Raw genomic sequence first — 57,671 nt, 5'->3', positions numbered from 1 at the left:
CCCTGTACGCAGAATAGCTCCAGCGCCGCGTCGAGAATCTTCGCGACAGTCTCCTCGGGATATTTATTACGACCCATAATCCGTCCATCCACAACGCAAGTCTTGTGCCTCATTGCAGCATTTTAACGTTGCGGATGGTAGACGGTCGATTCTACACCGCGGCGGGACCGTGTTCGCCAGTACGTATGCGAATAACTTCCTCGACCGGCTCGACCCAGATCTTGCCGTCGCCGACGGCACCGGTGCGAGCGGCGCTGCAGATAATGTCGACAATGCCGTCGACATGCTCATCGGCGCAAATGAGCGTGAACTGCACCTTAGGAATCGTGTTGACAAGCAACTCGTTGCCGCGCACGTATTCCTTCCAGCCATGCTGTGCGCCGCAGCCCTGCACCTGGTTGATAGTCATGCCACGAACATCGGCAGCAAACAGAGCGTCTTTAAGAACCTCAAGCTTCTCGGCACGAACGATCGCCGTAATCTTCTTCATAGTGAATTCCTCTCTTCAAAAAAAGAAATGAATTGTCCCTCACATGGCACGAGGTTTCCAGGTGCCACAGACCAACCTTGTAGATCAGATAAGTGCAACTAACAGGTCTTAGCAGGTTTCCCAAGTGCCGCAGATCGGCCTGAAAGAGGAGTGCCGCGTACTTAAGGTACGCAAACGACGATTGAAGGCCGAGGTGCGGTGCTTGGGGAAGCTGCTAATCGAGTCCGGAGAACGAAGGGTAGGCGCTCTCGCCGTGCTGACTCGCATCCAGGCCCAGCGCCTCATCGGCCTCGTCCACACGCAGACTGCCGTGGAACAGTGCCTTGACCACCGCGGCGATTACCAAATCGAGCACCAGCACAATAGCGACCGTCACCACAATGCCCAGAATCTGCGAAACGAGCAGCGACACGTCGCCCGTGTAGAACAGGCCGCCCTTACCGGTCCACGAGAGCTCCGGCACGCAGAACAGGCCCGTGAGCACGCCGCCCAGGATGCCGCCGATACCATGGCAACCGAACGCGTCGAGTGCGTCGTCGTAGCCAAACTTGGTCTTAAGATGGCTGATGGCCAGGTAGCAGACGGGCGATACGATCAGGCCCATAACCAGCGCTGCCCACGGCTCGACAAAGCCCGCGCCGGGCGTGACCACCACAAGTCCCGCAACCAGACCGGTGTTGGCGCCCACCAGCGTGGGGCGACCAGTGTGCACGCGCTCGACGGCAAGCCACGAGACCATGCCCGCCGCGCTGGCCGTCACGGTGTTGAGGATGGCGAGTGCCGCCACGGCGTCGGCCTTAAACTCGCTGCCGCCGTTAAAGCCAAACCAGCCAAACCAAAGCAGGCCGGCGCCCAGCGCTACAAACGGCACGTTATGCGGACGATAGCTCACCATGCCAAAACCACGACGACGGCCGAGCATTAAGCAGAGAATCAGGCCCGTAAGACCGGACGAAATGTGCACCACGTCGCCGCCGGCAAAGTCGAGTGCGCCGATAATGTCACCGATAAAGGAGCCCTCGCCGCCCCAAACCATGTGGGCAAGCGGCGCATAGACCACAAGCAGCCAAATGCCCAGGAAGGCCGTCATGGCACCAAACTTAACGCGGCCGGCCAGGCTGCCCGTGACGATAGCAGCAGTGATCATGGCAAATGCCATCTGAAAGGCGATGTTGATGATCTGAGGGTAGACGGCGCCGTCAGTGGCATTGCCCTCGGCCGCCTGCAGCACCTGGTTGAGCACCGGAAGGCACAGTAGCTGGTCAAGGCCTCCAATAAACGGGCTGGAACCGTCGCCGCCGTAGGCCAGCGACCAGCCGGCAACAATCCACAGCACGCCAACCAGGCCAATGGCGCCAAAGCACATGAGCATGGTGTTGATGACATTTTTGCGCCTAGACAGGCCGCCATAGAAAAACGCCAGACCCGGTGTCATTAAAAACACGAGCATGGTGCAGATGAGCATAAACGTTGTCGATCCCGTATCGTACATTCGCTCCCCCTTGATCGCATGAACGTTGTCGGCGCCCATAATGCGGCCGAGGGGCAACTGGTGTAGACCAGATACGGCGTTGTTAAACGCTGCGTTGTCGAATGGAAACGGTGCCGCAATCTTGGAAACGGCACGGCAACGGACGCGAAACGGACGGGAAATACGCGAGCAAGGGAGCCGTGAGCACGCCCATCCCGGCTAGCGCCGAAACAGCTCGCGGGCGCGGTCGCGGAGATTAGTTGCTCGAATGACACCTTCGTAGCGATTGATGCGCAGACGCGGGAAGGCATTGAAAAAGCGCAGGTCGCGGCGGCTGAGCGACACGCTCGGCACCGGACGGCTCATGCGCTTGCCGGCAAGGCGACGACTGAACGACGGACGCGGCATGCTCGGCGCGGCATCGGCCACGCGGCGGGCAGCGAGCGCCAGGCCGCGAGCACCATCCGCGATAAACGTCGGCATCGAAGCCTTCTCGCGCAGGGCATCGAGCGTCGCATCGCCCAGCTCCGCCAGCCACGCGTTAACGGCACGGCTGCGGATGTGCGTCTGTGCCACCGAGTCAATCGTCGAATCGGGAATGCGCTCAAGCATTGAGTCCGAGGCATCGGCAAGCGACTCATTAATGCGGTCGGCAAGGTCGGCCCGGACGCGCTCCAGCTGATCAGACAGACGCCGCCAGCTCGCCAACGAGCACACCGCGTCGACCATCATCGCGACCGCGACGATAAACGCGGACAGCCGCACAATCAGCACCGGCAGATGGGCAAGCAGGCCCAACACCGCCGGCTCCACCACGCGGCAAATACACAACGCACCCAGGCCAAACGCGCATGCCCAGTACAGGCAGATGCGTCCGTGCAGGTTAAACGGCAGGTGCGAATAGTCCCAAAAGCGAGCGCCCGTTGTTTTTTCCAATAGAAGGCCCACACTGTACTCAATCACGCTGCATACGAGCGCTGCAGCGACAAACTGGCTCGAGGCATCCGGAATCCCACGCAACAGCAGCCAGCAGGCAATGCCGCCCGCGCCATAGATGGGGCAGCACGGCCCAAGCAAAAAGCCACTGTTGGCAAATCGTCCGTGATTGAGCATGGCGCATACTGTCGACTCCCATGCCCAACCGCAAAACCCGTAAAAGGCAAACGAGAGCACCAGTGCCGAGAGTGGGCAGGTGGCAAGCGTCGCGCCGTCAAATGCCATGTCGATCGCGGTCCCCACCGTCTACCCTCTCCTCTTTTCGCTCGATTCGCCACTCACGTCATCGTCCGCCTCGTCCTTGCGCCGCAGACGACCGGCGACCGTCTCGCGCAGAGCGCACCATTTATCTGCCAGGCATACAATCCAAGCCTCACGACACGTCGGCGGCACTGGCACCAGCGGAAACATATGCCGCACGATAATATTCCGTTCGCGCGGCGTCAGCTCAAAATCTTCCTCCGCACGTGCCAGGGCAAAAAACGGGTGACGAAAGCCATGCAGCCGATGGCTTGGGTCGGGATCGTGCCAGTCATAGAGAAAGTAATCGTGCAGCAGGGCCCCGCGCAGCAATGAAGCACGGTCGACCGAAATGCCAGCACGGCCCAAGCGCTCGGCAAAGGACAGGCTCGCCCGCGCTACTGAAGTCACATGTGCATAGACCGTCACGTCGCCATGCTGGATAAACTCGTGTGTCAGGTCCAAGCGGCCCGCCTGGGCCAGCTGGCGGGCGGCATAGTCGACCTCGTGCGCGATTTCTTCGGCACGAACGGCATCGGACATGCTGCCTCCTTCCAGCGACTCACGGCGACAAGCCACGGCCTGTGCACAATCGATAAAACATCATGGAACATATCAGTATGGCATCGGACAAAACGTTTTGCCCCACCAGTTGGCGAATTACCGCGCCGCCGTCACATATCAAACGCCAAAATGTGCGAGACTGTTTTGTGCAATTGTGCCGGCCGAGGGAGTGCCGGCGCACGATTCGCATGGAGTAACCCACAACGATGCTGCTTACGCAAACGACAACGCCCGAGGACGTCAAGGCTCTTAATCGCGCCGAGCTCCCGCAGCTCTGCGGCGAGATCCGCCAGGCAATCCTCGAAAGCTCCGCCGCCGTCGGCGGGCACGTTGCCCCCAACTTGGGCGTCGTTGAGCTTACGGTTGCGCTTCATCGCGTATTTGACTCCCCCATCGACAAGATTGTCTTTGACGTTTCGCACCAGACCTACGCCCACAAGGCGCTGACCGGGCGCGCGTACACTTATATCGATCCGGAGCGTTATGGTGAGGCTTCTGGCTTTGCCAATCCCGACGAGTCCGAGCACGACCTGTTCGCCATGGGTCACACCTCGACCTCGGTGAGCTTGGGCTGCGGCCTGGCGCACGCTCGTGACCTGGCGGGCGATGCATACAACGTCATTACCGTTATTGGCGACGGCTCGCTTTCGGGCGGCCTGGCGTTTGAGGGCTTTAACAATGCCGCCGAACTCGATAGCAACCTAATCATCATCGTCAATGACAACGACCAGTCCATCGCCGAGAACCACGGTGGCCTCTATCGCAATCTGGCCGAGCTGCGCGCCAGCAACGGCACCTGTGAGCGCAACGTTTTCCGCGCGATGGGGCTCGACTACCGCTACCTGGACGCCGGTAACGACGTGTTGGCCCTCGTCGACGCGTTGCAGGAACTGCGCAATATCAATCATCCCATCGTGCTGCACGTTTCCACCGCCAAGGGCAAGGGCTTTGAGCCAGCCCAGAGCGATCCCGAGCGCTGGCATCATGTGGGGCCCTTCGATATGGCAACCGGCCGCAAACTTTGCCCGGGCCATCCGAGCGAGCCTGCGCCGCGCACCTATGCCGACATTACGGGCGAGGCGCTCAGCGCCGCCATCGAGCGCGATCCGCAGGTCGTTGGCATCACGGCCGCCACGCCCTACATCATGGGCTTTACACCCGAGCTTCGCGCTGCCGCTGGCAAACAGTTCGTCGATGTGGGCATTGCCGAAGAGCATGCCGTAACCTTTGCCACCGCGCTTGCGCGCTCGGGCGCTAAGCCGGTCTTTGGCGTGTACGGTACGTTCCTGCAGCGCGCCTACGACGAACTGTGGCACGACCTGTGCCTCAACGACGCCCCCGCAACCATCCTAGTGTTTGGCGCGTCGATCTTTGGCACCACGTCCGAGACGCACCTTTCGTTCTTTGATATTTCCATGCTGGGCGGTCTTCCCAACATGCACTACTTGGCGCCGGCCTGCATGGAGGAATATCTGTCCATGCTGAACTGGTCGCTCGATCACCGCGAGCATCCCGTGGCGATCCGCGTACCGGGCATCGGCCTGGTAAGCCGTCCCGACCTTGCGCCCGCCGAAGACACCGACTACAGCGCCGTTCGCTACAACGTGGTGCGCCGGGGTCGCGACGTTGCCGTGCTCGCACTTGGCGATTTCTTTGAGCTGGGCGAGCGCGTGACAAACCGCTTGGCTGCCGAGTACGGTATCGAGGCCACGCTCGTCAACCCGCGCTATGCAACCGAGCTTGACCGCGAGTTCCTCGACAGTCTCGCCGCCGAGCATCGCGTTGTCGTCACCCTCGAGGACGGCATCTTGGACGGCGGCTGGGGCGAGCGCGTCGCGTGCTATCTGGCCTGCACGCCTGTGCGCACGCGCACCTTCGGCATCGCCAAAGGCTTCCCCGACCGCTACGACCCCAACGAGCTGCTCGCTCAGAACGGCATGACGGTCGAGAACATGGCCGCCGAAGCCGTAAGGCTACTCAACGAGTAAAAAACCTCCGCAAGGGAAGCACCCCTGCGGAGGTTTTTGTTTTCACAGCTCAATTATCTCAATCTGTAACATCTAGGGCCCGAATTCCCGTCTAACTGTTACAGATCTAGATAAGACGTCTTAGTCCCAGACCTTTGTCTCAATCTGTAACAGATAGAGACCTTTTGGCCCTCCAGATGTTACAGATTGAGACAAAACAGCGAGGCGGGCCGCCACATCTGCAAGAACCACCACAAAGGTGCCTGTCCCCTTTGTAGTGGTTTTAAGTCATGGTCGGTGCGAAAAACGAATAACCGTTCATACGCGATCTCCTTACTTATATATGCGTCGCGTTGCCGCCATTATAGCGACCGCTGTGATCGATCATGCCGTCTGCAAAACGCTATTTCAGCTGCAATATTCGACGTTTGCCCAGATAAAACCTGCCAAAATAAACCTGTCCCTTTTTAGTAGGTACAATAACCCATAAGGTAAGTATGTTTCTGAGTTATTTCGTGTTGACCCATTTGAGCGCGATAGGGTATAACTCTACTCAACCGCTAGGGATTTTATTGAGAAAGGTGTTCTACCATGAGCAAGAACCTCTCCCAGCAGGTCGTTCTCGACCGCCGCGGCTTCGTTGCCGCCACCTTCGCAACCGTCGCCGGCCTTGGTCTTGCCGGCTGCTCCGACACCAGCGCCGAGGCCGACAAGGGTTCCGCCGCCGGTTCCTCCAAGAGCTCCGAGGATACCGAGGCTTCCACCACGCTCGACGCCAAGGCATTCGACAAGCTCGTCGGCAACGGCCCCAAGGCCGATGACGATGCCGTCGCCGCCAGCACCTGGGCCACGGCCGTCAAGGACGCCGGCGTCTTTAAGATCGGTGGCGTTCAGACTTCCACGCTCTTCTCCCTCCTCAACGAGAAAGACGGTCAGACCCGTGGCTTCGATGCCGGTATCGCGCAGCTCCTGTCCAACTACATCCTGGGCGAGAACAAGGTCGAGATCACCCAGGTGACCTCGGACACGCGCGAGTCCGTCCTGCAGAACGGCCAGGTCGACGCTGTCTTCGCCACCTACACCATCACTGACGAGCGCAAGAAGCTCGTCTCCTTTGCCGGTCCCTACTACTACACCCAGCAGGCTATCCTAGTGCTCGCCGACAACGACGACATCAAGAGCGTCGACGACCTGGCCGATAAGAACGTCGCCGTCCAGTCCGGCTCCAACGGCCCCGCCATTCTGGAGGAGTTCGCCCCCAAGGCCAGCCAGCAGGAGTTCAAGACCGACGAGGAGGCCCGTCAGGCACTCCAGCAGGGTCGCGTTGACGCCTACGTCATCGATAACAACATGCAGCAAAGCGCCCTGGTCCGCGAGCCCGGTAAGTACAAGATCGCCGGCAAGCCCTTCGGCAGCAAGGAGCCCTATGGTATCGGCCTGCCGCTCGATTCCGACGGCGTCGCCTTTGTCAACGACTTCCTTAAGAGGATTGAGGACGATGGCACTTGGACCGAGCTGTGGCAGATCTGCATCGGCGACCGTACGGGCGACACCAATGTTCCCGAGCTGCCCGAGATCGGCGCCTAGGCAGCGAGCCTGGTAACGGCCGCAACGAAACCATATGGAAACGCATGATGCGCTTTATTGCGGTAAACTGTTTCCTCACTGAGTTGTCGGGGCTTCCGTACACACGGGAGCCCCTTTCCTTATCGGCAGGAGGTCCGCATGAGTCTCTCCGAGCTCTGGTCGCTCTATGGCCAGAACTATATCGACGCGCTGCTAGCAACCTGGGGCATGACGCTTGAGTCGTTTGCCATCGCCATGGTGCTGGCCGTCGCCGTCACCGTGATGCGTGTGTCGCCGCTCAAGCCGCTGCGCGTCTTTGGCGACCTGTATGTCCAGGTCTTCCGCAACATCCCCGGCATCGCGCTGCTCATCATCATCGTCTACGCGCTGCCGCCGCTCAAGGTCGTCCTGCCCTACCGCACCTGCGTTATCGTCGCCACGGTCCTTTTGGGCTCGGCCTTTGGTTCCGAAAACTTTATGAGCGGCATCAACACCGTCGGCGTCGGCCAGGTGGAAGCCGCCCGCTCGCTCGGCATGAGCTTCAGCCGTATCCTCGCTAAGATCGTGATTCCGCAGGCGCTGCGTTCGAGCGTGCTGCCCATGACCAACCTCTTTATCGCCGTCATGCTCACCACCGCGCTCGGCAGCCAGGTGCCGCTTAAGCCGCAGGAACTCACCGGCGTGGTGAGCTACATCAATACCCGCTCGCTCGGCGGCGTCGCCGCGTTCTTTATCTCGGCGCTCGGCTACCTGGGCACGGCCTTTGTGGTGAGCCACATTGGCAACTACATCGATAAGAAGGTGAGGATCCTCCGATGAGCAAGCATTCCACCTCCGCGCTCACCATGCGCGATGCGCTCTACGAGGCTCCCGGCCCCAAGATGCGCGCCAAGATTCGCATCGGCACCGCCATCTCGCTTGTTGCTGTCGCCGCGCTCGCCATCCTGGTACTGCAGCGCTTTTATGTGACCGGTCAGCTTTCGGTCCACTATTGGTATTTCTTTACGCACCTCACTACCTGGAAGTTCTTGCTTGCCGGCTTTGAGGGCACCGTTAAAGTCGCACTCACCGCTGGCGCCATCGCGCTGGTGCTGGGCTTAGCCCTTATGCTCGGCCGCACCAGCGGCATCAAGCCGCTACAGCTGGTCTGCCGCGTGCTCACCGATTTCTTCCGCGGTGTGCCGAGTCTGCTGTTCATCTACTTCTTCTTTTTGGTGCTGCCCCAGTACAAGATCGCGCTACCGTCGTTTTGGATGCTCACGCTTCCCGTCGCGCTCGCCGCAGCTGGCGTACTTGCCGAGATCTTCCGCGCCGGCGTCAATGCCGTGCCGCGCGGTCAGGTCGAGGCAGCCCAGGCGCTCGGTCTCTCCAAGGCCAAAATCACCTTTAAAATCGTGTTGCCGCAGGCTATTCGGTTTATCATTCCGTCCTTGATTTCACAGCTCGTGGTCGTAGTCAAAGACACCACCGTCGCCTATGTGGTGAGCTACCCCGACCTCATGCAAAATGCCCGCGTGCTCATTACCAACTACGATGCCCTCGTGTCGGTCTACCTGGTGATCGCAGTCATCTACATCCTCATCAACGTCGCGATCAACAAGGCCGCTGTCTATGTTTCGCACAAGACCGGCGCGACCATCATCCGCTAACGCTTTACCATTTCTAGTCATAAGGAGCCGAGCACCATGGCACAGAGCACCTCTTCCACCGGCAATCAGCCGCTGATCGAGCTCAGGCACGTCGATAAGCACTATGGCGATCTACACGTCCTCAACGACATCAATCTCTCGGTTGACCGCGGCGAGGTCGTCGTTGTGATCGGACCCTCGGGCTCAGGCAAATCGACCATGTGCCGCACCATCAACCGCTTGGAGACCATCGACTCGGGCGAGATCCTCATCGAGGGCGAGCCCCTGCCGCAGGAGGGCAAGGATCTTGCCCGCATGCGTGCCGAGCTGGGCATGGTGTTTCAGCAGTTCAACCTGTTTGCGCATATGACCGTACTGCAGAACGTCATGCTGGGGCCGGTCGATGTACTGGGCGTGTCCAAGGAGGAGGCTCGTGGGCGCGCCATGGACCTGCTGAGCCGCGTGGGCGTTGCCGAGCAGGCCGATAAGGTGCCCGCACAGCTCTCGGGCGGCCAGCAGCAGCGCGTGGCCATCGCCCGTTCACTCGCCATGCAGCCCAAGGCCATGCTCTTTGACGAGCCCACAAGCGCCCTTGATCCCGAGATGATCAACGAGGTACTCGAGGTCATGGTCCGTCTGGCCCAGCAGGGCATGACGATGATCGTCATCACGCACGAGATGAACTTTGCCCGCCGCGTGGCCGACCGCGTCGTGTTTATGGCCGACGGCCAGATTGTGGAAACCGGCACGCCCGACGAGTTCTTCGACCACCCCCAGACCAAGCGCGCCCAGGACTTCCTCAACTCCATCAAGGGTCACTAACCCAATTGCCACGCGGGCAAATTCATCAGTAACGTTTGCTCCGCGCCACCCCTGTGCCATGTCCACCCGGATTCGAAAGCTACGCCCATGATCGGAACCCGCACCTCATCGTCCTACACTCCGCACGTCGACGTCGATCCCGCCGACCGTCCGCTCATCCTGGTCGCACCACGCTGGGAAGAAGCGAAACCCTATTTGAGCGAGACGCTCTCCCCCAACGAGGAGATTGCGAGCGTCTTTGTCGATGCCATCCTTGCCGCCGGCGGCCTGCCGCTGCAGATGTCCATCACCGAGGACATTGAGGTCATCCGTCATTACGTCGATATCGCCGACGGCATCGCCATTCCCGGCGGCCCCGATGTCAATCCCAAACGTTGGGGCGATGATCGACCCTACGACCCCACCCTCTGCTGCGAGATCCGCGATAGCTTTGAGTTTAAGCTGGTCGGCGAGGTGCTCCGCGCCAAAAAGCCGCTCTTTACCACCTGCCGCGGCACGCAGTTGCTCAATGTCGCCACCGGCGGCACCCTGTGCATGGACGTGCCAAGCCTGGGCGCGCGCGAGGGCCGCACGCAGTGGCGCCATACCCACGTGCTCAACGACCCCGTGCATCCCGTCGAGGTCGTGCCGGGCTCGTTGCTGGAGCGCGCGCTTGGCGGGCACAGGCTTATCCAGACCAACTCCGCACACCACTGCTGCATCGATCGTCTGGGTAAAAGCACGCGCTTGGTCGCCAAGGCAACCGATGGCGTGCCCGAGTGCATCGAAGTCGAAGGCCAACCCTTCTGCCTGGGCGTGCAATGGCATCCCGAGTACACCTGGCAGACGCTCGAAACCGACTTTAACCTCTGGAAGTCGTTTGTCGAGGCGGCAGCCAAGGTCAAGCAGGCCCGCTAGCACGCGAACCACAAAACAGATAAGAGCGCCCCGCCGGCCACATGGTCCGGCGGGGCGCCCTTTCACCTATATGTGGCCGGCAAGCAGCCCAAGGCTCGCAAGCTCTTATTCAGCCGCCTCGCGCAGAGCCGACATCGTTGCCGCATATTGCTGCTGCAACGCATGCATTCCCTCGCGAGCGCCGTCAACGGCATCGGCGCCGCGCAGTGCTTCGGTCACCACGACCGCCGGCTCGTACAGATTATCGAATCCCAGGTTCTGGCTCACGCCCTTGAGTGTGTGCGCTGCCATAAACGCACCTTCGGCGTCTCCTGCCGCCATGGCGGCCTCCAGCTTGTCCATGCTCTCGTCATCCAAAAACTTGAGGGCAAAGCGGCTAAGCATCTCCTCGCCCATCAGCCGAGCGCACGCGTCATCATAATTAGCGCCGATCTTCTCATACGCCTCACGCATGGAAATCATGGATTAAAACTCCTTAGGTCAAACTAAATCGTGGGAAACGCGACAACGTCGGCGGGGCGTGCCAACGTCTCGGCAATACGGTCTTGCACCTCGAGCAGACAGTCGAGCAACAGCGGGTTAAAGGTGCCGCACTTACCGTCCAGGATCATCTGGATCGCCTCCTTGTGCGGAATAGCGTCCTTGTACACACGCACGCTCGTCAGAGCATCATACACGTCGGCCACCGAGACCACCTGCGCGGCAATGGGAATCTCGTCGCCCTTAAGGCCATCGGGATAGCCCTTGCCGTCCCAGCGCTCGTGATGCCAACGCGCAATCTGGTACGCATATTCCATAAGCGCATTGCCGACGTGATGGCGGCCCAGCTCAAGCAACATGTCGGCGCCCATCGTGGTATGCGTCTTCATAATCTCGAACTCCTCGGGCGTAAGGCGCCCGGGTTTGTTGAGAATTGCATCGTCAATCGACATCTTGCCGATATCGTGCAGCGCCGAAGCCAGGGCAATCGTAGAGCGTTCCTCATTGTCGAGGGAGATCGTGCCGCTACGCTGGACCAGACAGCCAAGCAGCAGCTCGGTCAGCTTCTCGATGTTCGTAACGTGCCTGCCGCTCTCGCCATTGCGAAGCTCCATAACGCCGGCCATGATGTCGATGAGCATGCGACTGTTCTTGACGCGCTCGTTGTACTGCTGGGACAGCAAACTCGTCAGGCGGCGCTGTTTGGCGTATAGGCGGATGGTGTTGCTTACACGCCGGCGCACGACACGGGAGTCAAACGGGCGGTTGATATAGTCCGAGGCGCCCAGCTCGTACGCGCGCAGAACCATATCATCGGAATCTTCGCTCGAAATCATGATGAAAGGCAGATTGTCGATACCCGATCGGCGCGACAGATCGGCCAGCACCTCAAAGCCGCTTATGCCCGGCATGACAATATCCAGCAGCACGAGCGACAACTCATCGCCATAGCGGTCGACCATGTCGAGCGCCGTACGACCGTTGTCGGCCTCGAGGATGCAATACTCGTCCTTGAGCATCTCGTTGAGAATGGCTCGGTTCATCTCGGAGTCATCGACAATAAGCACCAAAGGCTTTTCGCTTTGGAAGGCTTCGATGGAATCGGCATCGGTCACGACCGTACCGGCTTTTGCCTTAGCGCGGCTCAATAACTGGACAGCGCGGCCAACTCCTTCATCGACCGTCTCGCCATGAATGCGAACACCGCCAACACATGCCGTCAAGCTCACGTACTCATGGCCCGGAACAATCGTGGCATGAACGGCATCGGACACCTGATGCAGGCGACGGGTGAAGTCATCGGAGGGAATATTGGGCATGACGACCACAAACTTGTCGCAGCCATAGCGTACAAGCTCGTCAGTCGAACGAATTCCGCTGCGTATGGCTGTCGCCACAGCACCGAGCGCAAGGTCGCCGGCATGACGGCCACACGTATCGTTGAAGACCCTAAAATCATCAAGGTCGATCACCGCAACGCCGGCATTCATGCGGGCGCTACGGAGCTTTTCCTCGTAATATCGGCGATTGCGCACACTCGTCAGCACGTCGGTGTAGACGAGGTCCTCTTCTGCAGCCTCTTGCTCATCGATCGGACGCACCATCAGCAGGACGTGAGGCTCGCCCTCGACCTTTAGAGGGCGCAGGCGAGCGCGGTACTCGGTACCATCATTGAGCAGCTGCTCCGATACATCATCGGAACCTGCCAAGGCCTCAAGACTCGACTGACGCAGACAAGGGCAGCGATCGCCGGCGAGCAAGCAGTTAGGCTCGCTCTTAATCTGATCGGCCGACAACAAACGCACCACGGGGTAGGTCTTCGCGACGCGGGCGACCTCGGCGGCAGCCTCCTCGTCGGTTAGATTGACCTCGTGATTATTGAGCATATGGGGCCCTTCCTATCGTTACGCACGGCAACGGTGCATATCAATTGGTACAAGGGTAGCATCTAACAGCTGAAGGCAAACGCGCGATTATCGTTACATTTTTATGACCTGGCAAACGGCGGTAATGGAGCCGCGGGCGCGCGGTTATGGGCGCATTCGTTAACAATGACGAAACGCTAACAGCCCCTCTCCCCGCAGGTCATCGAGCGTGCTAACGCTCCAAGACATCGCGAACGGCGTTTGCCGCCGTAACGGGGCGATCGCGCAGACCGTTATGCGCGCCCGGGATCGTCACAAGGGGGCAATCGAGATATTCGGCAGCCGCTCGCGTGCCAGCCTCGCGGGGTGTATCGACCGAAAGCTCGCCCAAAAACACGGCCGACACCGCCTTTGACGCGCGGACGCGCTCCCAGTCGGGAGCATATGTCATATTTGTTCCGTATTCATTAGCCATAAAGCAACGACCATTGCGCAGGGCATGTTTGGCTTCCGCTTCGGTCGTCCCGGGAGCTTCGGGGTCCAAGTCGCCGAGGGCTCCCAAGAAAAGCCGGAGCGCCCTTGAAACCTTTCCAGCCGCAATCATATCGAGCAAAACCGGAGCTGCGCCCATGCCGACGCCTTCGGCCGACACAGCCGGCTCATGCAGAATCGCACGGGCGACGAGATGGGGTTCGGCGCGAAGAAGCTCCAGCGCCACCAACGTACCGGCGCTATGCGCAAGCACATTTGTCGGAGCGCCAACGTGTTCGATCACGGCTTGCAGGTCGGCGGCCTGAGCGGCAAGATCATAGCTGCCGTCTGCCGCATCGCTGCTGCCACCGCAGCCGCGGCGGTCGTAGGCAATTACGCGGTAGTTGCGGCTGAGCTCACAAGCGATACCGTCGAAAAATGTGCCGTCGACACAAGCGCCGTGCACGCACACCAAGGCAGGAGCATCAGGCGACACATCTGGGCCGGCATATTCGCGACAGGCAATCGTGGTGCCCGCATTCTCGACCGTAAAATTCATGTTGTGCCCCCATCATCAATGCTCATCCAGTTGCACGTCAGCGCGGTTGGATGGACCCACATTGCCTTACACCTTGTTAACAGATTAACTTTACCCGACCCGAGGCTTTTCATGGCGCGGCATAATGGGCGACGTGAAAAAACGAAACTTGTAAAGCAAGAGCCCGCACCTTGCTTTGGAGCCGATGCTATGCTTAGGCACAATTGTCTTGAGGAGCATATGCCTATGTCTACGTTTTTGAATGCCAGCCCCATCTTTGGGCCCGTTCGCAGCCGTCGCCTTGGTCTCTCGCTCGGCGTCAACATGATGCCGGCCAGCGGCAAAATCTGCACGTTCGACTGCATTTACTGCGAAAACGGCCTCAACGCCGAGCGCCCCTGCCATGAGCCGTACAACACAGCTGCCGTGGTACTCGACGCGCTCGAGGCAAAGCTGCGCGAGATGGCAGCCGAGGGCGAGCTCCCCGATGTGATCACCTTCGCAGGCAACGGCGAGCCCACCGCCGCACCGGAGTTTCCGCAGGCCATCGCCGGCGCCGTCGCGCTGCGCGACGAGCTTGCCCCAAACTCCAAGATCGCCGTGCTCTCCAACGGCACGCGCGCCGACCGCCCCGAGGTGCACGACGCGCTCATGATGGTCGATGACAACATTCTTAAGCTCGATACCGTCGACCCGGCATTTATCCAGCTGCTCGACCAGCCCGTTGGCCCCTACGACGTCGAGCACCAGATCGAGACGTTCGCAAGCTTTGACGGTCACGTTATTATCCAGACGATCTTTTTGACCGGTGAGTATCAGGGCAAGCCCATCGACAACACCGGCGAGGAGTACGTCGCCCCCTGGCTCGCGGTGCTCGAGCGCATTCGTCCGCAGGAGGCGACCATCTACACGGTGGCGCGCGAGACACCGGTCGCAGGCCTTGCCAAAGCAGCACCCGAGGCCCTCGACGCCATTGCCGCGCGCGTGCGCGCCCTCGGCATTCCCTGCCAGGTGAGCTACTAGCAAAACCACGCAGCAGCTAGTGCCTGCCATCCCGCTCCATCAGTTGCGGTGATATAGTTCCTATTTATGCTGTTAAACCGCTTAAATCGGAACTATATCACCGCAACTTTTATGGACGCGTGGGTGGGCTATACTAGCTGCGAATGAAAGGAAGTTAGCCATGTTTGACAATGGACCCGTGCCCGGCCGCAACGACGCCTGCTGGTGCGGCAGCGGCAAAAAATATAAGAAATGCCATAGCGCCTTTGATGAGCGCCTCGAGCGCTTGTGGGAAGAGGGCTGGGAGGTTCTGCCCCGCACGCTCTACAAGACGCCCGCCGATATCGAGGGCATCAAGCGCTCGGCCGCCATCAACGTGGGCGTGCTCGATTACGTAGGCGAACACATCGCCGCGGGCATGACCACCAACCAGATCGACCAGATGATCTACGACTACACCGTCGAGCACGGTGGCACGCCGGCCGACCTCAACTATGAGGGCTACCCCAAGAGCGTTTGCACCTCGATCAACGACGTGGTCTGTCACGGTATCCCCTGCGATACGGACGTGCTGCATGAGGGCGATATTATCAACGTGGACTGCTCCACGATCCTAGACGGCTACTTTAGTGATTCGAGCCGCATGTTCTGCATCGGCGAGGTCTCTGCCGAGCGCCAGCGCCTGGTCGACGTCACCCGCGTCAGCGTGGAGGCGGGTCTGGCTGCCGTCAAGCCGTGGCTGCCGCTCTCCGTGATGGCTGAGGCCGTGCAAAAGACGGTCGAGGACGCCGGTTTTAGCGTAGTGCGCGAGTACGGCGGACACGGCATTGGCAAAGAGTTCCACGAGGACCCGTTTGTGGGCTTTACCACCGAGGCGCCCGATGTGGACACCATCATGGCCCCGGGCATGGTCTTTACCATTGAGCCCATGGTCAACGCCGGAGCGCCCGACATCAAGATCAGCAAGGGCGACGGTTGGTGCGTGCGCACCAAGGACGGCAGCGATTCGGCCCAGTGCGAGGTACAGCTCGTGGTGACCGAGGACGGCTACGAGCTGCTGAGCTGGTAGCCGTGGATGCGCCGGGCTTCGCGATGGATATGTTAACCATCGCGAAGCCCGGCGTTTTTATAGCGTTTTGCCTGATAAAACCTGCCAAAATAAACCTGTCCCCTTTTGGCAGGTTGGGCGGAGAGGACCGTTTGTGAACATCCTGGTTTTGTTGCCCGTCAACGACCGTCATCGCGCAATTCTTGAGTCGAGCGCTCCGGGCGAGGACTTTATCTACACGAGTGCCGACGCCATCACGCGCGAGCAGGTCGCCGATGCCGACGTGATCTTGGGCAACATCGACCCTTCCCTGCTGACCGCATGCGAGCACCTCCAGCTGCTGCAACTGCAGACCGCCGGCTATGACGACTATCTCGCCGCCGGCACCGTGCCGGCTGAAGCCAAGCTGTCTTGCTCAATCGGCGCCTACGGCCAGGCCGTGAGCGAGCACATGTTTGCCATGGTCCTTTCCATGATGAAGCACCTGCCCGGCTATCACGACTTGCAGCGCGAGCATCGCTGGGAGGACTTAGGCCCGGTCACCTCGCTCAAAAATGCCAATGTGCTGGTGTTGGGCGCGGGCGACATTGGCGGCCACTTTGCCACGCTCTGCCGCAGCATGGGCGCGCACGTCCGCGGCATCAAGCGCCATCCGCTCGTCTACCCCATTGTGTTTGAGGACATGGACGGCATGGATGCCCTGTCTGAGCGCCTGGCGGAGGCCGACATCGTCGCATCCTTTATGCCCAGCACACCCGAGACCCGCGGTCTGGCGAACGCCGAGTTCTTCGCCGCGATGAAACCGGGCGCCTTCTTTGCCAACGGCGGCCGCGGCGATCTTGTGGTTGCCGACGATCTGGTTGCCGCTCTTGAGTCCGGACACCTTGCCGGTGCCGCGGTCGATGTCACCGACCCTGAGCCACTGCCCGCAACAAGCCCGCTGTGGGATGCGCCCAACATGCTCATCACGCCGCACGTCTCCGGCTGGTTCCACCTGGCAGCCACGCTCAACAATGTGGTCGACATTGCCGCAGAGAATCTGCGTCACCTGCAAGCCGGCGAGACCCTGCGCTGTTGGATCGAACATTAGGGTTCCGCCGTTCTAACGAACGGCGGACCGGTCGACGCTACGCGCCGCCCAGAGCGACAATTTGTCATTCAAAAGGCAAGGCATGACCAGAAGGTCTATGCCTTGCCTTTTTCATGCCAACTTGTTCGCTCTGGACATCGCTCGCTGACGCTTGCTCAACCTGCGGTGTCATAACAATTCTGTCCAGCTGTTGGCTTTGCGGCATTTGCCCAGATAAAACCTGCCAAAATGAACCTGTCCCTTTTTGGTAGGTTTGGCGCAATGGAGTCAGGTTGGCTTGCGCCATACCGATAGTTCTGTCTGCGACACTCTCGCCAAAGTGATATCAAACATACATCTAGCGTTTTCGACACTTCGCTTATTAGAGCCAGTCCGTCTCCTCGTCATAGCGGTCCGAATAGGCGTTACGCTTGAGTTCTTCAGCACTCGTTGGTCGCGCCTTGGAAACGTCGACCCCTGACTCATGGCAAGCGGCGACGAACAGCTGTAAACCCCGATCAATAAGCTGAGCCCCACGCTCGGCCTTCATTTCTTCGGCTCGCATTTAGAGCTCAACGTTTTCGGCTCCGTTGATGGTTAGGTTTCGCTCGTAGAAGGCGGTGAGGGCGCGGATGGCGTACATCACGTCGCGCACACCGCCGGTCTCGTAGCTCGAGTGCATGGCAAGCTGCGGCAGGCCCACGTCCACAGCATGCATGCTCGCCTGCATATTGGACAGATTGCCGAGCGTGGAGCCGCCGGCCATATCGCTCTTGTTGGCGAAGGCCTGCGTGGGCACGTCGGCGTCATCGCAGATGGCCTGGAACACCGCGCGGCTAAAGGCATCGGTGCAATAGTGCTGGTTGGCTGCCTCCTTGATGACGATACCGCCGTTGAGCACCACCTGGTTGCGGGCGTCGCACTTCTCGGCGTGGTTGGGGTGCACGGCATGTGCATTGTCGCAACTTACAAGCATCGAGGCAGCAAGTGCACGATGGTACGACTCGTCGTCAAAGCCCAGCGAGCCGTTAATGCGGCGCAGTGCGTCGGCCAAGAACGTCGACATGGCGCCCTGCTTGGTCTCGGAACCAACCTCCTCGTTATCAAAGCAGCAGAAGACCGAGACGTCGCGCGCGTTCTCGGCACCCAAAAATGCCTGCAGTGAGGTGTAGGCGCAGGCCAGGTCGTCGAGCTTGGGCGTCGAGATGAACTCGTCAGCCCAGCCCCAAATGCGCGCATCCTGGCGGTTGACCAGGAACAGATCGCGGCTCAGGATCTGCTCGGGCTCAACGTCCAGTTCGTCGGCAACCAGGGCATCAAAATCGCCCTGCTTAAGCTCACCGGCGCTGATGAGCGGGCACAGGTCGACGGCGCGGTTGGGCGCAAAGCCCTCGTTAACGCCGCGGTTCATATGGATGGCAAGGCTCGGGATAATCGCGACTTCGCGCTCGGTGGCAAGCAGGCGGCTCTCAATACGGTCGCCTTCGCGTACCAACACGCGGCCCGCGAGCGCCAGCGGGCGGTCGAACCAGGTGTAGTCGATCATGCCGCCGTAGGCCTCGGTGTTCAGGCGCAGCGTCTCGCCTGCGCCGTCGAGCTCGGGCACGGCCTTGACCTTAAACGTCGGCGAATCGCTGTGCGACGCCGTGAGCTGAAAATGATAGTCACCGGCAACGCCGTCCTCGCCCCACGTCGCGGTCAGGTCCTCGCCCACCTTAAAGGCAATAACGCTCGAGGTATTGCGCTGCGTGTAATAACGCCCGCCCGGCTCGATGTCCCACGCCGCGTTCTCGGGCAGGTAGGTAAAGCCCGCCTCGTCGAGCTCGGCCATAATGGTCGCCGCCGTATGGAACATGCTGGGACATGCCTCGATAAAGTCGATGAGGTCGTTGGCGGCCTCGATATCGTCGGCCGTCACATGCGCGCGCTCGGGCGTTTCCTGATCCGTCATGCTCTCCCCTTTCGCTGGGTTGATGGTCCCCTCCAGCATACCCCGCCACGCCAGCGCCGCACTCTTCATTCCATGTTTAATCCCGCGCCGCTCACCAAGTTGAGCCATCATGCCCGCGCTCCTTTTGCGACAATTACGCTAACAGGACGAGAGGAGCCGTCATGAAGCCACGTAACATTGCCATCGCCTGCGGTGTCGCGGGAGTCGCCGTCGGCCTTGCCGCTGCCACCGGTATCGTTTACCGCAAGCAAATCAAGTCCGCCGCGTCGCTCAAACGCTTGACCGGCTACGCGGATAGCTATGACCTGTACGCAATCGACATCGCCTACGACTACGATCTTGATCGCATCATCGCCGCTGGCGTGCGCGACGACCAGGGCTACATCGATGCCGTGGTGGCGCAGGTGCTGCCCGGTGTGCCGGTACATGTCCAGGCGCCCCAGTTTGCCTGCAGCGCTTTTGTCGCCGTAGATGCCGAAGGCCGCGTGCGCACCGGTCGCAATTACGACTTTAAGGACGACACCTCGGCACTGCTGGTGCGCAATCACCCACGCGACGGCTATGCCTCCATCGGGTTTGCCGCCCTTAACAACCTGGGCGATAACACTCCGCTTGACTCCGTCGGCGGACGCGCCGCCGCACTCATGGGCCCGTTTGCCCAGCTCGACGGTGTTAACGAATGCGGCGTGTCCATTGCCGTACTCACTCTGGACTCCAAGCCCTGTGACCAGGACACGCAGCGCCCCGTCATCAATACCTCGCTCGTCATCCGCCTGGTGCTCGACCGTGCCGCCACCACGCAAGAAGCTGTCGACCTGCTTTCCGCCTACGACATGCACGCCATGGCAGGACGCGATTACCACTTCTTTATCAACGACGCCGCCGGTGACGCGCGCGTAGTAGAGTGGGATCCGCGCGATCCAGACCGCGCTTTCAAAGCGACTCCTGTACGCCAGGTTACGAACTTCTACGCCTGCTATGGCGACGAAGTGCTGCCCAACCAAAAGAATGGCGAGCTGGGCCATGGTAAAGAGCGCGCCATCGCAATCGCCGATGTCCTTGACGCCCATGTCGGTGCCCAGGACGAGGCAGTCGCTTGGAAGGCCCTACGCGCTGCAGCGCAAGAACCCAATCCGAAAGACATCACCAGCAATACGCAATGGTCGGTCGTCTTTGACAATACCGAACCCGCCGCCGCCATTACGCTGCGCCGCCACTGGGGCGACGTCGACGCCTTCGCACTGTAAGGACCCAGGCTCGTCGACCTTACGCTCGCCTGACGTTGTTTACATTTCTATACGCTTGAGCTAACACGTTTTACCCCCGTATCAACAGTGTGCGGGGGTAAACTTATGCGCATGTTATAACTTGCCCGGAAGGATTCATCATGCTTAGGATCGGTCTTCTTACCAGTGGCGGCGACTGCCAGGCGCTCAACGCCACCATGCGCGGCATTGTCAAAACGCTTATGACCAATAGCGAAGAGCCTATTGAGATCTATGGTTTTGAGGACGGCTACCAGGGCCTTATCTACAGCCGGTTCCGCGTCATGACGCCCGCCGATTTTAGCGGCATCCTTACCCGTGGCGGCACCATCCTGGGCACGAGCCGTACGCCGTTCAAGCGCCTGGATATTCCCGAGGCCGACGGCGTCGAGAAGGTGCCGGCAATGGTCCACACCTATCATAAGCTGCAGCTCGACTGCCTGTTTATGCTAGGCGGTAACGGCTCCACCAAGACCGCCAACCGCCTGCGCGAAGAGGGCCTCAACGTTATCGCCCTGCCCAAGACCATCGATAACGACACCTGGGGCACCGAGTTGACGTTTGGCTTTACGAGCGCCATCGACGTCGCCACCAAGTGCATCGACGACATCCACACCACTGCCTCGAGTCACGGCCGCGTGTTCGTTATCGAGATCATGGGCCACAAGGTCGGCTGGATTCCGCTGTACGCCGGCGTCGCGGGCGGCGCGGACGTCATCCTGATTCCCGAGATCCCCTACGACATGGACAACGTCATCAAGACCATCGAACATCGCATGGAGACCGGCAGCCGTTTTACCATCGTGGCCGTCGCCGAGGGTGCCATCTCTAAGGAGGACGCGGCGCTGTCCAAGAAGGAGTACAAGAAAAAGCTTGCCGAGCGCACGAGTCCGTCGATTGTCTACGACATCGCCAAGGAGATTGAGACCAAGACCGGTCGCGAGACCCGCGTCGCCATCCCCGGCCACACGCAGCGCGGCGGTCAGCCCGATGCCCAGGACCGCATCTTTGCGACCCAGTGCGGCGTCGAGGCGGCGCTCGGCTGCCTGCGCGGCGAGTTTGGCTACATGATTGCCCTGCGCGATGGCAAGATGTGCCACATGCCGCTCGAGGATGTCGCCGGCAAGCTCAAGTATGTCGATCCCCAGAGCGACCTGGTACGCGAGGCCAAGGCGTTGGGCATCAGCTTCGGCGACGAATAGCCTCGGCCGAAATCCATCCCATCGGGCCCTCCGACCCCGCCCGACGTATTTCGATTTGGCTCCTCCCTTGACTCCGTCAAAGGTCGCCAATCGAAATCGTCGGGCGGGGTCGGAGGGCCCTTCGTTTACACACTCGCCGAGGCTATTCGTCTTCTTGCTGCGGGTGCCTGGCCTGAAATTCAGTTGCGGTGAAATAGTTCCTGCTTAGCCCGCAAATGGCTGAATCTAGGAACTATTCCACCGCAACTTACGTATGATCGGAGCGGCTACAGCACAAGCATCGGCGTTCGTTTGATGGTCCGCCACGAAATGGGGCCATCTACTACGTTTAACTCGATGGGGCCAACCATGACCGCCTTTTCGAAAATCGACAGGCCTTCTACCTGCGGTTTTGTTTTTTGTTTTCCCGGCATGGTTGAGGGTATCCAATTAAACATAGTAGATAGGACCATTTTGTGGCATACGACCCATTCAAGCCCTATCTCGAAGGCTAAAGAGAGCCTCTCATCCACGCCTGAGAGCGAAAAGCAAATAGAATAAAAGGCAAATGAAAAGCCCGTTTGACGAGCGGAGGACATATGCGCGACGTAGCCGAAAGCGACTGGAAGCTGTTTAAGAAAACGCTTCCTCAATGGCAAGAACGTTATATGGAAAAGCTCATCGGCCAGTACGTTGAGATACTGAATGGCGACAGCGAAGCGTCCAGTAGATTTTGGGCACTAGAAGAGAGCCTCAATAGAGACAAGCTGTCCTCAGGCGTAATTGCAAACGACATTCGCCGCAGCACAATGCACCGCGAGATAGCCAATTTGCTTATCGACAGCGTGATCACCCTTGACGACCTTGACGGTTTTACCGAGGACATTAAGAGCTATGCGCAACACTGGATTGGCCAGTAAGAGCACCGAACGACAAACATCCCCAGCAAAACGGGGCAAACGCCGGGCCACCTATAGGCTGCCCGGCGTTTGCCCAGATAAAACCTGCCAAAATAAACCTGTCCCTTTTTGGCAGGCTACTCGGCGCTCTTGAGGGCGCCGACCATGTCGATCTTGTTGAGCGTTCGGTTGGTGGCGAGGTTGACGATAAACGTAAAGCCAAAGGCCAGCAGCACGGCGAGCACGTAGCTCAGTGGCTCGACCTCGACGTCAAAGTACAGCGACGGCATCTGCAAAATGTAGGTAAAGCTCTCGGCCAGCAAGCCGCCCAGCGGCACGCCCAGCGCAGCGCCGATCGCCGTGAGGATCAACGTCTCCTTGTTGACGTAGTGGTGCACCTCGCCACGGCGGAAGCCCAGCACCTTGATGGTCGCCAGCTCGCGCTCGCGCTCGGAGATATTCGTGTTGGACAGCGTAAACACCACCACAAACGATAGGCACGCCGCCATAAAGGTCACGAGCACCACGACGGAATTGATGATAGTGAAGTTCGCCTCGAAGTTCTGCCAATGTTCAGCCGTGCTCGAGATGGTGAGCCAACCGTCGCTCTTAAGCTTCTTGCTAAACGCAATCTGATCGGCCGACGAGCCCTTAAGCAGCACAAAGACGCCGTTAAGGCGCGCGCTTCGACCGAACGCGCGCTCATAGGTGCCCTGCGTCATGTAAAGCGTGTTGCCCAGATAGTTGAGCGAAATGTCACTGACTTTGACCTTGGCAACATTGAGCGACGAATCCTGGACGTGCGCCGTATCGCCCGGCTGAATCCCCAGTACCAGCTGTGAACTTTTGCTCAGATACACGTCTCCGTCACGCAAAGACAGCGGTTCTTTGGACTCATCCTCCAGGCGCACGTAATCGCCCAAGTCACCCGTGCGGTCGTCGGGAATCACGATGAGCTGCACAGTCTCGCTCTTGCCACCAAACGTAAAGGTGACGTTGTCGGTCATAATCGGCAGGGTTGAGGTCACGGTCACGTTGGAATCATTGGCCGCGCTGCGCTCATCCAATGCCGCGCACGTCTGCGAAAAATCGTCGGGATTGGCGACCGCCAGCAGGTCGTAGCGCGTGATATGCCCGTACTGTTTGGGCGAAAGCGCCACCGACGTGTCACGGATGCCCATACCGCAGATCACGAGCGCTGTGCAGCCGGCGATACCGAAGATGGTCATAAAGGCGCGCTTTTTGTAGCGGAACAGGTTACGCGCCGCCACCTTGTTTAAGAAGCCCATGCGGCGCCAGATAAATCCGATACGCTCGAGCAGAATGCGTGAGCCGGCACGCGGCGCCTTGGGACGCATGAGCGAAGCCGGCGTCTCGGCCATCTCGTGGCGGCAGGCGATAATCGTGGCGCCCACCACGCCCACGGCAAACAGCGCTACCGACACGAGCGACGACACGATATCGTACGAAAGCAGCATCTGGGGCAGCGAGTACATGTCGTCGAACACCGTAAACAGGAACAGCGGCAGGCCCACAAATCCGATGATGTTGCCAAGCACGCCGCCGATCAGACACGCCCACAGCGAGTAGTCCACGTATTTGGACAGGATACGCCCACGTGAATAGCCGAGCGCCTTGTACAGGCCAATAAGTGTACGCTCCTCCTCAACCATGCGCGTGGCGGTGGTGAGGCTGATGAGCACAGCGACGACAAAGAAGATAAATGGGAACACCGTGGCGATGGCCTCGATCGAAGAACTGTCGCTCTCGACGCTCGAGTAGCTTGCGATGTTACCGCGGTCCTGGATGTACCAGGAGCATTCGCCCAGATCGGAAAGCTCGGCGCGGGCATCGGCAAAATGCTGGTCAGCGGCGGCGCGGCGCTGGTCCAACTCGGCCTGAGCCTGGACGCGCTCCTCGCTGCCCTCGGCCATGCGATTGATGTTGCCCTGTTCAATCCCAAAGAGCATATTCGCCTCGCGCTCGGCCGTATCCAAGCTTGCCGGCGTGTCGACCATCAGCTCCTGAGCACGCGCCTTCTCACGCTCCTCACGGATTTTCTCGATATTGCCCTTGACCTCATTGATCTTTGCCGCGTAGGCATCCGAATAGGAGTTGAGACTCTTGGCTCCCTCGACGATCACGTGGACCGCGGAGTAGGAAGAAGATGTCGCGGCGTCCTCGCTCACATAGAACTTATAGTCCGCCGCCGAAGCAGCGCGAAAGGCGTTGACTGTCGAGTCGGAGCTCACATCAGTGGGATCGAGGACCTCGGCCGTAATGGTGTAATCGCCCGCGGCAAACTGATCCTTGGCGCTTTGGTTCGATGAACTTGCGTCATTGGCGGCAAAACTCACCGTATCGCCGAGCTTTTTGCCCGAAGCCTTCAGGAACTTCGAAGTCACCGCAACCTCATCGGCGCTCTCGGGCAAATCGCCGCTCACCAGCACCGGCTGATCGATGTTCTCCTTGGAGAGACTCTGCACGACCACGCGCTCGCGCGTTGTGCCCACGGCGGTGTAGGCGGTCTCGGTGTAGATACCCTCGGCCGTCTCGACGCCGTCGACCTCTTGGATGGCCGCGAGATCGTCGCGCGTAAGGCCATAGGTCGACTGCACGTTAATGTCATAGACATTCTGCTGGTCAAAATAGGCGTCGACCGAATCGCGCAGGTCCTCGCAGCCCGCCTTAAGGCCGCACATCACGCTCACGCCGAGCGCGGTGATGACCACGATGGACAAAAAGCGCTTAAGACTGCCTCGGATTGTGCGGTAGATGCCGCGGCGAAAAACCGTCGGCACCATATCGTTTGAGCTTTGAGCGGTACGGTAGGTCGTAAAATCCTGCTCGCGCTCCGTATTCTGCGCGTCGTGGCGTAGGCTGTTTTGGCGATCTTGGTCCATGGGCGCTACCACTCGATCGTCTCGATAGGCACGGGATTTTGCTGGACCGTCTCGCTCTCCACGCGGCCGCTCCTAAAGCGGATCAGACGATCGGCCATGGGCGCCAGCGCGGAGTTGTGGGTGATGATGATGACCGTAATGCCCTGCTTGCGGCAAGTGTCCTGCAGCAGCTGCAAGATCTGCTTGCCGGTTTTATAGTCAAGTGCGCCCGTGGGCTCGTCGCACAAAAGCAGCTTGGGGTTCTTTGCCAGCGCGCGGGCAATGGACACGCGCTGCTGCTCGCCGCCCGAAAGCTGCGCGGGGAAGTTGGCGAGGCGCTCACCCAAGCCAACCTGGCAAAGCGTTTGCTCGGCATCGAGCGAATCGGGGCAGATTTGCGCCGCAAGCTCAACATTTTCGAGCGCCGTCAGGTTGGGGACCAGATTGTAGAACTGGAAGACAAAGCCGACATCGGCGCGGCGGTATTCCACGAGCTGAGCCTCGTTGGCGGAGCTCACGTCGCGCCCGTCCACCGTCACGGTGCCGGAGGTCGCCGTATCCATGCCGCCCAGAATGTTGAGCGCCGTGGTCTTGCCGGCACCCGAAGCACCCAGAATGATGGCGAGCTCGCCGCGCTCGACCGTAAAGCTCGCGCCGTCGAGTGCGTGAATGCGGGCGTCGCCCTCGCCGTATGCCTTGATGACGTCTTTGAATTCGATATAAGCCATCGATCGGTTCCCATCTGGTCGGATAACTCTTTAGTATTACCCATTTCGCACCGACTAAAAAGGGACGGGTTTATTTTGGCAGGTTCTATATGGGGAAACGGCAGCTATAGATGAGGCGCCGGGGAGGCAGAGAAATCATCGATGGGGTCAGGCCGACCGCCAAACACAACGCACGCATCTCAATCTGTCAGCCAAATCATTCGAACAACTGTTCGTTTCTATGATATGATTCCGCTATCTAAGCAGGCCAATACGCAGAAAGGCGGCCAACATGGCGTTCGACTTTAAGAAGGAATGCAAGGAGCTCTACAGACCTGCAAGCAAGCCGAGTATCATAACTGTCCCGCCTATGAGCTACGTTGCCGTTCGCGGAAAGGGCGACCCAAATACCGAAGGTGGCGAGTATCAAAATGCCCTGCCGCTGCTTTACGGCATCGCCTATACCGTCAAGATGTCAAAGAAAGGCTCAAGGAGTATCGAGGGCTATTTCGACTTTGTGGTACCGCCGCTCGAGGGCTTCTGGTGGCAAGACTCCCCGAGCGGCGACATCGATTATGTACGCAAGGACGATTTCAACTTTATCTCGTGCATCCGCCTGCCCGATTTCGTCACTCAGGATGACTTTGACTGGGCGGTCGCGGAAGCCACGGCCAAAAAGAAACTGGACTTTTCTGCCGTCGAGCTGCTTAAAGTTGACGAGGGTCTCTGCGTTCAATGCATGCATACCGGACCCTACGACAGCGAGCCGGCAACCGTAGACGCCATGCATGAATATGCGACCGAGCAGGGCTATGTCCCCGACTTCTCAGATACCCGTTTACATCACGAAATCTATCTCTCCGATCCACGCAAGTGTGCGCCGGAGAAACTTAAGACCGTGGTTCGTCATCCTATCAAGCGCGCTGAATAGCGTGGAGCGTCATTTCACGCGCTAGGTTTTAAGCCAGCCAACCAGCCGCCTCCTAGGCTGTCAAGCAATTATCTTGACGCGGCCCGTCGCATCTTATAAGTTTGTTTTGCTAAAGCTGGAAAGCCTCTCAACGATGCGCAACTCCAGCTCTTTTTCTATCAAGAGAGCAAGTGTCGGAAAGCAAAATGTCGGAAAGCAACGCATCGAGCAGAATCAAACGCTTGCTCAACACCTATAGCGGCCTCGTGCTTATGGGTGCCGTCGGAATCCCTATCGGCATCATCGTTGGCGCCATCTGCGCACTCTTTGGACGCGTGCTTCTGGCAATCGGCGCCTTCCGCGACGAACACATCGCACTGCTCCTTCCCTTCCTCGCCCTCATGGGCTTGGCCATCGTATTTGCCTACCGCACCTGGGGTAAAGGCACCGATCGGGGCATGAGCCTGGTATTTGACGTAGGTCACGGACGCGAGGATGCCATCTCCCCGCGTTTGGTGCCGCTCATTATGTTGAGCACGTGGGGGACGCACCTCTTTGGCGGCAGTGCGGGGCGCGAGGGCGTGGCCGTGCAGATTGGTGCAACCGTCTCGCACTGGATCGGCAGGCGTCTACCTTTCCGAAACCCCGGCAACACGTTTTTGCTCATTGGTATGGCCGCTGGCTTTGCCGGACTCTTTCGAACGCCGCTCGCTGCTACGGTCTTTGCTATCGAAGTGCTGGTCGCCGGACGCATGGAATACCGCGCGTTGCTCCCCGCGCTTACGGCTTCACTTGCCGCAAGCATGACCTCCGGCGCCCTGGGGCTCGAGAAGTTCGAGGTCGCCGTTACCGCCTCGTATGCGCTCGACCTCCCCGGTCTTGGACGGCTGGCACTGTTGGGCATCGCGTTTGGTATGGTGGGCGGCGCCTTTGCCTGGTGCCTTGCACATGCCAAAACACTTGCGGCGCGGCTGTTCCCCAACCCCTATGCACGCATCGCCGTTATGGGCATCGCGTTATCGGCGATTCTGTTCGCACTATGGCAGGGTCGATACTGCGGGCTTGGCACCAATCTGATATCCGCGGCGCTCGACGGTGACGGCAAGGTCGCCATCATACCTTGGGACTGGGCACTCAAATTCGCACTCACCATTACCACGCTTGCCGCAGGATATCAGGGTGGCGAGGTGACGCCGTTGTTCTCCATCGGAGCCAGCCTGGGTGTCGTACTCGCCGGGATTCTCGGCATGCCCGTCGAGCTCTGCGCCTCACTGGGCTACGCAGCCGTCTTTGGCAGCGCCACCAATACGCTGCTCGCACCCATCCTTATTGGCTGCGAAGTCTTCGGCTTTGGTAACTTGCCGATGTTCATTATTGTCTGCGTTGTGGCTTACCTGTTCAACATGGATAAGTCCATCTACGCCCTGCAGGAGCGGGCGTAGATCGATGTCCAGGCAGGTGGTCTCAGCCGGAAACGGCGTCCCACTCTGAGGCTGTATTCCGGGACACGGTTTCCGCTTGGAACGCCATTCGGAAAGCGCATCCCGCTTTAAAACGGAATTCCGGGACGTAGTTTCCGTCTGAGCCTCCATTCGGAAAGCATGTCCCGTTCTTTCACGGCATCTTGGCTATGCAAAGTGCTCGAACGTTAGTCCTCGTACGCGCCCTCAAGCCGAAGCAGCCACTCCTTGCGGTCAAGCCCGCCGGCATACCCGTTAAGCGAACCATCGGCGGCAACCACGCGATGGCACGGCACAATAATCGAAATGGGATTGCGCGCGACCGCGGCCCCCACGGCACGGGGAGACGCAACGGGTGCTTCGTTTCCCGGTACACGATGTCGAGCCGTAACACGCTGGGCGATCTCACCATACGTAGCGACCTCGCCACGCGGGATAGAAAGCAGCTCAAACCAAACCTCGCGCTGAAACGCCGTACCAATCATATGCAACGGCGGCGTAAACCGAGGCTCCTGCCCCGCAAAATAAGCATTCAGCCAAGCCCAAGAACGCTCAAGTACCGACGAGGCAGCACCGTTTGTCGGATTCACCGAAGACATGCCGCCAGCACCAGAAACCGCATCGGCGCCTTCAACATGTTCGGGATCTTCTTTGAGAAGCGTGGAGCCAAAGTGCTCCTGCCCCTCAAACCAAAGCCCCGTCAAACCGCGGCCATCAGCGGCAAGCAGGATTTCGCCCAAAGGCGAAGCAAACGTCGTCGTGACCACCAGCGGCTCCTTTCAAAACTCCGCAACATAATACCGCGAATTGTGCAGACAACCCCAATCGACCCCACAGTCCCCAAAGGCGGCAGGCGCAAAGCGCCGAGGCCGCCGCCGGGACCAGGGCTCGCAACAGCCACGCGCCCCCACATCAGCCCAGCGGCCTCAACCAACAACAGCCCCATCGCAGGCCGCTCGCAGCAGCGTCACCGCAGGCGGGGGCCGGGCTTAGTTTTCAGAACACTCCGCAGACCAGTGTGGCGCCTTGTCCGCGGCTCCGAAGGAGCAGGACAAGGCGCCACACATGGTCGAGGACGTTCTGAAAACTAAGCCCGGCCCCCGCCGGACAGGTCACACTACTCGCAGAGCAGCTTAGCGATCTGGACGGCGTTGGTTGCCGCGCCCTTACGGATTTGGTCGCCGCAGCACCAGAAGGTGATGCCACGCGCAGCCTCGGGGTTCGAGATGTCGCGACGCACGCGGCCGACCCAAATCAGGTCCTGGTCGGAGGTGTCCATCGGCATGGGGAAGCGATCGTGCGCATCCTCGGCAGCCATATCGTCAACCAGCTTGACGCCGGGAGCGGCAGCCAGCGCAGCACGGGCCTCCTCAACCGTTATATCGCGCTCAAACTCGAGCGTAATGCTCTCGGAGTGCGAACGCAGCACAGGAACGCGCACGCAGGTGCAGTTCACGCGCAGCTCGGGCAGGTGCATAATCTTGCGGCCCTCGTTTTGCAGCTTCATCTCCTCGGAGGTAAAGCCCTCCTCCTTGACGCCGCCAATCTGCGGAATCAGGTTGCTCGCCAGCTGGGCGGCAAAAGCGCGCGGCTCGGGAATCTCCTCGCCACGGCCCAGGGCGGCCAGCTGGGCCTCGAGCTCGGCCATACCGGGAGCGCCAGCGCCCGAAGCCGCCTGGTACGTCGAGACGATCATGCGCTTCACGCCGGCGAGCTGATGCAGCGGCCAGGTGGGAACCAGGCCGATAATGGTCGCGCAGTTGGGGTTGGCGATAAGGCCGTGATGCCACTTGATATCGTCGGCATTGATCTCGGGTACGACCAGCGGCACCTCGGGATCCATGCGGAAGGCATGGCTGTTGTCGACCACGACAGCGCCGCGCTTGACGGCCTCGGGCAGCAGCTCCTTCGCGATATCGTCGCCGGCGGCTCCGAGCACAATATCGCAGCCCTCAAAGGCCTCGGGGCAAGCCTCTTCGATCACGATTTGCTCGCCGCGGAACTCAACGGTCTTGCCCGCAGAGCGCGCGCTCGCCAGCAGCTTGAGCTTACCGACCGGAAACTCCTGCTCGTTGAGGCACTCGAGCATCTGGGTGCCTACAGCTCCCGTCGCGCCCAAAATAGCAACCGTGTACTGTTTCATGCTTCCCCCTTTAAAGGTTGTGGCTTTTGCCCGCACGCCGAGCAGGCCGATTATTGTTGCCAGTGTATACAAGAACGGGGCGGGCACGAAACCCGCCCCGTCGAAACGAAACCGAAACGAAACGCCCCGCCGTAGATTTTTGAGACATGTCCCAAAAAATCAACGGGATGGCAGCTACTTGTGGAGCGCGACCAGGGCGGGATCGACCGGCGCGGGAGCCTCCAGGTCGGAGACCTTCACAATGCCGTTTTCGTCGGAGAAGGCACGGTAAATGGTCTGAATCGCTAGGTCGAAGTCCTTCTCCTCGACACCGATAATGATGTTGATCTCGTCACAGCTCTGCGAAATCATACGCACGCTCACGCCGGCCTGGCCAAGCATGCCAAACAGGTGACCCGAAATACCTGCGCGCCCGCGCAGGTTACGGCCGACGGTCGCGATAAGCGCCAGGCCCTCGACGACCTCGATCTCGAGCGGCTCGACCTCCTGCTGAATGTCGCCCACGAGCGAGTACAGCGAGTCGTGCACATCCTGCTCCTGCACCACGGCGCCAAAGCGGTCGACACCGGTGGGCATGTGCTCGACGGAGACGTCATAGCGTTCGAACACCGAAAGCGCACGGCGCATAAAGCCAACACGGGGCTTGGTGCGGTCGCGGGCGACGTTGATGGCGACAAAGCCGCGCTTGCCGGTCACGCCGGTAATGATGGGCTCCGCCTCGCCCTCATCAGCCGTCTCGCTAATGATGGTGCCGGGGTCCTGCGGCGCATTGGTGTTCTTGATGACCAGCGGAATTCCCGCCTCACGCACAGGGAACACGGCCTCCTCGTGCAGGACGCTTGCGCCCATGTACGAAAGCTCGCGCAGCTCCTCGTAGGTAACGCGCGCAATGGGCTGAGCCTCGGGCACAATGCGAGGATCGGCAGAATAGAAGCCCGAAACGTCGGTCCAGTTCTCGTACAGGTCGGCGCCTAGGCACTTGGCCAGGATCGAGCCGGAAATGTCGCCGCCGCCACGGTCGAGCAGCTTGATCTGGCCCTCGCGCGTCGCGCCGTAGAAGCCAGGCATAACGAAGCCGCCCTGCTGACCGTACTCTTGCACCAGCTCGGAGGTGCGGTTCATGCTGAGCGTACCGTCGTGATGGAACGCCACAACCGTCGCGGCGTCCAGGAACGGTAGGCCCAGGTACTCAGCCATCAGGCGAGCGGTGAAGTACTCGCCGCGGCTCACGAGCTCCTCGGTGGAGTAACCGCCCGAGCGGGCGCGCTCGGCAAAAGCCGCGAACTCCTCACGGATGGGATAGGTGAGCTCCAGCTCGTCAGCGATATCAAAATAGCGCTGGCCGATGTCCTCGAGCAGCTCCTCGCACGACACGTGGTACTTAACGTGCGCGTTAACCAGGTAGAGCAGGTCGGTCACCTTGGTGTCGCCCTTAAAGCGGCGACCACAGGCGGAAACCACCACAAAACGGCGAGCCGGGTCGGCATCGACGATGGCCTTGATCTTCTTAAAGTGTTCGGCGTCGGCGACCGACGAGCCGCCAAACTTGGCAATCTTAATCATGGGCTGGAGGTTACCTTTCTAAAAAGCCTCTGCGAACCTATTTTGCGCGCTCTGATACCATGGTTTCACCGATTGGGACCAAGGCATCCGAGGAGCAGTGTTATATGGGAACTTATCATAGTACACGAGGACGCACTTTATCGTGCTCAAGTAAGGTGGCAATCCGCACCGGCATCGCTCCCGACGGGGGTTTGTTTGTCTCGGACGAGCTTGGCACCCAGCAGGTCGATATCAGCTCGCTTGCAGATAAATCGTACTTTGAAATCGCTCAAGATGTGTTGGGAATGTTACTGAATGATTACACGGCCGAAGAAATTTCGGCGTGTGTCGACGAGGCATACCGCGGCACGTTCGCGAGTGAAGAGGTTACGCCGCTCGTCAAACTCGACGCAGCGCCGGGTGCTGACGCCCCTCAGACCTATGTGATGGAGCTCTTTGGCGGCCCCACAAGCGCCTTCAAGGACGTCGCCCTACAGATGCTCCCCCGCCTCATGGCCCGCACTTCCGCCAAGGACGGCGGCGCTGAGCGCATCATGATCGTCACCGCCACGTCGGGCGACACGGGCAAGGCCGCACTCGCCGGTTTTGCCGACGCTCCGGGCACGGGCATCACCGTCTTTTATCCCGAGGGCAAGGTCAGCCACGTCCAGAACCTGCAGATGTCCACGCAGGAGGGCGACAACGTCGCCGTCTGCGGCATCCGCGGCAACTTTGACGACGCCCAGAGCGCCGTCAAGCGCATCTTTGCCGATAAGGAGCTTGCCGAGCGTCTGGAAGCCGCCGGCACGGTGCTTTCGAGCGCCAACTCTATCAATGTCGGCCGTCTGGTACCGCAGGTTGTCTACTACTTTGCCGCCTATGCGCAGCTGCTGCGCGCCGGCGCTATCGAGGCTGGCGACGCCGTAGAGTTCTGTGTGCCCACCGGCAACTTTGGCGATATCTTGGCCGGCTACTACGCCAAGCGCATGGGCCTGCCCGTCGCCAAGCTCATCGTCGCGAGCGACAAGAACAACGTGCTTGCCGACTTCCTGACCACCGGCGTCTACGACCGCAACCGCCCGTTCTTCACGACCATTTCGCCGTCGATGGACATCCTCATCAGCTCCAACCTCGAGCGCATGCTCTACTTCCTGTCCGACGGCGACTGCGAGCTCGTTGCCGGCCTTATGGAGCAGCTGGCACAGACTGGTCGCTACGAGGTGCCCGCCGAGCTGCTGGCCAAGATTCAGAGCGTCTTTGGCTGCGGCTGGGCCAGCGAGGACGAGGTCCGCGCTGCCATCAAGAGTTGCTGGGACGCCAACGGCTACGTGATCGACCCGCACACCGCTTGCGGCTATCACGTCTTTGAAAAGGTCGCTCCCGCCGAGGGCGCCAAGGCCCGCGTGCTGCTTTCGACCGCCAGCCCCTACAAGTTCCCGCGCGCCTGCTGCGATGCCCTGGGCCTCAACGTTCCCGAGGACGATTTTGAGGCTATGCGCGTGCTCGAGCAGGCCACCAACACGGTCGCCCCGACCCAGCTCGCCGAGCTCGAGTCCAAACCTGTCCGCTTCGAAGACGTCTGTGACGTCGACGAAATGGCCAGCTACGTCGAGTCCGCAGCAAAACGAATGAGCACCAACTAGATCCCTTATTAAGCGCCGGCGAAAGCCGGCGCACCTTCTTTCATCAGATAACCCTCGGGATGATGACGAACGCGCGCAGCGTGCCTGGCTGTTTAGTTCGTCGTGAGTTCCGCACGCAAAGGAAAGCACTTAATGTGCTTTCCGTCTTGCGCAGGACTGTCCGAGCAGCGAACTAAACAGCCAGGCACGCCAGGAGGACCCACATGATCAAAATCACCGTCCCAGCAACAAGCGCCAACCTAGGCATCGGCTACGACACCCTCGGCATGGCCGTCGGCCTCTACTCGCACTTCACCTTCGAGCGCGCCGACAAGCTCACCATCACGGGCTGCCCCAAGGAGTTCCAAAACGAGAATAACCTGGTCTATGTGAGCTTTGTCGATGCGCTGGCCGCATGGGGCGAGCCGGCCTTCCCCGTCGCTATCGACATTCAGACCGACGTCCCCGTCGCCCGCGGCCTGGGTTCCAGCTCCACCTGCGTCGTCGCCGGCATCATGGCTGCCGCCGCGCTGACAGGCCACACCGTCGACCGCGCCGAACTCGTCCGCATCGCCACCGAGGTCGAGGGCCATCCCGATAACGTCGCCCCCGCCATCCTTGGCGGCGCCGTCTGCTCCTTTACGCCGACCGATTCGCTCCCCCAATGTCTGCGCTACGAGGTGAGCGATCGCTTGCGTTTTATTACCGTGATTCCGCCCTACGAGGTACATACGAGCGAGGCGCGCAAGGTCGTGCCGCAGGAGATTCCACTCTCCACCGCCGTATGGCAAATGGGCCGCATCGCCGGCATGACGCGCGGCCTGGAGACTGGTGACCTGGACCTGATTGCCGCTGCCAATGACGACCGCATTCAGGAGCCTTATCGTCGCCGCCTGATTCCCGACTACAACGCCGTGCGCGACACCTGCCTTAACGGCGGCGCTAAGACCATCTGGATTAGCGGCTCAGGCTCGACCCTCATGGCTGTGACCGACGACACCATCGTGGCAAAGTTTCTGCAGGTCAAGCTGCGTGAGCAGTTCCCCAAGTGTGATACGCATATTCTCACGTGCGACACGGAAGGCGCTCAAATCGAGTACCTGTAGACATCCTCCTCATATACCTGTCCGGGACGGTCGGGATATTCCCTCAAAATCGTCCTCGCGCATGAAGGCCCCTTGTCCTGCTCCTACGGAGCGACGGACAAGGGGCCTTCGCGCTGCGGAATGATTTTGAGGGAATATCCCGACCGTCCCTGCGCCTACCTTGCTGAGGATGTCTACAGGGACCCACGCTTTGAAGGGGCGCCAGGCTGATAGTTGATTTTTATTGGCAGGGGCTCTTGCTGGTAAGGGGCACTCACTAGAGGCAGGCCTCGGCGATGCGGCGCTTGAGTTCGTCGATGCCGGTACCGGTTTGGGAGCTTGTGATGATCACGTTCTCGGCAGGGACGTTGAGCTGCTTTTTGATGGCTGCTGCTTGGCGGGCCTGCTGGGTACGGCTGAGTTTGTCGGCCTTGGTGAGGCAGACGATAAAGTTGAACTCGTTGCCCTGCAGGTAATCGATCATGTCATGGTCGAGCTTACTGGGGTCGTGACGAATATCCACCAGCGATACGACCAGGTTAAAGCTGCGCTCGGAGTCGAAGAAGTCGCCGATAAGCTCAGCCCAGCGGTCGCGCTCGGCCTTGGAACGACGGGCGAAACCGTAGCCCGGCAGGTCCACAAAGTGCACGTCGTCGGCCTCGAAGAAATTGATGTTGCTCGTCTTGCCCGGCGTACTCGAAACCTTGACCAGGTTCTTGCGGCCAAAGAGTTTGTTCATGATAGACGACTTGCCCACATTGGAGCGGCCCACAAAGCTCACCTCGGGACAGGTGGACTCGGGGATCTGCGAAACCTTGCCGTAGCTGGCAACAAACTTGGCAAGCTGATAGTTAATGGAATCGGCCATGGACACTCCTTGGTCGTAGGTTCTTACAAAACGGGCGTGCTATTGCGCGGCGGCGATACGACGAACGATGTCAAGCGTGATGCCGCTCGCGGTGCGAGCGTACTCGTCCAGATCGAACTCGCGCTCGCAAAACGCGTCATATGCCTCGTCACAATTATCGCTGATAGCGCGCAGTACCAGGCAATCGACACCATTCTTGGCCGCGATGTGCGCAATTGCCGCGCCCTCCATCTCGACGCAATCGGCATGCGTGGCCTCAATCGCAGCGTTACGCATGGCGTCACCCGTAACAAAGCGATCACCCGTGGCGATAGTGCCACACAGGAACTGCTTGGGGTCCTTCTCCGCAGAAGTCTCATCCGCCGAGGCATCCACAAATCCATGCTCGGCAAGCACGGCGGCGGCAACATCAGCCAACGCCGGTGTCGAGACAAACTCCTCGAGCCCCGGCGCCGACTCGGCGATGAGTGCCGTATCGGTATCCAGATAGCGCAGGCACTTGCCTATAACCACGTCGTTAATATGGAGTTTAGGGTTTAGGCCGCCCGCAATGCCCGAAAACACAACGGCCTGCGGGGCGTATTTGCTGATGAGATGCTGCGTTGCGGCAGCGGCGTTCACGGTCCCCATGCCTGCCGTCGTGGCGACTACTGTCAGACCCGAAAGCCCACCGTTCACAACGGTCAAGCCCGCCTCCTGCGACTCATGCGTGCCACTCAGCTCTTCCTTAATCTGCGCAACCTCTTTTTCGAGTGCGCCTATGATCGCGATGGTTGCCATGCCATCCCCCAAATCCGTGCAAATTGCTTATCCACGGTATGGTACCAGCATTTTGGCTCAACCGTGTCAGCACCAAGCCGTTAGGCCAGTACAGCTCGGGTATCATAAAGGGGCAAAAATGGCTTGTTAGCCGATGGCCGACCTGAGCTCCGCACGGCGCTTTTTCATACCGGCCATAACGGCATTGCGCAGCTCGGGCATGCGCGCGGTATCCATCTGAGGTACGCCCTCAAGCTTATAGGGAATGCCCAGTTGCTCGTACTTGACGACACCCATCGTGTGATACGGCAGCATTTCCAGGCCCACCACGTTGTGCCATGGAGCGATGAGGCGACCGAGCTTCTCGCACTCCTCCACCGTGTCGGTAATGCCCGGCACCACCACGTGGCGGATAACGACCTTGATCTTGCGACGTGCAAGTTCATCGCCGAACGCCAAGATGCGTGCGGGATCGCAACCGGTCAGCTTTTTATGCTCGACCGGGTCGGCATGCTTAATATCGAGCAGTACCATGTCGGTCTCGTTGAGCACGGCATCGAACTTCTCGGGGTGGTTGGGGTCAAATGCATAGCCACAGCTATCTAGGCAGGTATGTACACGGCCATCGGGGTTGTTATGCATAGCACGAAACAGATCGGCCAAAAACTCGGGCTGCAGGAGCGGCTCGCCGCCGGACACCGTAATGCCACCGCTGCGATAGAACTCGTGGTTACTCTGGAACTCATCCATCAGGTGTTCGACGGTCACCATGGTGCCGCCGTTGACCGACCAGGTATCGGGATTGTGGCAATACGCGCAGCGCATGGGACAGCCCTGAACAAACACCACAAAGCGGATGCCGGGTCCGTCGACCGTTCCCATCGTCTCGATCGAATGCACGCGGCCAAGGGCAAACGCAGAGTCCTCGGGACGAGCGTCCACACCCTCAAGCGTCATTTCTGCCATTCGCGCTACCTTGCCTCTCCTTGGATGCAACCAATTAAAATGCCAGAGTCATTCTAGCCCATGCGTTTGCGTTTAAACGTCTCGGACTAGAACGGCACGTTTTAATCTATCCCCCATCACCATGGCTGGGGGCTACGTCGAGATGTCAGGCTGAAGAACGCTCGCCTGCGGCCTTTACGCCTTAAGCGTGAGCACCGCACCGAAGGCGGTCGGGCCGCAATGGCTCGAGATGACGCCGCCGACCTGAGTCCAGGTAACGTCCTTAAAGCCCAGATCATGCGCATAGACCTCCATGTCATCGCGCAGCTCCTGGGAAAGGCCCACCGAATACGCCAGGCCAATGTGCGAGTAGTCAATCTCGCCCTTCGCAACCATGTGGTCAATAAAGGCGCGGGCGCACTTGAGCATAGAGCCGCGGAACTTCTTGGTCGCCACGAACTTGCCGCCCGTCACCTCAATGCAGGGCTTAATCTTGAGCAGATGGGCGCCAAGGAATGCGACGTTGGACAAGCGACCGCCCGCCTTAAGAAAGGCAAGATCGGTAGGAACAAAGCCCAGCAGCACGCGGTCCATGACGGAATTCGTAAATGCAAAGATCTCGTCGACGGTGGCATCGGGGTGAGCCTCGATGTATTTGGCGGTCTCGACGACAACGAGCGACTGGCCTACCGAGACAAAGCGCGTGTCCATAGAGAACACGTAGTCGCGACCCTTGGCGGCGATCTTCGATGATTGATGCGAGCAGGTCGTGGCCTCGGAATACGCGAGATGCAGAATAGTCGCATCGGGCTGCTCAGCGTGAATGCGGTCGTACACGTGAGCAAAATCCGCAGGCGCGCAGCCGCTGGTCTTGGGCATCACGCCAAACTCGTTGCAGCGCGAATAAATCTCGAGCGGATCGATCGAGCCGTCCTCGACGGTCTCGTCACCAATCGTGACATGCATGGGCACGCGCACGATGCCGTAGCGCTCGCAGAGCTCCGGCGTCACATCCGACCCAGACTCAACCACGATTACGTACTTGCCCATTATTATCACGACCCATCTCGACATTGGCTTTTCAATACATGGCACGCGCCGCCGCACTGTTGCACAACGGCGTCCAAGCGCCAAAGAGACGCCGCCCCTTGCACACAACAAAGGACAGCGTCTCCCTGGAAAACTCCGTGCTTATCTAGGATTCCACACGGTTTATTAAGGAGGGTTACTTATTCCACAAACGGTCGCTATATGCGGTAAGCGGTAGTTGGCCGCGACAACTGCGACACATTCCGTCCAGCAAATCCAATCGTGCTCCACGCACGGTTAATGCACGAGGCGGTAGAAATTCATCGATGCCGCACCCTCGGCGTGCAGCTCCATCGCCGGAACCGCCGGCGAATAGGTACGGCTCGTAAGTGCCGCCTCGCCGCCATTTGCAAAAATCTCGACCATCGTAGTGTCCGAAAGCACGCGCAGGTCGCGAAGCTCGCTGAGCTCGATCAACCTCTGGTCGCGCCCATAGCCTTCGTCACCCATGTCGAGGGTAAGCATCCCGTCTGCATAGCGCACAAAGACACCCTTGCGGATTTCGAGCTCGATCACCTGGGCGCCCTCACAGGAAACCACAAGATCAAACAGGCGGCCCGGCTCCTCAACGGTTTCACCGCCTGTCGCGCAAACGCAGTCGCCGCGCATCCTCTCAATCTCGTGCACCGGCTGCTGACAGAGCTTACCATCGCGCATGCTCAGTTTTCTCGGCACCGTCAACGCGCACTGCCACCCGCGTGCCACCGTCGGGCTTTTTGCCGTCGCATCGGGGCAACCCGACCACCCGATCATCAAACGCCGACCCGCAGCATCCTCAAAAGACTGCGGTGCGTAGAAATCAAAGCCGGCATCGACCATCGGGGGCATGCCCTGCCCGGCGATCTTAAAACTCGGCGCCTCCCAATCGGCCTCGATGGGAAACCACACGCACTGGTGCGGATTGCGGTAACGCCATCCATCGGCGGACACACCCTGCGGACAGCAAACGAGAATAAGCTCACCATCGAGCTCAAACAGATCGGGGCACTCCCACATAAAGCCAAACTTCTCGCCCAACTCAATGCGCGTCGCATAGCTCCAGTCCTCTAGATTGCTCGAGGTATAGACAAGCACGCAGCCGCGGTCGTCTTTCGTACGAGCGCCCAGAACCATGTAGTAGATACCATCGTGTTCAAGGATTTTGGGATCACGCACGTGCGTACCGATATCGTCGGGGTAATCGACCGGCCCAACAGCTATGCGCTTCTCGCCCAATTCGTCGGGGTTCTCGGCAACCACATGAATCTGGTTTTGCTCACGGCCCGTCAACACGTAGTCGTAATCATCGCGGTCAAAATGCTTGACGTTGCCGGTATAGAAGTAGTGAATCTTGCCGTCGTGTACAAAGGCAGAACCAGAATACGCTCCGCTCGAATCCAAATCGGAATCGGGGAACAGCACAGGGCCGCGATTCTCGTACGTCACAAAATCCTTTGTTGTCAGATGATTCCAAAGCACTGGACCGCCATGCGCAGCATCGAATGGATCGTATTGGTGATAGATGTGATACGTATCACCGATCTGCACCAAACCGTTGGGGTCGTTGAGCCAGCCAAGCTCAGGCTCCACATGGAACAGGAGCCTATCGGGGTCGGACGCGATGCGACCCGCCGTCTCATCCTGTCCGGCACGCCACTGCTCATAGTCCGCGCGTGTCACCTTATTTTTTTGATTAAACATCGCCGTTGACTTTCTCGTCTATGGGGAAGGACGCTCGACTCACACGAGTCGAACGCCCTTCCCCAAATGGACTTATCCTCAGATTACGCTGAACGGCTCAACTAGAAGCTGACATCAAAGCCAGCACCAGCGCCCTCTTCATCAGTGGTCGGCACGCCCTTTGCCTTGTTGTAGGCAAAGATCAAGACGATCGGCACGATAAAGGCGATGAGATTGCCAGCCACATACCACACGAGCGTCTCGGGCGTGACGATGAGCAGGCCAAGCACGCCGGTCAGACCCTGACCGATGGCGCGCACCTCAAAGAGCTTCACGAAGGCACCGCCGCAGCCTGCACCGATGCAAGCGCAGATGAACGGGATGATCGAGTAGCGCATGTTTGCAGCAAAGATTGCGGGCTCGGAGATACCGACCAGCGTCGGGATAAAGGACGACATGCAGATGTTGCGCTCTTTGGAATGCTTCTTGTGAATGAGGTACATGCCGATGGCGCCGCCGCCCTGGGCGATGATGGAAACCGACCAGATGGCCTGGATGTAGTTGAAGCCAGTCGTGGCAACGAGGTTTGCCTCGATACCCTGGATGAACTGATGCGTACCGGTAACGACGAGCGGCTGCAGGAATGCGGCAAAGACAAAGGCACCGAAGACGCCCATCCTGTTGTACAGGATATCGATTACGCCGGCGAGGACGTCGCCGATCAGGTTGCCGAGCGGGCCGAACACGGTGAACAGGGCGACGTTAGCAAGAATCAGGGTAACGGTCGGGACAAAGACGAACGAAACGACCTCGGGGATGTACTTCTGGGCAATCTTCTCGACCTTGGCCATAAACCAGGCAGTCAGGATTGCAGGGAACACGCCGCCCTGGAAAGCAACCATGGGAATGGAGAGCGGACCGAAGTTCCAGTACTCAGCACCCGTCGGGTCCATAACGAACGTGTTACGGTTCATAAGGCTCGGGTGAACCATGACGATACCGACGAGGATGCCCAGGATCGGGTTACCGCCAAAACGCTTGACCGCGCTGTACATAACCAGGACAGGTAGGTAGTCGAAGGTGGTGGCGATAATGGCAAAGAAGCTTGCGAGGTTCTTGAGGAACTCGCTGTGATCGGCGAGGCTGCCCTCCATGCCAAAGAGGCCGTTGGCAACGATCAGCGACTTAAGGCCGATGATGATAGCAGCGCCGACGAAAGCGGGAATGATGGGGATAAAGATGTCCGAGAATACCTTGAGGACCGAGAAGAACTTGCCCTTCTTGTCCGCCTCGGCGCCCTTGACCTCGGAAGCGCTGATCTCCTTAACGCCCGTCAGAGCCATAAACTCATCGTAAACCTTGTTGACGGTACCGGTACCGAAGATGATCATGAGCTGGCCGCTGTTGTACAGCACGCCCTTGACGCCATCGATGTTCTCGAGCTCGGCCTTGTTGTACTTGCTCGTATCCTTGAGCACCAGACGCAGACGCGTAACGCAATGCGTGGCGCCCTCGATGTTCTCCAGACCGCCGACGTTATCGACGACTTGCTGAGACACTACTTTGTAGTCCATGTTCCTCTCCATTCCTTTACGAAAGCATAAGACGTTTTGATGCCATTACAGAGACGCGATCGTTGCATTTGCGCACTTAAGCGTACCGTCGGTGACCGTCAGCGCCACACCCTGGCCCTGCTTATTGCAGAATCGAGCGTTAAGCGCAACATCATCGACAAAGATGGTCGCGATGTCGTCGTCGACGACCAGGCGCACATGATGAGTGCCCTCGCCCTTAAAGAACAACGGACGCTCGAGGCCCATGTTGTTGACCTGGAACCACGGATACTGGGGGGCCGCCGTAAACTCGAGCTTGCCCTCACGCAGGTTGGCGCGGAACTCATAGGCAAGACCGGACTCGGCGTCCTCGGCAAGCTTCACCGAGAAGCCGGCAGCGTCACCGGCGAGCTCGATGTCGGCATCGAGCATATAGGTGGAACCGGCATCCGCGGCGAGCACCTGCTCGACCTTGCCCGACTCGCAGGAGAGCTCAAAGGCCTCGACTGCCTTAGCCTCGCCAAAGGCGCCAAGCATGCTATCAGGAAGCTTGGTGCCGAGCGTTCCGTCGGCACGCTGAACGATCTCGAGGGGCATAAAGGTGCCACCCCACAGGTAAGAGCTGGGGTCGCCGCCCTCGTCACGCGTAGGAACCCAACCAAAGAGAACGCGGCGCTCGCCGTCAAATGCGGTACGCGCGGCATAGTACGCGCGGCCATCGAAGGAATCGTCCGCAGGAGTGATCCAAGGACCGTTGATAGAGCGAGACATGCGGTAACGGGTCTTGTTGCCATCACTGTACTCGGAGAACACCAGATACCACCAGTCGCCCATCTTAAAGAGATCAGGCATCTCGAACATGGTGTACAGGCCCGGATTCCACCAGTCGCCCTGGAACTCCCAGGTATCCAGGTCCTTGGAGGTGAACTTGACCAGACGACCGGTCATCAGACGCTTGTCCTCGCCCACACGCGTGCCGAGGATGAGCATGTACTCTTCGTTCTCCTCATCCCAAAGCACAAAGGGATCGCGCCAGTTGCGGTCATCGTAACCCTCCTGGGGCGGAAGCAGCGTCTCGGCGATGTTCTTCTCCCACTTGACGGCGTCGTCACTCGTTGCGTGAAGAAGAACCTGCTTCATCAAGCGTGCCTTGACCTTATCGCGATTGCAACCAGTGTAGAGCGCATGGTACTTGTCGCCCACCTTAAACACCGTGCCGGCATAAACATACTGGTCGACTTCCTCGTCGCCGCCACGCTCAAGGCTCTCGCCAAAGTCTTTGTAATTGACGAAGTCCTTGGTTGTCGCGAGTGCCCAGCCAAACGGCTCTCCGAAAGGTCCGGGGTTTCGCGTGTCACGCTGATGATAGAGATAGAACGTGCCGTCCTCGCCGTACGGCATGATGTCGCCTACCCAAATTCCCTCAGGCTGGTAATACACCTTGTGCATCCGAGACTTCCTTTCTCACGAGATACTAACTCGGTACAACTGCAAGATATGTCAATCGTTTTCATATGTCAAACGTTTTCACACCAATACGTCTTTTCGCAGTTCCAGTCGTCGGCAAACGGTTGACATATGCCGGCGAACGGTCATCAGAGGTGTTTGAGGAATTCTTTTGGCACGGGATGAACTACGCGGTTTTACCCTCAATGAGTTCAACGGGGAGCTTGATATTCGATTCGGGCTTTTCGCCGTTAATAAGAGCAATGATGGATTGCGCCGCGAGCTCTCCGATGCGATCGATATCTTGGCGTACGGTTGTTAAGTCAGGCATAAACGTCATAGTGCGGCGGGCACCATCCGCGCCCACGACCTTAATATCGCCCGGAGCGCTCAAGCCGCGCTGCTTCATCACGTTAAGACAGATAGCCGCCATCGTGTCGTCTCCCGCAAAGATGCCGTCAATATCGGGGTTCTCATCGAGGATCTTCGCAACGACCGCGCTCTTTTCGTCGTCGGGCTTAACGAACTCGACCTCACGGACAAGCGCGGGCAAACCGGCCTGCTCAACAACATCGAGGTAGGCATCGGTACGCTTATTGGCAGGCATGCGCATGCGGCTATTGCTGCGCAGGCACAGGATGCGCGAACACCCGTCATCGATCAGGCGACGCGTGGCAAGTTCGCCGATACTATAGCTGTCGCTCGCAATCTGAACAGAGGCCTCGCCAAGGTCGCAGTCGATACCAACCAGACTCAAACCCATCTCGGCATACGCCTCGGCACCGATATTAAGCGAGTTGACAATGACGCCATCAACCATATTGCGCCGAAGCATATCGATATAAGAACGCTCAAGATCAGGTCGATTGGCACTATTGCACAGCAGCATCTTAAAACCGTTTTCGGCCAGGGTACGCTCAACGGCTTGAACCGCTTGTGCATGAAACGGGCTGCTGACATAGGGGACGATCATACCTATTAGATTCAGGCGACCGTTGAGCATGGCACGGGCGATATCGTTGGGCGTATAGTTGATGCGCTTCATCGCGGCATGGACCTTATCGCGGGTCTCTTGGCTAATATAGCCGCGATTATTAAGCACGCGAGATACCGTAGTAGGCGAAACCCCCGCCACCGCTGCAACTTCCTTGATGCCAGGCTTAGCTGAATCCTTAGAACGAGCGCCCTCGCGAGCCATAGCAACCTCCCCCATCAACATGTCATACGTTTACATACGAACAAAGCATACCCCAACAACAGCGGGAAGACGGTAACAGCACAAGTAAGTAAACGACTCATCCAAATAATTAGGAGAGTTCCGCCTAAAGGGTGACTCCAAAGGACCCCACATGGCCGGTTTTGGGTTATTTTCCAAAACATCCCGCAGGACGCAAAGAGGCTCCGCCGCGCAACGCGCGCAGCGGAGCCTCTTTGCATGTCCGAGGACGTTTTGGGAAATAACCCAAAACCGGCCCCAGTAATCCTACAGGAGTTGAACCCTTTAGAACTTGTCGTGGAAGGTACGCGCAATGACCTCGTCCTGCTGCTCCTTGGTGAGCGTGTGGAAGTTCACGGCATAGCCGGAAACGCGGATGGTCAGCTGCGGGTACTTCTCGGGGTGAGCCTGAGCGTCGAGCAGCGTCTCACGGTTGAAGACGTTGATGTTCAGGTGGTGGCCACCCTTCTCAGCGTAAGCGTCGAGCATGTGGACCAGGTTATCGGCCTGAGTCTCGGAAACTTCAGAAACCTTCATAATGTGTCTCCTTCGATTAATAGGAGCCGGCCGAAACCGGCGCGCTAATCAGTAATCGTTATTGTTAGTATAGCACTAACAATAGTTACTCGCCCAGCTGATCAAGGTCGATATCGCCAAAGAACACCTGGTCCTCCTTGCCGAGCGCACTCGGGATGATGGAGAAGGTGTTGGAGATGCCGTCCTGAGCATCGCGGAACGGGAGCTTGGAAACCGAAGACAGCGAAGCGATGGCGCCGTGGCTATCGCGCTTGTGCATGGGGTTAGCACCCGGGGCGAACGGCTGGCCAGCCTTGCGGCCGTCGGGCGTGGAGCCGGTCTTCTTACCGTACACGACGTTGGAGGTAATGGTCAGAACCGAGGTCGTGGGCACGGAGTTGCGATAGGTGTCGTTCATGCGGATGTACTCCATGAACTGGTGCACAACGTCGTGAGCGATCTGGTCGACGCGGTCGTCGTCGTTACCGTACTTGGGGAAATCGCCCTCGGTCTCGAAGTCGACGATGATGCCGTTCTCGTCACGGACGGGGTGGACCTTGGCGTACTTGATGGCGGACAGGGAGTCAGCCACGACGGAAAGGCCAGCGATGCCCGTAGCGAACCAGCGGTGCACGTGCTTGTCGTGCAGAGCCATCTGGATGCGCTCGTAGCAATACTTGTCGTGCATGTAGTGAATGATGTTCAGCGAGTTGACGTACACGCCAGCGAGCCACTTCATCATGTCGTTGTACTTGGCCACAACGTCGTCGTAATCGAGCGTATCGCCCTCGACGGCGCGGTACTTGGGGCCGACCTGCTTCTTGGAGACCTCGTCAACACCGCCGTTGAGTGCATACAGCAGGCACTTAGCCAGGTTGGCGCGAGCGCCGAAGAACTGCATCTCCTTGCCAATGCGCATGGAGGACACGCAGCAGGCGATACCGTAGTCGTCGCCGTGATAGACGCGCATGAGGTCGTCGTTCTCGTACTGGATCGAGGAGCTGGCGACAGAAGTCTTGGCGCAGAACTTCTTGAAGTTCTCGGGCAGACGGGTCGACCACAGAACGGTCATGTTGGGCTCGGGGCTGGTGCCCATGTTCTCGAGCGTGTGCAGGTAGCGGTAGCTCATCTTGGTAACGAGCGTACGGCCGTCAACACCCATGCCGCCGATGGACTCGGTGACCCACTGCGGATCGCCGGTAAACAGGGCCTGGTACTCGGGGGTACGGGCAAACTTGACCATGCGGAGCTTCATGATGAAGTGATCCACGAACTCCTGGATCTGCTCCTCGGTGAAGGTACCGTTGGCAAGGTCGCGCTCAGCGTAGATGTCGATGAACGTAGAGGTACGGCCGATGGACATAGCGGCGCCGTTCTGCTCCTTGACGGCAGCGAGGTAGGCGAAGTACATCCACTGGATGGCCTCCTGCGTGTTGGTAGCAGGGTTGGAAATGTCGAAACCATAGGTCTCGGCCATCATCTTGAGCTCGCCGAGGGCGCGGATCTGCTCCTGCAGCTCCTCGCGATCGCGGATGTTGTCGGCGGTCATGACCGTCGGGGTGGAAGCCTTCTGGGCCTCCTTGTCCTTAATCAGGTAGTCGACGCCGTACAGGGCAACACGACGGTAGTCGCCGATGATGCGGCCGCGGCCATAGCCATCGGGCAGACCGGTGATGATGTGAGCCGAGCGGCAAGCACGCATCTCGGGGGTGTAGACATCGAAGACGCCGGCGTTGTGGGTCTTGCGCTCGAAGGTGTAGCGCTCGACAACGTTCTCGTCGACCTTATAGCCGTGCTGGCTGGCAGCCTGGCAAGCGATGCGGATACCGCCGTTGACGTGCAGCGCGCGCTTGAGCGGCTTGTCGGTCTGGAGGCCGACGATGGTCTCCTTCTCGCGGTGGGCGTTATCGATGTAGCCAGCGGGGTGGCTCACGATACCCGTGACGGTCTTGGTGTCCATATCGAGGACACCGCCCTGCTCGCGCTCCTTAAGCAGCAGGTCGAGAACCTCGCCCCACAGCTCCTTGGTACGCTCGGTCGGGCCGGCGAGGAACGACTCGTCGCCCTCGTAGGGGGTGTAGTTCTTCTGGATGAAGTCTCGGACGTCAACCTCTCCCGTCCAGATGCCTTCCTTGAAGCCTTCCCATGCCTCCTGCATTGTGTAACCACGCTCCTAGTTACGTGTAATGCGGCGCTCTCTCACACCGCTGCTTATTGAATTCTTGAATGTTCGGCTTGCACTACCGGCTTCTTCCGTTCTTCACCACACGTTGGTGTAGGGAAAACGTTTATCCACCTTGGAACTACAACCCAAAACCCAAGATTTCACCCGTTTGAGAAGGATAACATAGCGACCCTCTCCATCTGGGCTGTTATATGTTTCTTTTTTTATATCATAATGGCGTTTTTTACAAACCCGCAGGAAATGCGAGCGCGAACAACTACCGTTCACCGATTTCTTTGGTATTTTTCCTTGCCTTTGTACGACGTTCACTCTAGCTGTTATGTCAGCTTTATCAGGGTAAAGTACCCCAGAGACCCTTCAGAAACTGAAGGGCGGCCACGGGATTTCCCCCAGGGCCGCCCTATGGCGTGGCTAGTTATTTAGCTTTGATTGCCGTTTGGCATTAGGCGGCTGCGGAAGCCTTGTCGGTCGTTGCCTTGCTGTTGCTCTGCTGGCCCTCAAAATGCTTGTAGCACCAGCTGGTGACCAGCGGGGTCAATATAGCCGTCACGATTGCGCAGGCAGCAACCTGTGCCGTAGCCGTCGCGAGCACGGCGCCACCGTACGTGGCCCCGTTGACGCTTGCCATGGCAGCAGGCGTAGCCACATTGGCTCCGGCGCAGCTCGAAATGGCCGCACCTGCGACACCCGTGCCGCCCGTGAGCTTGTCGACCGCGATGACGGGAATTGCAAAGATCACCGAGCAGATCACGCCGAGCAGAATACCGGGAAGACCGCCATTAATGAGCTGGCCAAAGGTCATGGTCGAGCCCATGGCAAAGAAGACGAGCACGATGACGGCGGAAAGTGCCGGTGCCATCATCTTCTTAAAGCTGGGGAAGACGTTGCCCAGAATAATGCCGACGACGATCGGCAGGATGGCACCCACGAGCGACCAGCCGATCGGAGCCTGGCCGGCAGCGCCGAGCACGATCATCGTGACCGGAGGGCCGACAACGAGCGTGGTGATTGCGACAGCGCCACGCTCGGCCTCATTGCCCATGGTGCCCATCAGACCAGCGTACATAGCGTTGTTGGCGCCGGTGCAAGCCGCCAGCATCACCATGGCAGAGATGCCAAACAGGTTGTCGTTGAACACATAAAGGATGAGCAGCGACACGGCAACGACCACGATTTGCTTGACGGCGATGATGATGGCACCGCGGGCAGCGGCGGCAGGAGCACTCTTAAACGAAATCGTCGTACCGACGATAAGCAAAAAAGCGCCCACGAGCGGGCCTGCACCCTGCTGGGTCATGCCAAGCGTAAAGCTGCCGAGCGTTTTGAACAGATCGGGGAATAGCGTGTTGAGCAGGCAGCCCAGCAGAAGCGGCACCAAAATATTGGCACCCGGGATGGAGGACATCTTAAAGAACGGCTCCTTTGCCGCCGGCGCCTCCACCACAGTCGATTCACTCATTTATATCTCCTTTTGATGCGTGTGGCACGCGGTCGCACGCTCCTGTGCCAGAAAGAAGGCGACGGTCCCGAGTCGCAGGAGCCGTCGCCGAATTAACGTCGCGGGGTATTACCCGTCCAGAACGATGCCACCGTCGCAGTCACCGATCTCGCCGTTCACGAAGCTGGCGAGGTCGGAGGCAAAGAAGAGCACCATCTGCGCAGGCTCGCTGGCCTGGGCGGCACGGCCCAGAGGAATACCGTTGATGATGCGCTGAGAGTTCTCGTCAGAGAGAATCGAGGTCATATCGGTCAACGTGAGCGACGGGCACACAGCGTTGCAGCGAACGCCGAACCTACCGCCCTCCTTGGCGACTGCCTTGGTTAGACCGTTAACACCGGCCTTGGAGCTCGCGTAAGCCGCGGTGCCGAGCAGGCCGCCGCCGATCTTGCCAGCAACAGAGCTCACGTTGACGATAGTGCCGGCATGGGCAGCCTTAAAGTGCGGGTACACGGCGTTCATCATGGTAAAGGTGCCGTTGAGGTTGATGTCGATGGTACGGCGCCACTCGGTGTCGTCGATCTCGTCGAACTTCTTGGTGCTGATGACGCCAGCGCAGTTGATCAGGATATTGGTTTGCGGCAGGTCTGCGAAAATCTGTTCGACGGTCTCGCGCGCCTTGGGCGCATCAGCGACATCGAGCTGATAAAACTTGTTGCCCTCGCCAAGCTCGGCCACAGCGGCCTCGCCCTTAGCAGCGTTCCTTGCGATGAGCGCGACATGTCCGCCGCCCGCGACGATGCCCTTGGCGATCTCGAGGCCAATGCCCTGAGTGCCGCCCGTGACAATCGCGGTCTTGCCCGTGAAGTCAAATGCCATGACTCCATCCCCCTTTATATAAGGTGTCTCCTCGCGGGAAGTTGGAGCATCGCACGTGGCGATTATATGAGTCCCAGTCGTCATGGTGGTGACAACCCCTCGCCTAACCGCGTGCATGATAGTTCTTTGAAACGCTGCAATTCTTGAATGATTTTAATTCTTTATGCGTTCTTTATATTGCCTAGCAACCAGGTAGTTTTTGGGACATGCCTAGAGATCTGCCCTTAACTTTGCTGGCACCGACGGTGTACGGAGATCGCCTAAAGGCAGTTTTCTAGGCATGTCCCAAAAATCTTCCGTATAGGGCGCGCGTGCAGGGGTATCATCTTTCACCGAAAATAGTTTCTAGTGTTAGGGGTTTTCGGTGGAAGATACCGATTTCCATGAGCTTGGGAGTCAGCTCCTTACCGAGTTTGGCGGCATTCACCAGCGCGTTTCGCGCTTTGTGGACAAAGCTCTCAGCGGCGAGATGGCTGTCATGCGCGCCCTTATGCTCGCTGGCGGTTCGCTCACGCCGAGCGAACTCGCTGATCGCGCCTGGGTCTCGAACGCCCGCATTGCCAATATCCTACGCGCTCTCGAAGCCAAGGGCTGGGTTGAGCGTGAGCACTCAAAGACCGACCGTCGTCGCGTACACGTCATAGTGACCGACAAGGGATTCCAGGATCTCGAAATCAAACGCCGGGAATTCGAGGACCGCACCGCGGCTTTCCTCGAACAGCTCGGCGAAACAGATACCCAAGAGATGGTGCGTCTTCTAAGGCGTGCCAACGAAATTATCGACCACAATCAAGAAAGGAGAGATGCCGAGTGAGGATTCTCAAGCTCTTTAAAAAGCATGTCCTGGCACTGCTCGCAGCTATCGTACTTATCGTAATCAGCTGCAACGCCGATCTGGCGCTGCCTACCTATATGAGCGACATCGTCGACGTGGGCGTGCAGCAAGGCGGCATCGCCTCGCCCGTGCCCGACACCATTCGCGCCGAATCGCTCGACGACCTCGAACTCTTTATGAGCGCCAAGGACGCCAAAGCTGTGGAGGCCGTGTTTAGTAAGGCGGACAATAACGGCATTCGAACGTACAAGGGCACCGAGGAGGAGCGCGGCGACGGCGACAAGATTGCCGACATCATGAGCCTGCCTGAGACCGTCGTGCTCGCCTTCAACCAGGGCATTGACGCCGACTCCATGGGCGACATGACCGGCGCATCCACCGAGGCAAGCGATGGCGGCGCCGCTCAGGCCATGCCCACCCCCGAGCAGATGGCAGCGATGACGCCCGAGCAGCTCGCCGAGATGCAGCAGAAGGCCGCAGCCGCGCAGAGCATGCAAAAGCAGATCGACGCCGACGGCGGTAAGATCACCATGAAGAGCCTGCGCCTAGGCGTTGAAGGCGGTCTTATCGATCAGGGCAAGCTCGTCGAGGGCGCCAACCAAATGGCAGACAAAATGGGCTCCATGTCGGGCTCCATCGTCACCCAGCGCGCCGTGAGCTATGTGCAGGACGAGTACAAGGCACAGGGCATCGACCCCGCCGACGTGCAGAACGCCTACCTGGGCCGCATGGCGACCACGATGTTTGGTCTGTGTCTGGTGTCGCTCGTCGCCACCATCCTGACCGGCGCCGTGGCGTCGCGCACCGCCTGCTCCATCGCCCGCGACCTGCGCCGCGAGACCTTCAACAAGGTTATGCACTTCTCGCCGGCCGAGGTGGGCAAGTTTAGCCAGGCCTCGCTCATCACCCGCTGCACCAACGACATTCAGCAGATCCAGATGGCCGCAACCCTGTTTATCCGCATGTGCCTGATGGCTCCCGTCATGGGCATCGTCGCTGTCATGCGTGTCCTGGCCAACCACACCGGCCTGGAGTGGACCATCGCCGTGGCCATCATCGCGGTCTCGGCCGTCGTCGGCGTGCTCATGGGCCTCACCATGCCCAAGTTCAAAAAGATGCAAAGTTACGTGGACCGTGTGAACCTTACCGCCCGCGAGCTGCTCGACGGTCTTATGCCCATCCGCTCGTTCAACCGCGAGGAGCATGAGCTCGAGCGTTTTGACAAGGCGTCGCTCGACCTGATGACCACGCAGCTCTACACCAACCGAGCCATGAGCTTTATGATGCCGCTCATGATGCTCGTCATGAACTGCATCACCGTGCTCATCGTCTGGTTTGGCGCCCAAGGCGTGTCCGACGGCGTGATGCAGGTCGGCAACATGATGGCGTTTATCTCCTACACCATGCAGATCGTTATGGCGTTTATGATCCTCACCATGGTTTCGGTCATTCTGCCCCGTGCCGAGGTCGCAGCCGAGCGCGTGGAAGAGGTCATCACCTGCCCCACGAGCATCAACGACCCCGCCTCGCCCAAACTGCCCACGGCCAGCGCGCCGCGCGGTGAGCTCACCTTCCGCGACGTGAGCTTCCAGTATCCCGATGCCCGCGCCGACGTCATCAGCGGCGTGAACTTCACCACGCATGCCGGTCAGATGCTCGGCATCATTGGCTCCACGGGCTCGGGCAAGTCCACGCTCGTACAGCTGATTCCGCGCTTATACGACGTCACGGGCGGCAGCATTTCGCTCGACGGCATCGACGTGCGCGACATGACCCTTTCCGAGCTTCGCCGCCGCATTGGTTACATCCCGCAGCAGGGTCGCCTGTTCTCGGGCACCGTCGAGAGCAACCTCAAGTTTGCCGGCGACATGGTGAGCGATGATGACATGCACCGGGCGGCACGCATCGCCCAAGCCGAGGACTTTATCGCCGAGCGCGAGGGCGGCTACGACTCCCCCATCAGCCAGGGAGGCTCCAATGTCTCGGGTGGTCAGCGCCAGCGCTTGGCCATCGCCCGCGCATTGGCCAAAAAGCCCGAGGTTGTGGTGTTCGATGACTCGTTTAGTGCCCTCGACTACAAGACCGACGCGCGCCTGCGCGAGGAGCTGGCCAAAAACGTTACCGACGCCGCGCTCGTGGTCGTGGCCCAGCGCATCGCGACTATCATGCACGCCGACCAGATTATCGTGCTCGACGACGGTCACGTGGTGGGCACCGGTACGCACGAGGAGCTGCTGCACAGCTGCCCGGCGTACCTGGAGATCGCACAGTCACAGCTTTCCGCCGAAGAGCTGGGGCTTACCCAAGAAGAAATTGCAGCCGTCACGGAAGGAGGCGAGCGCTAATGGCAGACGAGACCAAGACTCAGATTCCCAAGCCCACCCGCCAGCGTGGTCCCATGGGCCGCATGGGCGGCATGCGTCGCGGCGAAAAGGCCAAGGACTTTAAGGGCACCATGAGGCAGCTGCTCGGCTATATCGGCCAGCACAAGATTGCCGTGCTTGCCGCCGTCGCCTTTGCCGTGTGCTCGGTCATCTTTAACATTGTGGGACCCAAGGTGCTCGGCCAGGTTACCACCAAACTGTTCGAAGGCCTGGTTGCCAAGGTCAACGGCACCGGCGACGTCGACTTTGCCTGGATCGCCAAGACGCTCGGCTTTTTGCTCTGCCTGTATCTGGCAAGCTCTGTTTGCAGCCTCATCCAGGGCTGGCTCATGACCGGCGTCACGCAAAAGATCTGCTATCGCATGCGCAAGGAGATTGCCGCCAAAATCGCCGTCGTGCCGATGAGTTACTTTAACGGCCACAGCAAGGGCGACGTACTCAGCCGCATCACCAACGACGTCGACACGCTGGGTCAGTCGCTCAACCAGAGCGTGACGCAGCTCATCACGTCGATAACGCAGATTATCGGCGTGCTCGTCATGATGCTGTCGATCAGCCTGCCGCTCACCGGCGTCACCGTGCTCACGCTGCCGGCAGCCGCGATTATCCTGGCCGTGATGATTCACTTCTCGCAGCCGTACTTCCGCGAGCAACAGCAGGTTCTGGGCGCGGTCAACGGCATTATCGAGGAGGACTTTGCCGGCCAGAACGTCATTCAGGTGTTCGACCGCGCCGAGGCCTCGATCGAGGAGTTCGACCGTCAAAACGACCGGCTCTTTATTAGTGGCTGGCGCTCGCAGTTCCTATCGGGCCTGATGATGCCGCTTATGAGCCTGGTGGGTAACATGGGCTACGTGGGCGTCGTCGTGGTGGGCGCGCAACTTGCGCTGACCGGCAATGCCACGCCCGGCGACATCCAGAGCTTTATCCAGTACGTGCGCAACTTTACGCAGCCGGTGCAGCAGCTGGGCAACGTGAGCAACACGATGCAGTCGATGGCCGCTGCCACCGAGCGCGTCTTTGAGTTCCTAGCCGCGCCCGAGGAGGAGCAGAAAGCCGACGCGCAGATTCCCGAGAAGCGCCCCGGCCACGTGGAGTTTGACCATGTCAAGTTTGGCTACACGCCCGACAAGACCATCATCCACGACTTTAGCTGCGAGGCGCAGCCCGGCCAGACCATCGCCATCGTCGGCCCCACCGGCGCCGGCAAGACCACGCTCATCAAGCTGCTGCAGCGCTTCTACGATGTGGACGGCGGTTCGCTGCGCGTCGAGGGCATCGACGTGCGCGATTGGGATCGCGCGGCGCTGCGCGGCGAGTTTGCTATGGTACTGCAGGATACCTGGCTGTTTAACGGCACGATCCGCGAGAACATCCGCTACGGACGCCCCGACGCGAGCGATGCCGAGGTCGAAGCCGCTGCACGCGCCGCACGCTGCGACCACTTTATCCATACGCTCGCCGGCGGTTACGACTTTATGATCAACGAAGAGGGCACCAACCTCTCGCAGGGTCAGCGCCAGCTCGTGACCATCGCCCGCGCCATTCTGGCCGACCGTCCGGCGCTGATTTTGGACGAGGCGACCTCCAACGTTGACACTCGCACCGAGGAGCTTATTCAGCGTGCCATGGATGCGCTGATGCAGGGCCGTACCAGCTTTGTCATCGCGCACCGCCTGTCCACGATCCGCAACGCCGACGTGATCTTGGTAATTCGTGACGGCGACATCGTCGAGAAGGGCACGCACGACGAGCTGCTCGCCCAGGGCGGCTTCTACGCCGACCTGTACAACTCGCAGTTCGACGAGGCGGCGTAGATACGGCCGCAGAGAAATGATGACGCCCGAGAACGGGGGCGCAGGACACCCCGCCCCCCCGTTTTGTGTCCTTCGAGCCTCGAAACGCCTTCCCCGAGACCTCATTGACGGCGCTTTCCAGACCCCGTGGGCAAAAAAGGGCAAATATGAGTACTGTCACCTTTTTAGTAACAGCCAAAACCACCTCAAACGACCTCTTTGCGGCCCCTATACGCCTTTGAATTAATCAAAACGCCCGTTAGCAGGCTTCTGTCTGCCAACGTTAATGAACATATTTATCACTTTGTCTATTATCTCGCTAGACGGATATGTTACTAGGTGAGCAACAGTACTCATATTTGGCATTTTTTGCCCACGGAGTGTTTCCTGGGGAACCGGCAACAGCCTTAGGGTTCCGCGTGGCGCAGCTCCCTCCCGGCATCCGCCGACGTTTGCCCAGATAAAACCTGCCAAAATAAACCTGTCCCTTTTTGGCAGGTTTCGGGGTGACAAGGACTTGCACTTTAGCGTGCGACAGCGGATAATGCCGAGCATTCGACAATGTTCTCATTGCCATCAATTGATTGAGGAGGCCCCTATGGCCATGGAATTCAAACGCAGGCTGCCGATCCCCATGGAGATCCGCGAGGAGATGCCGCTTTCCGCCGAGCTTACTGCCAAAAAGCAGGCATTTGACGCCGAGGTCGCCAAAGTCTTTACCGGCGAGGACGCGCGCAAGGTACTCATCATCGGCCCGTGCTCTGCCGACCGCGAGGATTCGGTGCTTGAGTACATGAACCGACTGGCCAAGGTCGCCGAAGAGGTCAAGGACAAGCTCATCATCATTCCGCGCGTCTACACCAATAAGCCGCGCACCAAGGGCACCGGCTACAAGGGTCTTCTGCACAACCCCAACCCCGAGGCTCCCGACGACCTGCTCGAGGGCGTCAAGGCCATCCGCCACATGCACCTGCGCGTCATCGAGGAGACCGGCTTCTTTACCGCCGATGAGATGCTCTACCCGTCCAACTACCAATACCTCGTCGACCTGCTGAGCTATGTTGCCGTGGGCGCACGCTCGGTCGAGAACCAGGAGCATCGCCTGGTGTCGAGCGGCATTTCGGTACCCGTCGGCATGAAGAATCCCACTGCCGGCTCTACCACCGTTATGCTCAACTCCATTTACGCCGCGCAGGCGCACCAGAGCTTCATCTTCCGCAACTGGGAGGTCGAGTGCGACGGCAATCCGCTCGCGCACGCCGTTATGCGTGGCTACATCGGTCTCGACGGTCGCACCTACCCCAACTACCACTACGAGCACCTGGAGCGCCTGGCCGAACGCTATACCGAGCATGCCGGCTATGCCAATCCGGCAGCGGTCATCGACTGCAACCACGACAACTCGGGCAAGCGTCCGCTGGAGCAGTATCGCATTTGCAAGGAGGTGCTCGACAGCTGCCGCCGCAACGAGTCCATCTCCAAGCTGGTCAAGGGCTTTATGATCGAGTCCTACCTGGAGGATGGCAACCAGCCGGTCGACGGCGGTGTCTTTGGCAAGTCGATCACCGACCCGTGCCTGGGCTGGGAAAAGACCGACTACCTCATCCACGAGATCGCAGAGCGTATTTAGTTACGCGGTTTGCCAAACCGCGTAACGGCTCGACGCTGCAAACGCCCCTAAGCGGCAACCTGACGTTCAATCGTCGGTCGCGTACCGAAGTACGCTTCCCTCCTCTTTCACGTCACCTTGCTCGCCTAGGGGCGTTTTCGCTCATATGACCCAATCCGCTGTCAAGAGCCACAATGGCCCCGCCGACCGCTTGCAATCGGTCGGCGGGGCCTGCCGTTGAACCCGTCCCGGTCCGCCCCCGGCATGTCGTCGACGCCTTCGGCTCAGTCTCATATCCGCGGATACCGTTCTGTCGGCCCGCACTCCATTCCTTCGGCGGGGCTCCCCAAGTCTGACTACGCGCATGCGGCCGCTGCCGCGCGCCCAGCGAAAGCGGGGGTATCCCCGAAGGCTGCCCGGCTCGCCGGGACGGGGGCTATGTCTATTCGGTTGCCTCCCGGCACATCGCGCCGAGGGCCCACAGCCACCTCACGAGCTCGGCGGCGGTGGCGGCGTTCGCCTTCGCCTGGGGCATGCCCCTGGCGAGCATCTCCTCGCGGCGCCGGAGCAGGCGCTCGGAACCCTTCCTCCCGTGCATCCTCACCTCGAGCGGGACGCCGCTGCCCTTGGGCATCAGCTTCGGTTGGTGGCTCGCCTGGACGTAGCTCCAGGACCCCTCGACTGCCAGCCTCCTGACGAGCGCGTTGCCGGCCCCGCTGATCCCGCCGAGGCGCACGGAGTCCGCGCTCGACCTCTGCTTCGGGGCGAGGCCGAAGTAGGACGTCACCTGCCTGCCGGAGCGGAACCTCGAGAAGTCGCCGACCTCGGACGCGAAGGCGGCGGCGAGCGCGAACCCGCACCCCTTGATCGACTGGAGCGCCTCGACCTCCGCCGAGAGGGGGCCCGCCGCGACGGCGGCTCCCCGCGGGGGGGGGCCCCGCCGCGACGGCGGCCCTGTACTCGGCGAGGAGGTCGTCGCGCGTCTCGGCGGCCGCCTCGACCTCGCTCCTCAGCGCCGCAAGCGCCCGGATGCCGCCGTCGTCGGCGGGCCGGACCTTGTCGAGCCACCTGAGGAAGTCGTACGTCCAGTACCTCCGGGGGTTTCCGGCCGGCGTCGTGCCGCCGTAGGCGTAGCCCCGGCGGGCCAGGAACGCCAGGAGCCGCTGCTTCGCCGCCGCGAGCCTCGCGGTCGCCGCGTCGTGGGCCCCGGCGAGGTCCCTGAGCCCCTCGATCTCGGGGGACGGCACCCATACCGGGGTGACGTCGTGCGACAGTATCGCCTTGGCCATCCTGGCCGCGTCGTTGCGGTCGTTCTTGGACGAGAGGTCTGCCGACGACCTCGGGACCCTGGAGACGGCCGCGACGACGCAGTCGACGCCGAGCCCGGAGAGCTCCCTCTGCGGGGCGAAGCCGAGGTAGCCGCTCTCGTAGGCGGCGAGCGACGGGCCGGGGAAGCCCGACATCCACTCCGCGACCTCGCCCCAGGGGTTGCCGCGGAACCTCCTCGTCACGGCCTCGCCCGTCTCCGCGTCGAGCGCGCAGACGGTGGTGGACCTGAGGTGTACGTCCATTCCGAAGGCGGTAGAATATCTAGGCACGGGAGCCTCCCAACCTCGTTGCGGCGCGGCTGCGCCTCTGGCACTTCAACAACATTGTCGCAGCCCCGACCCGCGGTCACGAGCGGGGGCTCCTGTCGTTTCCGTGCCCCTGGATTGGGTCATAGTGTCTGACTT

General features: G+C 59.7%; 48 protein-coding genes and 2 pseudogenes (1 of these 50 running past the window's edge). 20 read left to right on the top strand and 30 right to left on the bottom strand.

The window, feature by feature from the left end; genetic code table 11:
• The 5 genes from DW870_RS03615 to DW870_RS03595 all read right to left on the bottom strand — a co-directional run.
• On the bottom strand, nt 1-77 hold the start of the coding sequence (locus tag DW870_RS03615; protein ID WP_158556913.1) for a TetR/AcrR family transcriptional regulator. Its footprint begins 586 nt before the window's first position; the window shows 77 of its 663 coding nt (coding positions 1-77); the start codon lies at nt 75-77; the stop codon falls past the left edge of the window.
• 74 nt (nt 78-151) lie between these two features.
• Nucleotides 152-490 (bottom strand): P-II family nitrogen regulator, encoded by a 339-nt coding sequence (locus DW870_RS03610; RefSeq protein WP_055286814.1) that lies wholly within the window; start codon nt 488-490, stop codon nt 152-154.
• Between the two features lie 214 nt (nt 491-704).
• Nucleotides 705-1,982 carry an ammonium transporter gene (locus tag DW870_RS03605; protein ID WP_117770087.1) on the bottom strand — a complete coding sequence of 426 codons (1,278 nt, stop codon included), beginning with the start codon at nt 1,980-1,982 and terminating at the stop codon, nt 705-707.
• A gap of 198 nt (nt 1,983-2,180) precedes the next feature.
• Complete coding sequence (locus DW870_RS03600) at nt 2,181-3,200, bottom strand: putative ABC transporter permease (protein WP_233504629.1); 1,020 nt, start codon at nt 3,198-3,200, stop codon at nt 2,181-2,183.
• A 3-nt stretch (nt 3,201-3,203) separates the two neighbouring features.
• Complete coding sequence (locus DW870_RS03595) at nt 3,204-3,740, bottom strand: HD domain-containing protein (protein WP_117770086.1); 537 nt, start codon at nt 3,738-3,740, stop codon at nt 3,204-3,206.
• A 227-nt stretch (nt 3,741-3,967) separates the two neighbouring features.
• Between DW870_RS03595 and DW870_RS03590 the strand changes: the two genes are divergently transcribed.
• The 6 genes from DW870_RS03590 to DW870_RS03565 all read left to right on the top strand — a co-directional run bounded on the left by DW870_RS03590 (nt 3,968) and on the right by DW870_RS03565 (nt 10,641).
• On the top strand, nt 3,968-5,749 hold the full coding sequence (locus DW870_RS03590) for a 1-deoxy-D-xylulose-5-phosphate synthase (RefSeq protein WP_117770085.1): 1,782 nt from the start codon (nt 3,968-3,970) through the stop codon (nt 5,747-5,749).
• Between the two features lie 570 nt (nt 5,750-6,319).
• Nucleotides 6,320-7,315, top strand: coding sequence for a glutamate ABC transporter substrate-binding protein (locus tag DW870_RS03585; protein ID WP_117770084.1), 996 nt, complete (start codon nt 6,320-6,322; stop codon nt 7,313-7,315).
• Nucleotides 7,316-7,453: 138 nt separating this feature from the next.
• Nucleotides 7,454-8,113: an amino acid ABC transporter permease gene (locus DW870_RS03580; protein ID WP_117847984.1), complete on the top strand. Its 660-nt coding sequence runs from the start codon at nt 7,454-7,456 to the stop codon at nt 8,111-8,113.
• On the top strand, nt 8,110-8,943 hold the full coding sequence (locus tag DW870_RS03575) for an amino acid ABC transporter permease (RefSeq protein ID WP_117770082.1): 834 nt from the start codon (nt 8,110-8,112) through the stop codon (nt 8,941-8,943). The genes DW870_RS03580 and DW870_RS03575 overlap by 4 nt, the downstream gene beginning before the upstream one ends.
• Before the next feature lie 36 nt (nt 8,944-8,979).
• Nucleotides 8,980-9,744: an amino acid ABC transporter ATP-binding protein gene (locus tag DW870_RS03570; protein WP_117770081.1), complete on the top strand. Its 765-nt coding sequence runs from the start codon at nt 8,980-8,982 to the stop codon at nt 9,742-9,744.
• Between the two features lie 87 nt (nt 9,745-9,831).
• Nucleotides 9,832-10,641, top strand: a complete 810-nt coding sequence (locus DW870_RS03565; protein ID WP_055286831.1) for a gamma-glutamyl-gamma-aminobutyrate hydrolase family protein — start codon at nt 9,832-9,834, stop codon at nt 10,639-10,641.
• Nucleotides 10,642-10,746: 105 nt separating this feature from the next.
• On the opposite strand, the gene DW870_RS03560 is transcribed toward DW870_RS03565, so the two are convergent.
• The 3 genes from DW870_RS03560 to DW870_RS03550 form a co-directional block, all read right to left on the bottom strand.
• Nucleotides 10,747-11,103 (bottom strand): Hpt domain-containing protein, encoded by a 357-nt coding sequence (locus DW870_RS03560; protein WP_199412370.1) that lies wholly within the window; start codon nt 11,101-11,103, stop codon nt 10,747-10,749.
• A 23-nt stretch (nt 11,104-11,126) separates the two neighbouring features.
• Nucleotides 11,127-13,007, bottom strand: coding sequence for a diguanylate cyclase (locus tag DW870_RS03555; protein WP_117847982.1), 1,881 nt, complete (start codon nt 13,005-13,007; stop codon nt 11,127-11,129).
• A 211-nt stretch (nt 13,008-13,218) separates the two neighbouring features.
• Entirely contained in the window at nt 13,219-14,016 is a 798-nt protein-coding gene (locus DW870_RS03550; RefSeq protein ID WP_117847980.1) for an alpha/beta fold hydrolase, read from the bottom strand.
• Between the two features lie 225 nt (nt 14,017-14,241).
• On the opposite strand from DW870_RS03550, the gene DW870_RS03545 reads away from it, so the two are divergent.
• The 3 genes from DW870_RS03545 (at nt 14,242) to DW870_RS03535 (ending at nt 17,135) form a co-directional block, all read left to right on the top strand.
• A complete protein-coding gene (locus DW870_RS03545; RefSeq protein WP_117847979.1) occupies nt 14,242-15,018 on the top strand; it encodes a radical SAM protein in 777 nt (258 codons plus the stop codon).
• 160 nt (nt 15,019-15,178) lie between these two features.
• Nucleotides 15,179-16,066, top strand: coding sequence for a type I methionyl aminopeptidase (gene map, locus DW870_RS03540; RefSeq protein ID WP_117847977.1), 888 nt, complete (start codon nt 15,179-15,181; stop codon nt 16,064-16,066).
• Nucleotides 16,067-16,199: 133 nt separating this feature from the next.
• Nucleotides 16,200-17,135: a D-2-hydroxyacid dehydrogenase gene (locus DW870_RS03535; protein ID WP_117847975.1), complete on the top strand. Its 936-nt coding sequence runs from the start codon at nt 16,200-16,202 to the stop codon at nt 17,133-17,135.
• Nucleotides 17,136-17,199: 64 nt separating this feature from the next.
• Here DW870_RS03535 and DW870_RS09260 read toward each other — a convergent pair whose 3' ends face one another.
• From DW870_RS09260 to DW870_RS03525, 3 genes are all read right to left on the bottom strand, one after another.
• Nucleotides 17,200-17,421, bottom strand: coding sequence for a hypothetical protein (locus DW870_RS09260; RefSeq protein WP_147332614.1), 222 nt, complete (start codon nt 17,419-17,421; stop codon nt 17,200-17,202).
• 75 nt (nt 17,422-17,496) lie between these two features.
• Nucleotides 17,497-17,664, bottom strand: coding sequence for a hypothetical protein (locus DW870_RS09310; RefSeq protein WP_158556983.1), 168 nt, complete (start codon nt 17,662-17,664; stop codon nt 17,497-17,499).
• Between the two features lie 15 nt (nt 17,665-17,679).
• Entirely contained in the window at nt 17,680-19,065 is a 1,386-nt protein-coding gene (locus DW870_RS03525; protein WP_117876892.1) for a M18 family aminopeptidase, read from the bottom strand.
• 161 nt (nt 19,066-19,226) lie between these two features.
• Between DW870_RS03525 and DW870_RS03520 the strand changes: the two genes are divergently transcribed.
• The 3 genes from DW870_RS03520 to DW870_RS03510 all read left to right on the top strand — a co-directional run bounded on the left by DW870_RS03520 (nt 19,227) and on the right by DW870_RS03510 (nt 22,431).
• Nucleotides 19,227-20,312, top strand: coding sequence for a carcinine hydrolase/isopenicillin-N N-acyltransferase family protein (locus DW870_RS03520; RefSeq protein ID WP_117847973.1), 1,086 nt, complete (start codon nt 19,227-19,229; stop codon nt 20,310-20,312).
• A 140-nt stretch (nt 20,313-20,452) separates the two neighbouring features.
• Entirely contained in the window at nt 20,453-21,532 is a 1,080-nt protein-coding gene (locus DW870_RS03515) for a 6-phosphofructokinase (RefSeq protein ID WP_117847972.1), read from the top strand.
• A 578-nt stretch (nt 21,533-22,110) separates the two neighbouring features.
• A complete protein-coding gene (locus DW870_RS03510; protein WP_117847970.1) occupies nt 22,111-22,431 on the top strand; it encodes a multidrug transporter in 321 nt (106 codons plus the stop codon).
• 116 nt (nt 22,432-22,547) lie between these two features.
• On the opposite strand, the gene DW870_RS03505 is transcribed toward DW870_RS03510, so the two are convergent.
• Both DW870_RS03505 and DW870_RS03500 read right to left on the bottom strand, forming a co-directional pair.
• Nucleotides 22,548-25,313, bottom strand: coding sequence for an FtsX-like permease family protein (locus DW870_RS03505; protein ID WP_233506161.1), 2,766 nt, complete (start codon nt 25,311-25,313; stop codon nt 22,548-22,550).
• Between the two features lie 5 nt (nt 25,314-25,318).
• On the bottom strand, nt 25,319-26,020 hold the full coding sequence (locus tag DW870_RS03500; RefSeq protein ID WP_117766550.1) for an ABC transporter ATP-binding protein: 702 nt from the start codon (nt 26,018-26,020) through the stop codon (nt 25,319-25,321).
• Between the two features lie 271 nt (nt 26,021-26,291).
• Between DW870_RS03500 and DW870_RS03495 the strand changes: the two genes are divergently transcribed.
• Entirely contained in the window at nt 26,292-26,930 is a 639-nt protein-coding gene (locus DW870_RS03495; RefSeq protein ID WP_117766548.1) for a GyrI-like domain-containing protein, read from the top strand.
• 185 nt (nt 26,931-27,115) lie between these two features.
• Nucleotides 27,116-28,351 carry a chloride channel protein gene (locus DW870_RS03490; RefSeq protein WP_117766583.1) on the top strand — a complete coding sequence of 412 codons (1,236 nt, stop codon included), beginning with the start codon at nt 27,116-27,118 and terminating at the stop codon, nt 28,349-28,351.
• 206 nt (nt 28,352-28,557) lie between these two features.
• Here the strand turns inward: DW870_RS03490 and DW870_RS03485 are convergent, their stop codons facing one another.
• The 3 genes from DW870_RS03485 to DW870_RS03475 form a co-directional block, all read right to left on the bottom strand.
• Entirely contained in the window at nt 28,558-29,136 is a 579-nt protein-coding gene (locus DW870_RS03485; protein WP_226790740.1) for a methylated-DNA--[protein]-cysteine S-methyltransferase, read from the bottom strand.
• A 350-nt stretch (nt 29,137-29,486) separates the two neighbouring features.
• Nucleotides 29,487-30,512: an aspartate-semialdehyde dehydrogenase gene (locus DW870_RS03480; RefSeq protein ID WP_117766544.1), complete on the bottom strand. Its 1,026-nt coding sequence runs from the start codon at nt 30,510-30,512 to the stop codon at nt 29,487-29,489.
• A 174-nt stretch (nt 30,513-30,686) separates the two neighbouring features.
• Nucleotides 30,687-32,075, bottom strand: a complete 1,389-nt coding sequence (locus tag DW870_RS03475) for an aspartate kinase (RefSeq protein WP_117766542.1) — start codon at nt 32,073-32,075, stop codon at nt 30,687-30,689.
• 104 nt (nt 32,076-32,179) lie between these two features.
• Here DW870_RS03475 and thrC point away from each other — a divergent pair, with 104 nt between their 5' ends.
• Nucleotides 32,180-33,697, top strand: a complete 1,518-nt coding sequence (gene thrC / locus DW870_RS03470; protein WP_117766540.1) for a threonine synthase — start codon at nt 32,180-32,182, stop codon at nt 33,695-33,697.
• A 203-nt stretch (nt 33,698-33,900) separates the two neighbouring features.
• Nucleotides 33,901-34,782: a homoserine kinase gene (gene thrB, locus DW870_RS03465; RefSeq protein ID WP_055285404.1), complete on the top strand. Its 882-nt coding sequence runs from the start codon at nt 33,901-33,903 to the stop codon at nt 34,780-34,782.
• A gap of 256 nt (nt 34,783-35,038) precedes the next feature.
• Here the strand turns inward: thrB and yihA are convergent, their stop codons facing one another.
• The 12 genes from yihA to DW870_RS03405 form a co-directional block, all read right to left on the bottom strand.
• On the bottom strand, nt 35,039-35,629 hold the full coding sequence (gene yihA, locus DW870_RS03460; RefSeq protein WP_055252447.1) for a ribosome biogenesis GTP-binding protein YihA/YsxC: 591 nt from the start codon (nt 35,627-35,629) through the stop codon (nt 35,039-35,041).
• A gap of 39 nt (nt 35,630-35,668) precedes the next feature.
• Nucleotides 35,669-36,409: a 5'-methylthioadenosine/S-adenosylhomocysteine nucleosidase gene (mtnN, locus tag DW870_RS03455; RefSeq protein ID WP_117766538.1), complete on the bottom strand. Its 741-nt coding sequence runs from the start codon at nt 36,407-36,409 to the stop codon at nt 35,669-35,671.
• A 126-nt stretch (nt 36,410-36,535) separates the two neighbouring features.
• Nucleotides 36,536-37,354, bottom strand: a complete 819-nt coding sequence (pflA, locus tag DW870_RS03450) for a pyruvate formate-lyase-activating protein (protein WP_117766536.1) — start codon at nt 37,352-37,354, stop codon at nt 36,536-36,538.
• Between the two features lie 174 nt (nt 37,355-37,528).
• Nucleotides 37,529-38,383 carry a DegV family protein gene (locus tag DW870_RS03445; RefSeq protein ID WP_233504627.1) on the bottom strand — a complete coding sequence of 285 codons (855 nt, stop codon included), beginning with the start codon at nt 38,381-38,383 and terminating at the stop codon, nt 37,529-37,531.
• Between the two features lie 276 nt (nt 38,384-38,659).
• The gene (locus DW870_RS03440; RefSeq protein WP_117766532.1) at nt 38,660-40,102 is read right to left on the bottom strand and encodes a glycoside hydrolase family 32 protein; all 1,443 of its coding nucleotides are present in this window, start codon (nt 40,100-40,102) and stop codon (nt 38,660-38,662) included.
• A 101-nt stretch (nt 40,103-40,203) separates the two neighbouring features.
• Nucleotides 40,204-41,655 carry a PTS transporter subunit EIIC gene (locus DW870_RS03435; RefSeq protein ID WP_040358954.1) on the bottom strand — a complete coding sequence of 484 codons (1,452 nt, stop codon included), beginning with the start codon at nt 41,653-41,655 and terminating at the stop codon, nt 40,204-40,206.
• A gap of 45 nt (nt 41,656-41,700) precedes the next feature.
• Nucleotides 41,701-43,083: a family 43 glycosylhydrolase gene (locus DW870_RS03430; protein ID WP_117743236.1), complete on the bottom strand. Its 1,383-nt coding sequence runs from the start codon at nt 43,081-43,083 to the stop codon at nt 41,701-41,703.
• Between the two features lie 184 nt (nt 43,084-43,267).
• Nucleotides 43,268-44,278 carry a LacI family DNA-binding transcriptional regulator gene (locus DW870_RS03425; RefSeq protein ID WP_233504626.1) on the bottom strand — a complete coding sequence of 337 codons (1,011 nt, stop codon included), beginning with the start codon at nt 44,276-44,278 and terminating at the stop codon, nt 43,268-43,270.
• 303 nt (nt 44,279-44,581) lie between these two features.
• A complete protein-coding gene (gene grcA3 / locus DW870_RS03420) occupies nt 44,582-44,833 on the bottom strand; it encodes an autonomous glycyl radical cofactor GrcA3 (protein ID WP_006234861.1) in 252 nt (83 codons plus the stop codon).
• Between the two features lie 85 nt (nt 44,834-44,918).
• The gene (gene pflB, locus DW870_RS03415) at nt 44,919-46,970 is read right to left on the bottom strand and encodes a formate C-acetyltransferase (RefSeq protein ID WP_022093918.1); all 2,052 of its coding nucleotides are present in this window, start codon (nt 46,968-46,970) and stop codon (nt 44,919-44,921) included.
• A gap of 469 nt (nt 46,971-47,439) precedes the next feature.
• Nucleotides 47,440-48,456, bottom strand: coding sequence for a 2-keto-3-deoxygluconate permease (locus DW870_RS03410; RefSeq protein ID WP_117770077.1), 1,017 nt, complete (start codon nt 48,454-48,456; stop codon nt 47,440-47,442).
• Nucleotides 48,457-48,564: 108 nt separating this feature from the next.
• Nucleotides 48,565-49,314: an SDR family NAD(P)-dependent oxidoreductase gene (locus DW870_RS03405; RefSeq protein ID WP_117770076.1), complete on the bottom strand. Its 750-nt coding sequence runs from the start codon at nt 49,312-49,314 to the stop codon at nt 48,565-48,567.
• Nucleotides 49,315-49,678: 364 nt separating this feature from the next.
• Between DW870_RS03405 and DW870_RS03400 the strand changes: the two genes are divergently transcribed.
• From DW870_RS03400 to DW870_RS03380, 4 genes are all read left to right on the top strand, one after another.
• Complete coding sequence (locus DW870_RS03400; protein WP_117840216.1) at nt 49,679-50,128, top strand: MarR family winged helix-turn-helix transcriptional regulator; 450 nt, start codon at nt 49,679-49,681, stop codon at nt 50,126-50,128.
• Nucleotides 50,125-52,494 (top strand): ABC transporter ATP-binding protein, encoded by a 2,370-nt coding sequence (locus DW870_RS03395; protein WP_117847965.1) that lies wholly within the window; start codon nt 50,125-50,127, stop codon nt 52,492-52,494. The genes DW870_RS03400 and DW870_RS03395 overlap by 4 nt, the downstream gene beginning before the upstream one ends.
• Entirely contained in the window at nt 52,494-54,350 is a 1,857-nt protein-coding gene (locus DW870_RS03390) for an ABC transporter ATP-binding protein (protein WP_117770074.1), read from the top strand. The genes DW870_RS03395 and DW870_RS03390 overlap by 1 nt, the downstream gene beginning before the upstream one ends.
• 577 nt (nt 54,351-54,927) lie before the next feature.
• Nucleotides 54,928-55,959: a 3-deoxy-7-phosphoheptulonate synthase gene (locus tag DW870_RS03380; RefSeq protein WP_117769878.1), complete on the top strand. Its 1,032-nt coding sequence runs from the start codon at nt 54,928-54,930 to the stop codon at nt 55,957-55,959.
• Nucleotides 55,960-56,380: 421 nt separating this feature from the next.
• Here the strand turns inward: DW870_RS03380 and DW870_RS09470 are convergent.
• Nucleotides 56,381-56,809 (bottom strand): annotated as a pseudogene (locus DW870_RS09470) (transposase); the annotation flags it as partial.
• Nucleotides 56,810-57,092: 283 nt separating this feature from the next.
• Nucleotides 57,093-57,509 (bottom strand): annotated as a pseudogene (locus tag DW870_RS09595) (transposase); the annotation flags it as partial.
• Between the last annotated feature and the right edge of the window lie 162 nt (nt 57,510-57,671).

Origin of the sequence: Collinsella sp. AM38-1BH (assembly GCF_003467545.1) — a bacterium.
GTDB lineage: Bacteria > Actinomycetota > Coriobacteriia > Coriobacteriales > Coriobacteriaceae > Collinsella.
This window is presented reverse-complemented; position numbering and strand designations above follow the sequence as displayed.

Bases quoted from the DNA above. Each gene is read 5' to 3' on its own strand.
- DW870_RS03560 (WP_199412370.1), bottom strand. From the start codon at position 11,103: ATGATTTCCATGCGTGAGGCGTATGAGAAGATCGGCGCTAATTATGAT.
- DW870_RS03605 (WP_117770087.1), bottom strand. From the start codon at position 1,982: ATGTACGATACGGGATCGACAACGTTTATGCTCATCTGCACCATGCTC.
- DW870_RS03445 (WP_233504627.1), bottom strand. From the start codon at position 38,383: ATGGGCAAGTACGTAATCGTGGTTGAGTCTGGGTCGGATGTGACGCCG.
- DW870_RS03595 (WP_117770086.1), bottom strand. From the start codon at position 3,740: ATGTCCGATGCCGTTCGTGCCGAAGAAATCGCGCACGAGGTCGACTAT.
- DW870_RS03525 (WP_117876892.1), bottom strand. From the start codon at position 19,065: ATGACGGATCAGGAAACGCCCGAGCGCGCGCATGTGACGGCCGACGAT.
- DW870_RS03435 (WP_040358954.1), bottom strand. From the start codon at position 41,655: ATGGACTACAAAGTAGTGTCTCAGCAAGTCGTCGATAACGTCGGCGGT.
- DW870_RS03500 (WP_117766550.1), bottom strand. From the start codon at position 26,020: ATGGCTTATATCGAATTCAAAGACGTCATCAAGGCATACGGCGAGGGC.
- DW870_RS03390 (WP_117770074.1), top strand. From the start codon at position 52,494: ATGGCAGACGAGACCAAGACTCAGATTCCCAAGCCCACCCGCCAGCGT.
- DW870_RS03495 (WP_117766548.1), top strand. From the start codon at position 26,292: ATGGCGTTCGACTTTAAGAAGGAATGCAAGGAGCTCTACAGACCTGCA.
- DW870_RS03505 (WP_233506161.1), bottom strand. From the start codon at position 25,313: ATGGACCAAGATCGCCAAAACAGCCTACGCCACGACGCGCAGAATACG.
- DW870_RS03510 (WP_117847970.1), top strand. From the start codon at position 22,111: ATGCGCGACGTAGCCGAAAGCGACTGGAAGCTGTTTAAGAAAACGCTT.
- mtnN (WP_117766538.1), bottom strand. From the start codon at position 36,409: ATGGCAACCATCGCGATCATAGGCGCACTCGAAAAAGAGGTTGCGCAG.
- thrB (WP_055285404.1), top strand. From the start codon at position 33,901: ATGATCAAAATCACCGTCCCAGCAACAAGCGCCAACCTAGGCATCGGC.
- DW870_RS03555 (WP_117847982.1), bottom strand. From the start codon at position 13,007: ATGCTCAATAATCACGAGGTCAATCTAACCGACGAGGAGGCTGCCGCC.
- DW870_RS03570 (WP_117770081.1), top strand. From the start codon at position 8,980: ATGGCACAGAGCACCTCTTCCACCGGCAATCAGCCGCTGATCGAGCTC.
- DW870_RS03550 (WP_117847980.1), bottom strand. From the start codon at position 14,016: ATGAATTTTACGGTCGAGAATGCGGGCACCACGATTGCCTGTCGCGAA.
- DW870_RS09310 (WP_158556983.1), bottom strand. From the start codon at position 17,664: ATGAAGGCCGAGCGTGGGGCTCAGCTTATTGATCGGGGTTTACAGCTG.
- DW870_RS03475 (WP_117766542.1), bottom strand. From the start codon at position 32,075: ATGATTAAGATTGCCAAGTTTGGCGGCTCGTCGGTCGCCGACGCCGAA.
- DW870_RS03610 (WP_055286814.1), bottom strand. From the start codon at position 490: ATGAAGAAGATTACGGCGATCGTTCGTGCCGAGAAGCTTGAGGTTCTT.
- map (WP_117847977.1), top strand. From the start codon at position 15,179: ATGTTTGACAATGGACCCGTGCCCGGCCGCAACGACGCCTGCTGGTGC.
- DW870_RS03515 (WP_117847972.1), top strand. From the start codon at position 20,453: ATGCTTAGGATCGGTCTTCTTACCAGTGGCGGCGACTGCCAGGCGCTC.
- DW870_RS03405 (WP_117770076.1), bottom strand. From the start codon at position 49,314: ATGGCATTTGACTTCACGGGCAAGACCGCGATTGTCACGGGCGGCACT.
- DW870_RS03565 (WP_055286831.1), top strand. From the start codon at position 9,832: ATGATCGGAACCCGCACCTCATCGTCCTACACTCCGCACGTCGACGTC.
- DW870_RS03545 (WP_117847979.1), top strand. From the start codon at position 14,242: ATGTCTACGTTTTTGAATGCCAGCCCCATCTTTGGGCCCGTTCGCAGC.
- pflB (WP_022093918.1), bottom strand. From the start codon at position 46,970: ATGCAGGAGGCATGGGAAGGCTTCAAGGAAGGCATCTGGACGGGAGAG.
- pflA (WP_117766536.1), bottom strand. From the start codon at position 37,354: ATGGCAGAAATGACGCTTGAGGGTGTGGACGCTCGTCCCGAGGACTCT.
- DW870_RS03590 (WP_117770085.1), top strand. From the start codon at position 3,968: ATGCTGCTTACGCAAACGACAACGCCCGAGGACGTCAAGGCTCTTAAT.
- grcA3 (WP_006234861.1), bottom strand. From the start codon at position 44,833: ATGAAGGTTTCTGAAGTTTCCGAGACTCAGGCCGATAACCTGGTCCAC.
- DW870_RS03490 (WP_117766583.1), top strand. From the start codon at position 27,116: ATGTCGGAAAGCAACGCATCGAGCAGAATCAAACGCTTGCTCAACACC.
- DW870_RS03520 (WP_117847973.1), top strand. From the start codon at position 19,227: ATGAAGCCACGTAACATTGCCATCGCCTGCGGTGTCGCGGGAGTCGCC.
- DW870_RS03480 (WP_117766544.1), bottom strand. From the start codon at position 30,512: ATGAAACAGTACACGGTTGCTATTTTGGGCGCGACGGGAGCTGTAGGC.
- DW870_RS03380 (WP_117769878.1), top strand. From the start codon at position 54,928: ATGGCCATGGAATTCAAACGCAGGCTGCCGATCCCCATGGAGATCCGC.
- DW870_RS03430 (WP_117743236.1), bottom strand. From the start codon at position 43,083: ATGCACAAGGTGTATTACCAGCCTGAGGGAATTTGGGTAGGCGACATC.
- DW870_RS03575 (WP_117770082.1), top strand. From the start codon at position 8,110: ATGAGCAAGCATTCCACCTCCGCGCTCACCATGCGCGATGCGCTCTAC.
- DW870_RS03585 (WP_117770084.1), top strand. From the start codon at position 6,320: ATGAGCAAGAACCTCTCCCAGCAGGTCGTTCTCGACCGCCGCGGCTTC.
- DW870_RS03580 (WP_117847984.1), top strand. From the start codon at position 7,454: ATGAGTCTCTCCGAGCTCTGGTCGCTCTATGGCCAGAACTATATCGAC.
- yihA (WP_055252447.1), bottom strand. From the start codon at position 35,629: ATGGCCGATTCCATTAACTATCAGCTTGCCAAGTTTGTTGCCAGCTAC.
- thrC (WP_117766540.1), top strand. From the start codon at position 32,180: ATGGGAACTTATCATAGTACACGAGGACGCACTTTATCGTGCTCAAGT.
- DW870_RS03410 (WP_117770077.1), bottom strand. From the start codon at position 48,456: ATGAGTGAATCGACTGTGGTGGAGGCGCCGGCGGCAAAGGAGCCGTTC.
- DW870_RS03425 (WP_233504626.1), bottom strand. From the start codon at position 44,278: ATGGCTCGCGAGGGCGCTCGTTCTAAGGATTCAGCTAAGCCTGGCATC.
- DW870_RS03440 (WP_117766532.1), bottom strand. From the start codon at position 40,102: ATGTTTAATCAAAAAAATAAGGTGACACGCGCGGACTATGAGCAGTGG.
- DW870_RS09260 (WP_147332614.1), bottom strand. From the start codon at position 17,421: ATGGCGCAAGCCAACCTGACTCCATTGCGCCAAACCTACCAAAAAGGG.